We start from the raw sequence: 49,602 nt of genomic DNA on the forward strand, positions 1-49,602 counted from the left end.
ATTGGGCATTGGGCATTGGGCATTGGGCATTGGGCATTGGGCATTGGGCATTGGTCAATAATCAATAGTTCATCTCCCCCTGCTTCCCCTGCTTCCCCTGCTTCCCCTGCTCCCCCCACTCCCTACTCCCTACTCCCCACTCCCCACTCCCCCACATCTCAAAAAACAGTCAGTACACACAGAAACAAGGCTTCAGTCCACTCAACGACTGCGCCGTAGGTGTCTCCTGTGTGTCCGCCTAGTTTGTGGTTGAACCATGCAGCAGTTAAAGTGGCGATCGCACTTCCAGCAATTATCATTGCCAGTGCGAGAAATAGTTGCTGTTTATCTATGAGCCAAAGTAAAGCACTCAAACCAAACAGCAACAATACTCCTGGTAACAAATCTTTGGAAGTACGAATGGCTTGTTTGTGAAGCGCACCTTTGCCAGTTGGTTTTAGATAAGGATATCGCGCGATCGCCACCTGTTGCCCCCAACGTCCCCACCCACAAGCAGCCATCAGCAGCAACCAACGGTTTTCTGGCATATCTGTCAAAGCAGTTATTTTTAGTAGTACCAAGGCGATCGCAGCCATTGCCCCAAAAGCACCTGTGGCACTATCTGCCATCACCTCCAGCCGCCGGTCTGGGTCGCCCACTGCCAAACCATCAGCAGTATCCATTGCCCCATCTAAGTGCAATCCTCCAGTTATGGCAATCCAAACGCTGACTACTAAAGCACTACGAGTTAACACTGGCATACCCAGATAATCCATCCCCGTATCCAGTAATCCTAAAATTCCCCCAATTATTAACCCTACAAGCGAAGCAAGACGTGCTACTCCCCGAAAGTCTAAGCCGTGCAAATACGGTAGTGGAATACTTGTGTAAAATATAATACTAGCTGCCAGCTTTAACAGCAGCTTTTTCCACCACTGTTGCTGTTTTGTCATCTGAGGTACATTAAGATTTGGTTAATTGCTGGATAATAGGCTTAATTTCGGTAGAACCGACATGAGCAGACTTTAAAACTTTAGATAAGATTTACTTCTATAAGAGATTCTCCTTAAAAATTTTGTTATGCTAGTCTAAGTGCTAGATAAATAATTAGAGTACTTTTTATACAAAAAACGAATGATTCAGGAAATTAAAATTCCATCAGGGATCAAAATTGGTGTTTTGTATTCGTTAACCAAAAACTTACTCCAAATTATTAGACGATTGCCGCATAAAATTGATATTTTTTAAATGTAGGAAGTAAACAAGCTATTCAATTATGACTGTTTAGCTATGTTGTCGCTCTCCTTAGCTCAATCGCTATTTTCCTATGAGTCACCATCTACCCGACACCAGGATACCAGCTCCGTGCATTATTAACACGGGCATCATTGTGAATAAGCTCGACATCCGGCGATTGCTGACAGATTTAGGTCGAGTCCACTACATCTACACCCAAGAAGATAAGGTACTGAGCGAGGGTGAAGGGGATGTGATGGAAGTTTATGCCAATCCACAAAGGTCTACCTTAGTGGCTAACCACGCCCTATATCTGAATGTTTGTAGTTTTGATTACTTAGAACTAAAACAGTCGTCGCAACAGGAAACCTATTTTGATTTGATGCAAGAAGGAGTGTGTCTGCGGTTGATTCCCCGCTCAACCCCTATACAAGAGCGACGAGAGCGAAACTTCAATGTCAGCGCCATAGAAGCGATGATGGAGCAAGTCCTCTCAGCTAGGTGGGATGCAGAAATTGACGATGACTGTTCTGATTCTTTCTAAAATAGCGAGTATTATACCAAATTTATCTGAGGCTGCGCTTTATTGATGTAGGGGCAATTCATACATAAATTGCCCCTACATCGTATAGTTTTGCGTAAGTCTTAACCAACTTTGGGGGTTTAAGTCCCCTGCAACTAATAAGCACCGTGTTTTGTGTCGGGGTTTAAATCTCCGTCACAAAACGTAATTGCGAATTGCGAATTGCGAATTGTTTTAATAGGCGCATCTTCAAAAATCTAAAATGGCATGAGTGCGAATTTTTCCTTTGAATGTCTTGCTTGCTGTAGTCAGACAAAAGCTAGAGCAGGAGTGTTTTTTACTCCTCACGGTGTTGTAGAAACCCCCAGATTTATGCCAGTGGGAACGCTGGCGAATGTCAAAACTATCACCCCATCTCAGCTAAAAGATACTGGGGCGCAAATGGTCTTATCCAATACTTATCATCTTCACCTACAACCAGGAGAAGCGATCGTGGCTGGAGGTGGTGGGTTACACAAATTTATGGGTTGGAACGGGCCAATGCTCACAGATTCAGGTGGGTTTCAAGTCTTCAGCTTAAGCGAGATGCGAAAAATTACTGAAGAAGGTGTCACTTTCCGTTCACCCCATGATGGACGAATTATTAACTTGACCCCAGAGCGTTCCATTGAGATTCAAAATACTTTGGGGGCGGATGTGATTATGGCCTTTGATGAGTGTCCGCCCTACCCAGCTACTCGCCAAGAGGTTGAAACTGCAACTGAGCGCACTTATCGCTGGTTAGAACGCTGTATAACGGCTCATCAACGCAGTGAGCAGGCTTTGTTTGGGATTGTGCAAGGGGGCGTATATTTGGATTTGCGTTGCCGTGCGGCTGAAGCTTTGGCAAAGTTGGATTTGCCCGGATATGCCATTGGTGGTGTGAGTGTAGGAGAACCGCCAGAATTGATGGCTGAGATTGTAAAAGTCACAGCACCGCTTCTACCGCCTGAAAAACCGCGTTATTTGATGGGTGTCGGTACTTATCGGGAAATGGCGATCGCGATCGCATCTGGTATAGATTTATTTGATTGCGTCATTCCCACTCGTTGGGCGAGACATGGGACGGCAATAGTCCAAGGCGGACGCTGGAATTTAAAAAATGCTAAGTTTCGTGAAGATTTTACGCCATTAGATGAAACTTGTCCTTGCTACACCTGCCAAAATTTTAGCCGGGCTTACGTATCTCATTTAGTGCGATCGCAGGAAATTTTAGCTTATACTTTGTTGAGCATTCACAACATTACCGAACTAATTCGCTTTACACAAAAGATCAGAGAAGCAATATTGAGCGATCGCTTTGCCATAGAATTTGGTCACTGGCTCAACTCATCTGAATCAGCACCAGATGAAGGGGAAATTACAAATGACTATTGACAAATGATCAAGACTCAAACCATGTTAAGATATTTCTCAATTATGAAAGCTGTGTTGGATAGGTGGATTTAAACAAACATGGAAGCAGCACTTTTATTAGCGAAACTGCCTGAAGCTTACCAAATCTTCGATCCTTTGGTGGACGTTCTCCCAGTCATCCCCGTATTCTTCTTATTGCTTGCTTTCGTTTGGCAAGCAGCCGTGGGATTTAGGTAAGTTAATCTATTTTTCAATTTATAGAACAGGTGTTATGCCTGTTCTATTTTTTTGTGGCGCTATATTTGATTAAGTTAATATTTATTAATATTTTGTAATGATTTAATATAATAAATAAGATGTGAATCAAGCCATGTCAATATGAAGCCTTGAAAGCCAAGCTTAGAGTCAAGGAGGAATTAATTATGGGTAATATCAAGTTCGTTAAAGAAGATAAAGAAGTAGTAGCGGCAGATGGTGCAAATCTCCGGCTCAAAGCGATGCAAAATGGCATTGATATATATAAATTTATTGGTAAGATGACCAATTGCGGTGGTAATGGTCAGTGTGGTACTTGCGTTGTCGAGATAGTCGAAGGACTAGAAAATCTTTCCCCCCGCACAGACGTAGAAAACCGTAAATTCAAAAAAAAGCCGGAAAATTATCGCCTTGCTTGTCAAACTTTAGTGAATGGCTCAGTCAGTGTGGTTACGAAGCCTTAAGTTTTGTGGAATCAACCGTGGTTAACATGTGACAAAGTAAAAAATTTGGGCTAACTCTGTCATTGATAATGCTATCCTAATGTTGTTGACTGGAAATTTAAGAGAGGCTTTCTTGCCATGCAAGTTAATGACCTGGGGTTCGTAGCGAGCATTTTGTTCGTACTAGTCCCCACTGTGTTTTTACTAATTCTGTACATCCAAACTGCTAGCCGCGAAGGTGGAAAAGATAGTTAAGAGTTTGTGTATCAAATAAATAACCCCTGCACCAGTAGTGTGGGGGTTTTTATATATCAACCACTAACTCTATTTTGACTTTAAGCGATCGTCCGCGCCAACAGTACCGGACAAGTGGCATTAACTCGAACATAGTCAGACAAAGAAGAACCGATGAGTCTGTCTATATCGACAAAACTCTTAGCGATCGATGGACGACGATCGGGAGAACCGAGCAATAATAAGTCTACATTCAACTCTTCTGCCAACCGACAAATTTCTTCACCGGGTTTGCCACTGCTGATATAAGAACGAGATTGGATACCCTGTTTTTCAGCTTCTGCAACTGCGGCTGCTAAAACTGGATTTTTGTCTGAACTAACTTCAGTTATTTCCGATTTTTTACCACCTAAATCTGTCGCAACATTTGTCAAAATTAACTGCCCACCCTGAATATCTCGCAGTAAAAACAGTGCCAATTTCAAGCAGTTTTTTGCGGAATCAGAGTTGTCTATTGCCACCATAATGCGCTTAATTCTTTTGACATAAATATCATCTTTTACCAGCAACATGGGGCGAGAAGATAGCTGGAAAACATACTGGCTGACTGAGTTCGATAAAATTGATTGCAGCCGCTTAAGTCCGCGTGAACCCATAATAATCAAGTCAGCGTCAATCTCATCAGCTACTTGGCAAACTACATCTTTGGGATCGCCTTCACGTAAAATTGAAGAAACTTCGCTAGGATCTAAGTTCAAAGTTTGAATAGCATTCGCTAGAATTTTACCACCATTTTCCCATTTAGTTGTCATGGTAGCAGAAGTACTCTGTGCAGGAACAACATGCAAAATTGTAACTTTTGCAGATTCAATTGAAGGGATTTCTCTCAGGGCTTTGAGCATTTCTTCTGCGTGTCCCAATCCCGATACAGCCAGCAAAATTCTTCTTATCATATTATGTGATTTTTGTTAAGTTTACTTTTGTTTTCGCTGTTCGTACTTGGCTCTGGTAATATTTTTACCGCCTTGCTTGACAACCTAGTTAGTTAAGTTGGCACAAATAAACTTTGTTTTTTAGTATTTAACACTCAAAAAAATTGCAAAGTACAAAAAAGTCAACAAATGTTTAAGTTTATTTGCACCTATTTACTTAAATTCTCAACTAGACTCCAATTATTAAGCATACTCTCAACTTAGACTGAAGAACTTAATAAATTATGATGTTAGTTATTATTTTTAATCTATGTTCACTTTTTTTAATTAGAACTTAGTTAAGTATTGCAAAGAAATGTCAAAAAGGCTTTTCTGTGTAATCTTTAGGAGGCGATCGCTCTGAAAAACTACTATTTCCGACTTGTGTGTACACCGTAGCCTAGTTAAAATCTGCCATTTCCCTGAACAATGTGCTTAACGGTGGTCAAGGTTTCTAGGCTGATAAATCCCCGACGATGGCCTTTTTGGTTAGACATGCCGAGAAACACTGAATCTCCCCGCGAGGGGTTACGGGAAAAACGCGGGGAAGTGTTTATGTAGGTAGAGGCACTGTTAACTCCTAAGGCAAACTGCCGACTTTCCTGATAGGATTCAGTAACGATGGAGTCGGCATGACCACTGCTGTGTTCATTAATCCAGGCGATCGCACCCTCTAAGCTATCCACCAGTTTAAAAGCTACTGTCCTAGTTAAATAAGGGTTTCTCCATTCGCCTTCCTTCGCCAACTGCAACTGGGGAAAGGCTTCTACTAGTTCTGCATCCCCTTTAATTTCAAAGCCTTTTTCCATCAAGCTGTTCCACAGAACTGCCAAGGAGGATGGCAAGGCTTGGCGATGAATTAGCACCTTTTCAATGGCATTAACTTGGTCTGGTTCGCTCTGATGGCTATCAAGAATCATCCAGCGCACCATTTCTAAGCTGCTATTGAGCGACCAATAGAGATAACAGTTACCCATTGCTGACTTTAAGACTGGGCAAGTTGAATGTCGTACTACCTGCTGCATTAAGGTAGAACGTCCGTAGGGAATCACTAAATTTACGTACTGGTCTTGGGTAACTAAATCCCGAATCGAAGCACCATGTTCTGCTGTGATCAGTTCTAGACAGCCCGGAGCTAGACCAACTTCTGCGATCGCACTTTGCATTATCTCAGCGATGACCGCGTTAGAATGGCTAGCTTCAGTACTGCCTTTGAGAATAATACTATTGCCAGTTTTGATACAAAAACCCGCTGCGATCGCCCCTAAATCTGGGAACGCTTCATAAATAAATCCAATCACTCCCAAGGGCATTAACTGGGTGTAACTCTGGGAATCTTCGAGTTGATAATCAGCGGTTCTGACGCGCCGCAGCGGATCTGATAATTCCCCCAACCGTTGTAAAATGTCCACGGTCATTTCTAGCCTTGTGGGAGTCAGCTTCAGCCAGTCCAATATCAACTCTGGCACTGCCATTTCTCGACTGGCTTCTAAATCCAAGGTATTGGCTTCTAGAATGTCGTCAAATGAGCGCTCAAGAGCTTGTGCCATTGCCAGTACTGCACGACTCCGGTCTGCTCCCTTTGTGATCCCCAATTTTAGGGAAGCATGATAGGCTCGTTGGGCACTAGTAATCGGTTCGGGGTGGTCATCCAAAACTTCAACAGTCATTGAGTTAACGTCTGTAGGTAAGCCAGACCATTAGTGCTGGCAGAATAGCCAATAGCACCGCCACCATTGCCCAAGCAATAATGCTGGAACCATTTGCCAATCGCAGTGCTAATGGCAGCCATATAATCACTAGCACGAAAATAATGCCAAGTGCTATAGGCAGATAGCTTTCTCCCAAGCGGGGATGGACAACATGCCAACTATTTCCCATCCAACGCCAAGCCCTTTTGTAGGGATAGGTGGTAGAAAGCTGTTCTAGGACATGACCATTATCTTCTACTACAAAGATTTGCTGACAGCGATCGCAACCAAATGCTTCTGTCAGCGTAATCGGAATTAACTGACCCCGGCGACGACAGGGACAGGGGTATTCGGTATTGAAATCTATTTTTTCAGGTTTTTGAGATTGCACAAGCGTTCTAATAACTTGGGCGTGTTTTACACGAATTACGAGAATATAAGTCTTGGTAAATGCCTGATAAGGCTTCTCTATTATTTATATAGATGGACAGGCTCTCCAAACATCGCCATGATTGCAGACAGTAGATGCAGCCAACTTTAAGTATCGTAATTGCCATACCAGTATAGGGTCGTCTGTTTGAAGTCTTTCCCAGTAGTTGGCAATCTTGTTTAAAAATTTCCTTCTCTTCATCTGTTGCTTTCAAGGTAAGTGGTTGCGTTTTTGGGCATTTATTATGCTGACACATCTGGTACAATTTTAAGTCTACGTGGCGATCGCTCTAAAACAAATCGTTTGGGAAGGCTACGCTCATAAACAACAAACACCAATAAACCCGCTAATTTTCCTTTGGGTAACTGTATATTACTATCCAGTTATCAAGTTTATATCGGGATTCCGTCCAATCTCTATTCCTTGGATTCCACAAGCGTTTCAAGAGCGAGAATTGCCAAAACATCCAGAGCGTGTGTGTGACTCTTTCTCCAAATAGATTGTGGCTAACTTCACTGCTAAAAAACGCTTTGCACCTGACTGCACTACTATTTAACTAGCCACCTTTAGTTCAGTGTAATACACCCTACATAAAACGAATTGATTACACTTATTAAAGATTGTAGCCAAGCTAATGTATATCTACACCAGCCTAAAGTTGGGTTTTATATTTCTTAGCAAGTGGGCAATATTCAAATTGATTGAGTAGACGATTTGTTTGCTCGATCTGTCCACATTGGCAGAGGTTCACAAAAGTGGAGCGCAAATCGACGAACACTTCATTGCACCCTAAAAATACTAAACCCCTTGGATTTGAAAATTCCAAGAGGTTTTAGTCGGAAGCGGGTGACGCGATTCGAACGCGCGACATTCACCTTGGCAAGGTGACGCTCTACCACTGAGCTACACCCGCAATCAATTGCCATATATCAATATCTCAAATTTATCCCTAATTGTCAACCCCTTTATTTATTTTGGTCATTGGTCATTGGTCATTAGTCATTAGTGAATGACAAAAGACAAATGACTAATGACTCATTTAGCCGAGTTCTTCTGACTCCGCAGTTAAATTACCTATGCTCGCACTTTGAAAAGAGGCTGGCAAAGACTGGCTATTACGAGAATATGGCTCTGCCAGGTTAGAACGCAGTTGCCGCATCAGGCTTGCCATTTCTAGGGCATTCAGGGCATAATCCCAGCCATGATTACCTTTTATGCCTGCCCGTTCTAAGGCTTGCTGCATAGTGTCTACTGTCAAAATACCAAAAATTACTGGTACTCCTGTTTGAAAGCTAGCGGCAGCGATGCCTTTAGAAACTTCGGCGGATACATAATCAAAATGGGGTGTTTGTCCTCGAATGACTGCACCTAGACAAATTACAGCATCATAACGATGGGAAAGTGCTAGTTGGCGAGCTACTAAAGGTACTTCAAAACTTCCCGGAACCCAAACATAGTCCACCTGATCGCCTTGGGGGTTAGGATCTACACCGTGGCGTTTCAAGCAATCTTGACATCCCTCTAGCAGCTTTCCGGTAACTAGGTCATTGAATCGACCAATTACTACTGCAAACCGTAAAGGCTCCGTTTGGGTAAAAGTTCCCTCGAAAACTGCCATGACTGCCTCTTAATCAACTATACTTCTGGCCAATATACATTTCTTATTAAAATGTAGAGGAGCAGGAAAGCACGGTCAGAAAAAAGAAAATCGGAAAAAATTTCTCCTTTTTTCCTTTGGTTTTTGACCTTGGCTTTTCTGCCCCTCTAGTTCTTATATTATGTGCCTGCGCCAGAGCGAAGCCGTCACTTACACGACAAAAAAGTTTAACAAACCAACTAAAAACACCAAACCAATCCAAGCGGCGGAACCAACCCAGAGCAGTTTTTTAGATTCAACCCAATTTTGGGGAGTGGCGTAAGCAACTGGAACGCCAACAACCAGGACAAAAGACAATAGGACTAGACCTATCAAGGCAAATTGGAATATTATGGTCATTTTTGCTTCTCCCAATACAGCGAAATACTAAGGATAGAATATCCTAAAGGGCGACACTGACACTTTCTTATTATTTTTAAGCTAGCAGAAATTGCAACATTTTAGTCATTTGTCCTTTGTCTAAGTACCAATGGCTAATGACTCGTAACTATGGATTTAATTCTTTGCCACACAACAGCAGATTTTGACGCACTAGGAGCTGCGGTAGGGTTAACGCGCCTACTACCGGGAAGTAAGATTGTGCTGACTGGCGGTTCTCACCCTCCTGTACGGGATTTTTTAGCATTGCATCGGGATGAATATCCGCTGATTGAACGCCGTTCGGTGAATCCAGAAAAAATTCGTTCTCTGACTGTGGTGGATACGCAACACCGCGATCGCTTGGGTAAAGCTGCTGAGTGGTTAGATTTACCCAATCTCAAAGAAATTATAGTTTATGACCATCACTTAGGACAAGAATCAGATATTCCTGCCACGGAATCATATATTTCCTCAGTAGGAGCCACGACAACTTTAATCGTTGAAAAATTGCAACAACAGGAAATTTCCTTAAATCCTGTCGAAGCAACTGTGATGGCTTTGGGTATCCACGTTGACACTGGCTCTTTGACTTACGACCAGTCCACACCACGGGATGCCCTAGCTTTGGCTTGGTTGATGCAAGAAGGGGCAAGTTTATCAGTAATTTCTACCTACCGTGACCCCGGATTATCTCCGCAATTGCAGCAGCTATTAACTGAATCGCTGGAAAACTTAGAATATCTTTGTCTACGCGGATATACGGTTGCTTGGGTAACTCTAAGAACTAAAAATTTTGTGCCTGGGTTATCGAGTTTGGCATCGGAACTCGTAGAATTAACCGAAATTGATGCCCTACTGTTGGCTAATGAATATGCTTTGGATGAAAGTGATTCACGCTTAACTGTAATTGGGCGATCGCAAATTCCCAAAACAAATCTTAATCTATTATTCCAACTCTTGGGCGGCGGCGGTCATTCACAAGCCGCATCGCTAAATCTAAGAGGAGTGGATTCACAAGCAATATTAAAACAACTCCTTGACGGGGTAAAAGCACAAATTCCCCACCCCCTCACCGCTAGGGATTTGATGTCTTCTCCTGTTCGCACGATTCTACCTGAAACCACAATTGCTGAGGCACAGCGAATTTTGTTGCGCTATGGACACTCTGGTTTATCTGTAGTCGATACTCAAGGGCAACTAGTAGGTATTATTTCGCGCCGGGATCTTGATATCGCCCTGCACCACGGATTTAGTCATGCGCCAGTCAAGGGCTACATGACAAGAAATCTGAAAACAATTACACCAGATACAACACTGCCACAAATTGAAGCGCTGATGGTAACTTATGATATCGGACGCTTGCCAGTATTGGAGAATGAGCAGTTAGTTGGTCTTGTCACTCGTACTGATGTTTTACGCGAATTACATCAAGAAAGGGATGAAGATGGAGAAGGGGGAGAGGAAAAATTCAAAATTCAAAATTCAAAATTCAAAATTCCTCTTAGCACTGAGTTGCAAAATCGCCTTGCTCCTCAGTTATGGCAACTACTCACCACAGCATCGCAAGAAGCCGAAAAACGGGGTTGGCATCTTTATCTTGTCGGGGGTGCGGTGCGGGATTTGCTGTTAGCGGAAGCAACATCGGACACTTTGATGATTAAAGATATTGACCTAGTAGTTGATGGCTTTCACAAATCAGCAGATGTTGGCGCTGGTGTGGAACTAGCAAAAGCACTCCAGCAACTTTACCCTGCGGCTCGTTTAGAAATCCACGGGGCTTTTCAAACTGCGGCTTTGTTGTGGCACAAAGACCCAGAATTAGATTCTCTTTGGGTAGATATTGCCACAGCTAGAACAGAGTTTTATCCTTACCCGGCGGCGAATCCAGAGGTTGAGGCGAGTTCCATTCGTCAAGACTTGTATCGTCGAGATTTTACCATTAATGCGATCGCTTTGCGCCTCACCTCTCCCCGTTCCGGTGAATTACTCGATTTCTTTGGCGGTTTACTCGATTTACAAGCTAAACAAATTCGGGTTTTACACCCCAACAGCTTTATCGAAGATCCCACCCGCATTTATCGCGGCGTGCGCTTTGCCGTGCGCTTCGGATTTCAAATTGAACCGCAAACTGAAGAGTTTATCCGCTATGCAATCAACAGTGGTGTTTACGATCGCACTTCCCAAGAGAATACCAAAACTCCAGCCCTGCAAACTCGCCTGAAAACAGAATTAAAACACATCCTAGAAGCGCCCTACTGGAAATCAGCTTTGCAGTTACTCGATAACTTAGGGGCGTTGCAATGTATCCATCCTACCCTCAAACTAAATGCAGAACTCCTGCGACAATTACGCTTACTAGAACGATGCTTGCAGCGATTTGATGCTGAACAAACCCTCATCCATTGGGAAATGCGCTTAGAAGCGTTAATCGCCCATCTAGCACCACAATATCGAGCGAAAGTGGCAAAGAATCTGCAACTGCAAGAGGATAGCATTAAATGCTTGCAAAACTTGGCTTCTGCCCAAACTGAGGTGATGGAATCTTTGCCTAAGTCTCAAAGTCCCAGTCAAGTAATGCAGTTGTTGCGACAGTACGACTTACCAATGCTGATTTTAATTGCTTTGCAAAATCCGCGATCGCTTAGACATCAGATTTGGGAATATTTAACTGTTTTGGCGAATGTGCAGCCACTACTGAATGGCAATGATTTAAAGAAACTGGGTTACAAACCAGGGCCGCAGTATCGGCAAATATTAGATGATATGCTTGCTGCTACCTTAGATGGAGTAATTAAAGATAAGGCTGAAGCTGAGGAGTTTTTAGCCAAGCATTATCCTCATTAATTTATATTTCACACATCTGGTTTTTATGCAAACACAAACACCGAAAAAATCCTACAGTCCAGAGGAATATTTACAACTAGAGGAGACATCAGAATCCAAAAATGAATATAGAGATGGAGAAATAATTCCTATGGCTGGGGGTACGACTAATCATAATGAAATCGCAGGTAATTTTTATGCCAATTTTAAATTTACGATGCGGGGTAAAAATTACAAAATCTACATGGGTGATGTGAAATTGTGGATACAGCGTTATCGGATCTATACTTATCCTGATGTCATGGTTATTCAGGGAGAACCAATATATGAGGGAACTGGCACTACTACAGTCACCAATCCCATAATGATTGTGGAAGTATTATCTAAATCGACAGAGAATCACGATCGAACTAATAAATTTAGATTTTATCGTTCTATTGCGACACTCAAAGAATATATTATGATTAATCAATATGAATATCTTGTTGAGCAGTTTAATAAAAATGCTGAAGGGCAATGGGTATTAACTGAATACGAATCAGTAGATGCTGTATTATCACTAAAATCAATAGGGTTTCAAATTTCCTTCAGCGATATTTATCAAGAAGTTAGTTTTGAAATAGAATAGTCATAATGCGATCGCAGTAGTCTAAATTGTCTCTGGATCAATATTTAACTCCCGCAGTTTTGCTGCTAAACGTTCTGCCTGTTGTTGGGCTTGTTCAGCTTTTCGTTCGGCTTGTTCTGCCTTTTGTTCAGCTTGTTCTGCCGTTTCTTCCGGTGTTGGTACTAGTTGCCCATCTCGTGTAAAAAACCGCAATAAGCCTTCATAAACTCCCAAGTATAACCCTAGCTGATGACTCCACAAATATCCTTGTTTACTTGCTTGTAAAGGTTGATATTCTCCATCTACTAAATGAAATCCAGCAAATTCTAGTGTGTAGGGGTCAAACCAAAAATAATCGGGTGTGCGGAAGGTATCTTGATAAATTTTTTTCTTTAAATTTTTGTCAGTATTCGCTGTTGAGTCAGACAAAATTTCCAGAATTACATTTGGATATTTGCCATCTTCTTCCCAGACTACCCAACTTTTACGGGTTTTACGTTCAGTTCCCAGTACTACAAAAAAGTCTGGCCCTCGGAAGTATTCTGATTTGCGTTGGCGCGGACTGTAGTAGATAGTCAGATTTCCCGCCGCATAGAAATCATTTTTATCTCGCCACAACCATTCCAGACATGTTAAAAGTAGGATTATTTGCCGTAAATGCAGTTCGCTTTCCAAGGGAGGCTCATCACTGTATAAATCACCAGGGGGAAATATAACATCTTGGCAGATGCCTTTTTGATCATCTAATTCTTGAGCTATGGTCATAGAATGGATACGGCATCAAGTAGTTATGGATTTATTTTAGCAGTTTTGTAGTTAGCGATCGCCTATTTTTAAGGTAAGGGTAAATAAACTATTCGGTTTTGATATTCATCTTCTTCTGATGCCAAAGTAGGTATTATTAATTCTTCTATATTTTCCAGGGCTATTTCATTCTTATATAGTTCGCCTCCAAATGAATTCACCTCTCTGATAGCGAAAATCTTCTTAAGACGACTGAGAAAAGTTTATAGTCCGTTTTAACGGACTTTAGCTATTAGCCCGGAACTTCAGTTCTGGGCGGTTTCTGTCTGCAACGAAATAGCCCTGCTATATTTTCACGTTGACTTGTCTTTCAATTCGGAGTTGGCGTTTAACAATAGTTATTTCTTCTTGTGGGATGGGCGTCTCGCCTGTCCTGGGGCAGGCAAGATGCCCACCCTACAAGAGTATTTAAGACAGAATCAAACTGCTGTAAGTCTTTCTAGTAGGGCTGGGGAGTGTGGAAATAGAAATAGCGATCGCTAGCCTTCCGAAATACCTTCATGCTACACTGTAGTCAATATCAAACCTCATCACAACTCCAACGAGATAGCACAAATGAAGTAGTACCAAACACCTCTTGCGCCAAAGCAACAAATGTCAACGAAGAATAAACGCAACTAGTTTGACAGGGTTACTTCACATAGTCATGCACTAAAAATATTTTCATCACTCGTATTTACATTAAACCGCTTGATAAGTGTCTGCGGCTAAGTTTGTTTTGTGTCTAATCTACCCGTAATTGTTGTGAACACGCGGGTGGAAGCTTGCGAATTGAGGTTTGAGAATAATGCCGAAAAAATCAATATTATTAGCTGATAATTTAGCCTACGAACTCAGCTTGGATAGAACTTTGTTTCAAAAAATCCAGGTGAGTATTGAAGCAGACGATCGCATCGCTTTAGTAGGTTGCAATGGTGTAGGAAAATCAACCCTACTCAAGATGCTTGCAGGTCAAATTAGCCCCAGCGCTGGTTCAGTTTTACGTAATGGTGTTGTCTACTATTTGCCACAAATCAGCACTATTAGGCAAGAAATTACAGTAGATACAGCACTGAATTTTTTGATTTCCACCTCTGATGAATGGTGGAAGATTGAGGATATTTTGCAAACACAATTTGATACAAATATTGATTTGTCTCTACCAATTACTAACTTGAGTGGAGGAGAACTCACAAAACTATTTCTAGCAATTGGTTTAGCTCAAGAGCCAAATTTGCTGTTGCTGGATGAGCCAACTAACCACATGGATTTGCAAGCTTTAGAAAGCTTGAAGCAGTTTCTTCAAGATTTTACAGGTGCTTTTGTAATTGTCTCGCATAAGCCTTTTTTCTTAGACCAAGTGACAGATATTACTTGGGAACTTACACCTGTTGGCTTGAAAATATATGGTGGTAATTTCTCGTACTATCGAGAACAGAAAGAAATCGAGTTAGAAGCAGCATTGCGATCGCACGAAGCCGCTAGAAAGGAACTCAAACGTACCCAAGCCACAGCTATGCAAGAACAGCAACGCGCCGCCCAATCTAGCCGCAACGGTCGCGCCAAGTTTCTTAATGGCAGTATTGATAAAATGGCAGCAGGGCTGATTAAAACTAAAGCTGAAGTGTCTAGCGGAACTGCGAAAAAGAAACATGAAGCAGCAGTAGCAAAGGCTAATCAAAAGGTTGCAGAGACGAAAGTCAAAACTACCAAAGTAACGAGTATTCAGCTAGAAGAAAAAAATCAAAAGCGCCGAAATCTCATTAATATCCAGGGTGCAAATCTTAGGATATCAGAACGTCTATTGATTCAAAATATTCAACTGCATGTATCATCTGGCGATCGCATAGCTATTATCGGCGCAAACGGCTCTGGTAAATCGAGTCTGGTAAAAGCAATTTTGGGGATGGAAAACCAAACAGCAGTTTTGGAATCAGGTGAGGTTTTGCTTGCACCAACCATGAAAGCTGTATATCTCGATCAAACCTATGAATTGGTAAATCGCCAATACACACTTTTGGAAAATATGCAAGCTGCCAATCCTAATCTCAGCTATCAGCTTTTGCGTCAACAACTGGGACACTTTCTCTTTAAATATGATGACGTTCACAAAAGCGCCTCTGTGCTGAGTGGGGGTGAATTAGCAAGGTTAGCGATCGCTATGATCAGTATCTCAGAAATCGATCTACTGATTCTCGATGAGCCAACCAATAACCTGGACATTGAAACTGTTGAACAAATGGTAGTAAGTATCAATGAATATCAAGGAGGGCTTTGGGTAATTTCTCACGATCTAGATTTCCTTAGCCGGATTAATATTACCCAAAGTTTCCAATTGAAAGAGCAAGCCTTGCAAATGACAACCTATTTACCCAGTACACCAGAGCAATATTATCGAGAATTGCTGGAATATCACCAGATATATTATTCCAGACCAATGTAGCTCTCGTTTGTGTCCCCGCATCTTCTATTTTTATTTGCCAGGGCTGAAGTCGCACACCGCGTTATATAAATAGACTTGTCGCTTTATAAAAAATTAGTGTCTGAAACCCTTGCTTTGCCTGGCTCGAAAAATTCAAAACCTTTATTAGGCGACAAGTCTAATCTCTAACTCCCGAATACGGTTCGGATCAGCACGGGAGGCAAGAGGGTGATTGTTCAGTAATTCTTCTCTCAAGAACAGCTTCTTTTTTCCCCCTGGCTACCTCAACCCAGAAATTCCTTAACCGAACGCGAACGTTATTGACTTCCCAGCAGAAGCCGTAAAGCATACAGGCAAGTTATAATTCTCTTGCGGATCAAAGTAACAAAAATTTATGAGTAACCCCCTTGTGCAAGCCTTTTTCGTAGGCAGAGCAGTAGCTGAAGTAGTTAATGAGCGTTTAGAAGTCGCCTTGACCGATGCATTAAGTGATCTGGGCAAGTTCGATGCGGAAGCTAGAGAGCAGTTGCGCCAGTTTACAGAAGAAGTTCTAGAGCGGGCAAATCGGTCAGCAGAAGCTGCTAATAGCGGTCAAGCTACTACAGGTAGTGGGCAAGCTACTTCTGATTCAGGTGACTTGCAAGCAGATATTGATGAATTACGAGCAGAAATTGCCTTGTTACGAACAGAATTGCAACATCATCGCAGAACTTCTGCATAAATTTAGTCATTAGTCATTGGTCATTAGTCATTGGTCAAAAATTATGCACAAATGACAAATGACAAAGGACACTTAACAAAAAAGGGTTTAGGAATCAGAGTGTCTTTTCTTCCAAGTGATTCGGTTGCAAACCAACGGTACACAAAGTATATGGAACAAGGTTATTCAGAGAAGGCATACCGTTGGAATCGGGAAAAATACTCTAGCAGACGGCGTTTTGTGGACATTTGGTCTTTTGTCTTAACCTTAATGTTCCAACTTTGGCTATACAACAAATCTTGGAGTTATCCGGGTGGTGTGACTGAGGCAAAGCAAGCTGCAAGACGTAAAACCCAAGCGGTTTGGATTCGCACTACCCTGCTGGATTTAGGGCCAACCTTCATTAAAGTAGGGCAATTGTTTTCTACCCGTGCTGATATATTCCCCGGTGAATATGTAGAAGAACTAGCCAAATTACAAGACAAAGTACCGGCATTTAGCTATGAACAAGTAGAAGCAACCATTGAGAAAGAATTAGGCAAGAAAATTCCTGAACTCTTCCATAATTTTGAACCTATTCCCTTAGCTGCCGCTAGCTTGGGTCAAGTACACAAAGCTGTGCTGCATACAGGGGAATTGGTTGTTGTCAAAGTGCAACGTCCTGGACTAAAGAAGTTATTTGAAATAGATTTACAGATTCTCAAAGGAATTACCCGCTACTTTCAAAACCATCCCAAATGGGGACGGGGGCGAGATTGGTTAGGTATTTATGAAGAGTGTTGTCGCATTCTTTGGGAAGAAATTGATTATCTTAATGAAGGTCGTAACGCCGATACTTTTCGCCGAAATTTTCGCGGCTACGATTGGGTGAATGTCCCAAGAGTATATTGGCGTTATGCCAGTTCCAGAGTGCTGACTTTAGAATATCTCCCTGGAATTAAAATTAGCCAATACGAAGCTTTAGAAGCAGCAGGTTTGGATCGAAAGGCGATCGCTCGTCAAGGCGCTCAAGCCTACTTACTACAGTTGCTCAATAGTGGCTTTTTCCACGCCGATCCTCACCCAGGCAATATTGCCATTAGTGCAAATGGTGCTCTGATATTCTACGATTTCGGCATGATGGGGCGGATTAAGTCCAACGTCCGCGAAGGATTGATGCAAACACTGTTTGGGATTGCCCAAAAAGATGGCGATCGCGTTGTTCAGTCTCTGATCGATTTAGGCGCGATCGCACCAACTGATGATATGGGGCCAGTCCGACGTTCCGTCCAGTACATGCTGGATCATTTCATGGATAAGCCATTTGAAAACCAATCGGTGGCAGCAATTAGTGACGACCTTTACGAAATAGCTTATAATCAGCCATTTAGATTTCCAGCAACCTTCACTTTTGTGATGCGAGCCTTTTCTACTCTAGAAGGGGTAGGCAAAGGTTTAGATCCAGAGTTTAACTTTATGGAAGTTGCCAAACCATATGCAATGCAGCTTATGACCGATATGAATGGTTCTGAGGGGAATAGCTTTCTTAACGAATTAAGCCGTCAAGCAGCTCAGGTAGGTAGTACAGCGTTTGGTCTACCACGTCGGTTAGAGGATACGCTAGAGAAGTTAGAACGGGGAGATATGCGCCTGCGCGTTCGGTCTATAGAAACTGAACGGCTGTTGCGGCGCCAAAGCAGTATTCAGCTTTCAATAAGTTATGCTCTGTTAATCAGTGGTTTTACACTTTCAGCTACGATCTTAGTGGCTACCACCAAATATGTATGGTGGGCACTAGTGCCTGGTTTAATTGCAGCAGGGCTTTCAGTGATTCTGATCCGACTACTTTTACGCCTTGACCGTTACGATCGTATGTATTAATTGTTGCAAAAAAATTTATGAAACTTAATTTCACGGGTTTTAGCGATCCGGGACTTATTCGTTCTAATAATCAGGATGCTTACTATATCGACCCAGAGGGGCGGTTTTTCATTGTTGCAGATGGCATGGGTGGTCATGCCGGAGGTGAAGAAGCAAGTCGCATTGCCACTGGAGAAATTCAGGCGTATTTGCTGGCAAATTGGGAATCCTCTAAATCTTCTCAAGAACTGTTAGAGCAAGCTTTGTGGGGTGCTAATGAAGCTATTTTGCAGGATCAGCAAAATCATCCCGAACGCGCCGACATGGGTACTACGGTTGTAGCAGTAATTTTTCGCTCCCCAGAGTCGCCCTGGTGCGCTCATGTTGGTGATTCGCGGCTGTATCGCTTCCGAGAATCGCAATTAGAACAAGTAACTGAAGACCACACTTGGGTAGCACGGGCAATCAAAATCGGTGACATCACTTTAGATGAAGCACGATTACATCCTTTTCGTCATGTATTATCGCGCTGTTTGGGGCGTGAAGACTTGCATCAGGTTGATGTGCAACCACTAGATGTAAAAGCTGGCGATCGCTTGCTGTTATGTAGTGATGGTCTCACAGAAGAACTTGTCGAACAGAAGATTGCTAGCTGCCTCCAAGAAACTCCTTGGCTTGATAAAGCCGCCATCTCTCTAGTTGAGGCTGCCAAAGACCACGGAGGGCACGATAACATCACAGTTGTCATCGTCTCACTTGACTAAATAGTTATGAGTTATTCAACTTTAAATTTTGGATTTTGGATTTTTCATTCAATCCAAAATCCAAAATGGTTATGAGTTTTTGCTTCTAATCCAGATTTGGTAGATATACTCAGCAATTTGTTCAGTGTGAGCATTTTTCGTTTTTACAATTTGATACAAATACTTTTAGCCTCAAAAGTAACCTAATGAGGCTAAATTTGCATAAATTGATAAATTGACATCTTGCATGTAATAGGGTAGAGCGATTATAATTCACGCTTATTACCATTTATTCCCCAAAATCCTTAAAATCCCTGCCCTTCAAAGCTCCTTTCATAACTGGGGGAGGCAGCATATTAGTTTTTCCGAAACAGAAAAACTCTCAAGGGTTAAGGATTACATCTGAGCTTCTCCTCAAAGGAGAATTGTTCAAAGCAGTAAGGAGTCACGAGGTATTTATACTTATTTTAGGCAAAACAAAGCCTATTTTCCGGAATATGCCTCAACTGACTTGGGTGGTATATCAGTAGGATTATGTGCAAGATATCAGAACAGAAAAAATCCACATTTAGGATGTGGTTAATGTGTCAAACAGTTGTTATCTTTCTTAATACGGAGGAACAAATGTTGGACAGTTAATAGTCCAAATATTATCCAATTTGGGCTTCTGTGAGCGATATCACCTTTACGCGTTCTTTTTCGGAGTTAACTATGAACCAACCAATGAAACTATCCTTGGAACAGCAATTCAGCATCTGCTCATTCGCTACTCAGGTGCAAAATATGAGCCACGATCAAGCTAAAGACTTTTTAGTAAAGCTCTATGAGCAAATGGTCGTGCGCGAGGCAACTTATCAAGAGCTTCTTAAGCACCAGTGGGGCTTAGATTCCGGTTCCACTATGGCATAGAGTCGTTCTACTGTCGCAGTGGGCGACCTCCTTCTCTTGCTTGGTTCCAAGGAGGAAAAGAGCTGGGGATGTCGGGGCGTCAACTTCGATAAATAATACTACAAACCTTGGACAAAAATTCAATTCAAAAAACTAAAAATGAGCAAACTTATCTACGACACATTTGCTATAGCCTAGATTTATCTTTTGCAGGACAAATCTTGGATGCTTTAGCTAGACTTCCTTTCATCTCGTCTAGTGTGCGGATTAACCTGTGTAAATCTACAATCTCCCGGAACTATGTACAAAGGAAGATTGAGAGAGAATTTAAATAGCCGTGATTTGGCAGCTAGTTTTTTCACTCTTTATACATATAACTAGAACTTACAACTTTATACATATTTTGTTTATAAAAGTTTACATATTTTGAGTGGCCACACCTTGGCTACATCGAAAACATGTAACATTAAGAAATTATTCCTAGTTGGAAAGATCGTATGGTGAGTCTGTATCAATACTTTCCAGTTTCGCGAGAGTTTGAGGCTTAATCTTTTCGTACTCTCTTTTAAGTAAATTTTTACTAATTTGGGGATCGGCAGAGGATATCAATGTGTTGCTCATTGCGACCCACTCTTGCAGTCGTTGGCGCTGGGCAGAAGCAACGCCAGAAAGCAAGATATGGCTACAGCGATTTGGTGTTTCTCGTGCAAAGAACAACAGGCGGTAGTAACCTGTGTGCTGTAGTAACCGAACAATTTCTTGACCAAGATTGGTTTTGAGATCAAGGTAGTAAGGCAACCATTTAGCGCCATGTTTGCGGTTGTAGATGACAGTAATCCATAGCAGCATGGGATGGGGAATAGAGATGAAAAGAAATTGGTTATAGCGGGTACAGACTAAGCGCTTTTGAATTTCCTCTTGCGGTAGCATCACCCACAGAGCTGGTAAAAGCTCTCCATTAGTATGAATGGGCTGGGGAAACACAATATCGGCAATTGGTTTATTTTGAGGCCAAGAAATGGTGTTAGTGATGTCATCGTTTGACCAAGATACCCGCAAATCGGCTTTTGTCTTTTGTTCAAGCTCATTGCTCACTGGAATAGTAGGAACTAGCGCATGGCTATCTTGCCTGATTTTCCCTGTATGCTCAGGCTTTTCTAGAGATGCTAAAACTCTGAGGATTTCAGCGATATTTTGGGGGCGATCGCGTGCTACTTTAGCTAGACAACTCATCACCAAATTTTCGATTTCTTTTGGTAGCTCTAATCCAGGCACAACCTCAGCAAAAGAACGTGGTTTTTGATAGTGATGTGTTTTATACCATGCTCCAAAAGAGTGAGTTGGTGCCACTAATGGCATTTTGCCTGTGAGCATCTCAAACATCATGACGCCCAAACTATAAATATCAGCACGGTTGTCTAACTCCTTACCCTCCATCTGCTCGGGAGAAGAATAAGCCAATGTCCCCAAGTAGAATTTTGTATGGTCGCCGTCTGACTGTAATAACTTAGCAATACCAAAATCTAGAACCTTGACCAATTCTCCAAAACTGGGATCTTGAATCACCAGCATATTGCTTGGCTTGATATCGCGATGGATAATTGGGCAAATAGTGCCCTCAACTGGGATGCCATCATGGGCGCACTGTAATCCCAAGCTGAGTTGACGCGCCATACTCAGGAATCTTGGTAAAGGCAGCCGTTGCTTGCGAATAATATTGTTCAGGCTTTGTCCTTGTAGATATTCCATGACGTAGAACGGGGTGTTATTGTCATCTACGCCATAGTCCATGACTCGGACAATGTGGATACTTTTTTGCCCTAGTAAAGCACAGGTTTTTGCTTCTCGCTCAAAGCGGTCTTGCAATCGCATCTTTTCATTTTGGATTGATAGCGCCAGAAACTTAACCGCAACAGGTACACCTCCCAACAAAGTATCTTTAGCACGATAAACCCGACCCATTGCTCCAGTACCGATTAACTCCTGGAGTTGGTAGCGTTTGCTTAGTAAGCGACCAATATTGGGGTCTGACATAGAGAATTTGAATCCAAAAGCAGGTTGTAAGTATTTGCGAGGAAAAGTGCATTCAAACTGATATTTGAGTTATTGCGCCCAGAATGACTTTCTAGGCTCATACCGTCTCATTGTGATGTAATTTTAGTTTGCCCAATTTTCACTAAATAGATAACTCTAGGATCTGGTAAAACCTTAATTAGGGAGCACCACACTCACAACAGAGTTCTCAGAACTAAGTAATGAGTGCGGAGTTTTGAATATTAATAAAGCCTAAGGAGACGAAATGAAGCCGTGCTGGGCAGGTTTTTTAAGCTCCAACCCCTTATGCCTCGTAAATAATGCTCTAGCTTATTAGGATTTATGACTGTTATTTTAACGTGATTTTAGACGGCTTATATAGTGTCCGCATAATTAGCCCAATCAAAAGGCCTTTAAGAAGTTTTACTATTTAAAACCGTCTTTCTGCAAGTGGGAGAGAAACTTGAACTTGAGTTTAAAGCAGCGAAGGGTTCGTCAAACTTAGGTTATTTTAGTGGGCAATTACCGAGAACTAAAGTTTGGCTTAATTAGTACTTTTCCCCTATCTATAGCAAGGTTGTTCTCTACATTTATTTTGTAAGTAGGGATCATTCCAGTGATTACGTAAGGATGGATTATTTATTGAAAAAAATTGAATAGTACTAATTGGTAGTTTTTCGTTGTCTCTGTATGTTATAAGAAATGTCAAAAACTGATTTGTTACCCATCACATAATATTGGATTCGACGACCGATAATATTATTCAATCGTGAAATAAAATCATAAAAAAAGTATGGGTTTTTAAACATTTCTGTCAATGCTGTTAACCATTTTCCTTCTTTTAAAGGCTCTACAACTTGAAAGTAAGCTAGATGTTTTTTATAGACCGCAACATTATAAGATAAAGCACGCATTAAAGCTGGATTATTTTTCACAACCTCTTGTTGCATAAAAGAATTACTAGCATTCAAATATTGATTTAGACGGGACAATTGGCTTTTATATACAAGAGAGCCGGGGCGTGAGCGGTAGAAATAATAAGGTTTTGGCTCAAGAAAAAAGCGAGCACCTTTTATTAAGCATTTCATATCAATCCAAAAATCTTGGCCCATCCTGATAGCATCATCATATTCAATGCCGTGCTTAACCAAAAATTCTCGTTTGAATAGAGGCTTACTTAGACCAAGATGCAACCCTGGTTCTCCATAGACATCAGTTTCTACAAAATAAACGATATCAATTTGGAAAATTTTATCTATACGTTTTTCACTTTCTTGAATCAATGTGCTCCAAGGAGATGTTTCGCCATCCTTGATTAAATAAAGATCGTCAGCAATCATGTCTGCATTTCTCTCATGTGCCAGTGACACAAGCTTTTCCAATCTTTCAGGAGCATACCAATCATCTGAATCAAGCACAGCAATCCATTCTCCTTGGGCTGCTCTCAGAGCAAAATTACGCGCAGCAGCAGCCCCAAGGTTTTGTTGATTAACTATTACTTTAATACGTGGGTCAGTAAAACTTTTAGCGACTTCTACAGTTTTATCACTTGAAGCATCATCGACTATGATAAGTTCAATATCTGTGAGCGTTTGCTCTAAGACTGACTCTATTGCCTTTGCAATATAAGCTTCAGTATTGTAAGCAGGGATAATGACAGAGACTTTAGGATTCATGAAACTGGACTCCAGACTACACGATTCGGTAAAAATACTAAAAGTCTAACAATAATTTGATAATTTCTTATTTAGTATACAACTCAGTAGGTTCGTGAGAATAAACGATGACTCTTTGAGGTCAAATATGAGACATCAGGCGTTGAGGCAGCAGTGCATTGGCAGAAATGTTTGAGCGGCAGGCTCCTTGCCTAAACGCACAGCAGTGAGGCAGCGCTACCCTTAAGTTGACTGACGCTCTAGGCTAGCTTCCATTGTGTTAGTTAAAAAATGACCAGCCAAGATGCCACTACTAAGGTAGTATGTATCTTCCGAAATTCGGTGCAGGGTTTCAAAACCACTACGACGCTGGCGATCGCCTATTACCCAGTAACGCTGCACAATAGTATCTAAACCAATCCAGCCTTCACCTTCAACCTGCCCTAAAATATTATGTTGAAGTAAAAAAGTATACTGACGCTCTCCCTCATGCAGCCGCCCCTTGTATTGCAGAGAGATTTCTGAGCGATCACTACCTGGAAATACCAACTTTGTAGCCATAGTGAACCAATTATCTCGGTTCCAAGCGACCAAGGTCATACCCTTGACGCTGATTGGCATACCATTACGTTCCAGCCAATTTCCTTGCATTGCCCAGCGTCCTGGTTCCAATAAAAAAGTATGAGCCACCTTCTATATTCCCTGCCTTGATCGAGTGCCGCCAAGACTACAGTTATAGCAGTGCTAAGTTACCAGTGCTGAATGAAGAAATGTTTGATCTTATTGTTCCTGTTTCAAGATTCAGGAGTAACTTTGGTGAATTTCTCCCAAAAGCACTTCTTGAGGTGCCCCAGTCGCAGTAGGTAGGTTGCCAGGAATACCCAAATGTCGCCAGTAGGCTAAAACTGCAAAGGCGATCGCTTCTTTAAAATCTGCACTTAAACCGACTTCATCTGTAGTCAATACTGGTATTGATGCTAACAACAACTCTAATCGACTTTTCAAATAGAGATTGCGGCTACCACCACCACATAATAATACCCGCTGTGGCATTTCCGGCAAAAAAGTGCGGTAACTATGAACAATTGAAGCAGCTGTAAGTTCTGTCAGAGTTGCCAGTATGTCGGCAGTGTTAAGTTGGTACGCTTGGGCATCTTTTAAACACTGATGCAGGTAAGCCACACCAAATAACTCTCGACCAGTAGATTTGGGCGGCGGCAGATGAAAATAGTCTTGGTTGAGCCATTGTTCTACCAAGGGATGGCAAGGAGTACCACTCGCTGCCCAATTGCCATCTTGATCGTAAGTTTTAGCACCAGCGCTTAAATGCTCCACCGCTAGATCCAACAGACTATTTCCTGGACCAGTATCCCAAGCGCGAATTTTTGAGAGCCAGTCGCCATGCCGAGGCGGAATATAAGCAACATTACCAATACCACCAATGTTTTGTATACAACGCCCCTCTTGAGGATGGCTGAGTAAATAGGCATCGACTCTGGGCACGAGAGGCGCACCATGACCACCAATATCGATATCAGCAACGCGGAAGTTGCTCACAGTTGTAATGCCCGTAAGATGGGCAATTAATCCACCGCGCCCTAGTTGCAGACTGTAACCTAGTAGGGAGTGGGGAGTGGGGAGTGGGGAGTGGGGAGTGGTTCCTATTCCCCTATCCGCAGGTGGTCGATGATAAACTGTTTGACCGTGGGAGCCAATGAGAGTGGTTGGCTGATGACCAGTTTGAATATTTTGGGCCGCTTGGGCAAAGACTTGAGCGATCGCATCATCTATTTCTGCCAATTCTGCCATTGAGATGGCAACGCCTGCACCAACTGCCAATATTTTTTCTCTGAGTTCGGCTGGATAAGGATATGTTACCCCAGCTAGCAACTCAACTTTGAGATCCAATTCTGTACCAGATATCTCTACCAACGCAGCGTCTATGCCATCTACGGATGTGCCACTAATTAAACCGATAACGCGAGTAGAGACAGCAGCTTCTTCAGTTGGATGCATTGATCAAGACTCTTTTGTTGCAAGATGTAGTTTAATTCATGTTACTACCCATGTCAAAAAAACTCAGGTGGCATAGTTGACTGAAGACAGACAAATTGTCAGAGAAGTGGTGAGAGGCAGCCGACAGCTACCCGTCAAAGAAAGTGGTATTTCTTTGAAGCAGAAAGAAGAATTCAGTTTGAAATTACAGCAATTCCAGAGTTATGAAAGGTATTAGAACTGCCCTAGATGTATTAGACATCTCCACAAATTAATTATGCGTTACCTGAAACCCTTGTAGAGACGTTGCAATGCAACGTCTCTACATTCATTCTCACCAGATGTCTATTGTGATTGATGCAATCGTTTGTCAGAAAGAGATTGTGCAGTTAATCACTCTAGAATTATGCAGATTATGTAATTACTTTAAATAAAAACCAATATAATCTTGGTCGTGAGGTTGAAAAACTATTCAGCCAAGGGATAAGCACAGGTTTTTCAGAAATTTGCATAGCATAATACCTCATGCCTTCTTGACCTAGAACCCTAAAAATATGAACTGCCTGCGAATCACAAAATGGCACTGTTTATAAATAAATCTTGTTTACAATTTAGCACTGAGAACTTCGCATTTTCTACATAAAGCTATAGATATCACAGAACATAATATCAGTGATTATCCTCTAAATAAAGCCCAATAACCTGCATTTCTATCTGGATATAGTCAAATCAAAAAAGTAGTAATCCTTCTGATGTTGGAATCTAGAAGCACATAGCACAATGAGGCTATGAACACGAGAGATTAAAAAACAAAAAGGGATTGTCAAATGAAAAGTCTTTTAATTAAGTCCGCGATCGCTTCTAGTGTCGTTTTGTCTTTAGCTACTGTTACCAGCCCTGTAATGGCTGCATCTTTTTCGATATCAATAGAAGAGGCAGGCAAACAAACTGCAAATTACTCAAATCTTCTTAATTATAATGTACAAAATTTTGATGCTTCAACACTAACAACAGGTTACAGTGCAACAGGCTTTCAATGGACTGATGTTGGTAGCTATACGAATACTCTGATCGTCGATAAAGACCAATATGGTGGTGCTGATGGAACAGGCAAATATTTTGACGTAGATACGAGCAGATCGGGTGGTAAGCAAACGGTCTCTACCTTAAATTTGACAACAGCACAAAGTTATTTTGGACTTTGGTGGTCTGCGGGAGACGCTAATAACGTACTTGAATTTTATTCAAAAGGTAATCTTGTAGAAAGAATTACTACTGCTGATGTGGTTAGTTATATCGCAAAGCTACCAAATAAAACTAGCTACTACGGTAATCCTAATTCGGCATTCAAAAATCAAAATTCTGGAGAACCCTATGCATTCATCAACTTCTATGATGTTGCCGGAACTTTTGATCAGGTTAAATTCACCAATATTGGCGGAACTGGTTTTGAATCAGATAATCACACAGTCGCCACTGGCTACAGTGGTATCACTGGTAATGTTATTAGAGCAGTTCCTGAGTCTTCCTCTGTATTAGGAGTTTTTATGATTGGTTTTGTGGGTGCTACTTCAGTTCTGACTCGTCGAGTCAAGAAAAAGTCAGCTTTGCAATTGTCATAAGTAGATGCCTAAGCCAGGAAGTCTCCTTTCTGACTCGTATACAAAACCAGGCTTCACCTTCGCGTAGCGCTGTAGGCAGGATTTCAAAACTTCCGATAACAATTCAGTTAAATACAAGTTAGGGCGAGCTTACTTCCGGTAGGTTCGCCCTAATCCTTTGATTTAGGATTGCTATACAAATATGTTGGTAGGGGTAGAGCTAATACGGTTCGGATAAGATCCCCCCGCCTGTGGCGACCCCCTTAAAAAGGGGGTAAGTGAGGAAATTAGCCCTTTTTTAAGGGGGGTTGGGGGGATCTCCGCAGGGTAAACAAGCTAACCGAACCGTATTGGGGGGAGCAGGGGAGGCAAGAAGTATATGTTCAGCCATTCTTCTCTCAAGAACAGCTTCTCTTCTCCCCCTGCAACGCTAGCCTGCCTCAACCAAGAAATTCTTTAACCGAACGGTATGTCAACTTGAGCAATGACGAATGAAATTTGCGGAGTTTACGGGCATACAAACAAAGCCCACTTCTGAAGAATCGATATGATAGAAAAGTAGATAAAACTTAAAAAATATTTATCGAATGGTGCTTCAATCATCTGGCTTGTCCAAGGTCAAAGACTCCATAACACAGAAAATCTTCTTGGGTAATGAACCTAATGCAGAGTTAATTGCAATTCTCACCGTTTATTTTGTCCAAGGAATTTTAGGATTATCGCGTCTAGCCGTGAGCTTTTTCCTTAAAGATGAACTGCTGCTGAGTCCCGTCGAGGTGTCGGCGCTGTTGGGAATTGTCTTCCTACCTTGGATGATCAAGCCGGTGTTTGGTTTTATCTCTGATGGCTTGCCTATATTTGGCTATCGTCGGCGTCCTTACTTGATTTTATCTGGGATATTGGGAACTGCTTCCTGGGTAAGTCTGGCCACAATAGTTCATACTAGCTGGGCAGCTACGTTAGCGATCGCTCTTGGTTCTCTCTCCGTTGCCATGAGTGACGTGATAGTTGACTCGCTGGTTGTAGAACGAGCTAGAGGCGAATCGCAAGCAAAAGCAGGTTCATTACAATCTCTGTGTTGGGGTGTTTCTGCGATCGGAGGTTTAATCACAGCATACTTTAGCGGTCTGCTACTCCAATACTTTACTACCCGTACTGTCTTTGGAATCACCGCCTTATTCCCTCTCATCGTCTCAGGAGTAGCTTGGTTAATTGCTGAGTCCCCCGTTAGCAAAGATACTCAAGATACTAGCCACACCAACCCTTTATCAATCAAACATCAACTGGGGCAGCTACGCCAAGCCATTACCCAAAAAAGAATTTGGCTACCAACGGCGTTTATCTTCATTTGGCAAGCTACCCCAAATGCTGAATCAGCCTTTTTCTACTTCTCTACCAACGAACTTCACTTTGAACCAGAATTTTTGGGGCGGGTAAACTTGGTTACAAGTTTCGCTTCTTTAGCAGGTGTTTGGATTTTTCAACGTTTCCTCAAAAACATCCCTTTTCGGGTGATTTTTGCTTGGAGTATTGTCCTTTCCTCAATTTTGGGGATGACGATGCTGTTATTAGTGACTCATACAAACAGGCTATTGGCTATAGATGACCACTGGTTTAGTTTAGGTGATAGCCTGATTCTCACTGTGATGGGGAAAATTGCCTTTATGCCAGTGATGGTCTTAGCAGCCAGGCTTTGTCCCTCTGGTGTGGAAGCGACATTATTTGCCTTGTTGATGTCGGTGTTTAATTCAGCAGGAACGGTTTCCCATGCATTCGGGGCATTAATCACCTATTGGCTGGGGATCACCGCAACAAACTTTGAGTCACTTTGGCTGTTGGTGGTAATTACTAACCTCAGCACGCTATTACCCCTACCATTTATCAACTGGCTACCTGCTGCTGAAGAACAAACTGAGACATCAAAGGATGAGGAACAACCGTTTTTACCGGATTTGATGTCTGAGTTGGTACTGAGAGAATCAGAGTCGAAAATAGTGGAATAAATTTCACCCTAATTCAAATGAGTGCGCTGCCTTACCGTTGTAGTAAGTAGCGTAGTAAAGCTGCAAATAAATTATTTTGAGCAGCTAAATATTTTCGTGAAAAATAACAAGAAAAAACAAAGTATATGCATTTTAAAATTCAAGAAAGTCCAGCTACAGAAAAATCCTACACCCGTGGAGACTGGCAAGGAGGATATCAATCTCTCACCCAAGAGTTTGATTATTGGATTGATGATATAGAAGGACAAATTCCCACAGAGTTACAAGGTACGCTCTTTAGAAATGGCCCCGGTTTGCTGGATGTAAATGGGCAACCTCTTCATCACCCGTTTGATGGGGATGGGATGATTAGCAGAATTACCTTTACCAATGGTCGTGCCCATTTTCGCAACCGATTTGTCCACACAACTGGCTATTTGGCAGAGCAAAAGGCGGGAAAAATTCTCTATCGCGGCACTTTTGGTACTCAAAAGCCCGGCGGTTGGCTAGCTAATATCTTTGATTTCAAACTCAAAAATATCGCCAATACAAATGTTATCTATTGGGGCGGTAAACTGTTAGCAATGTGGGAAGCGGCTGAACCATATCGCCTCGATCCTTATACTCTTGAAACCTTGGGCAATGAATATTTTAATGGTGCCTTGTCAACAGGTGAAGCTTTCGCTGCACATCCCCGCATTGAAAATAGTTTCGATGAAGATGGGGGCGCACCTTGCTTGGTAAACTTCTCAATTAAGCCGGGATTATCTACTACAATTACTATTTTCGAGCTAAACCCAGCGGGTGAAATTGTCAAACAGCACGCTCATAAGGTTCCTGGTTTCTGTTTCATTCACGATTTTGTCATTACTCCCAATTACTGCATCTTCTTTCAAAATCCTGTCACCTTCAATCCCATACCTTTTGCCTTGGGAATACGTGCGGCGGGAGAATGTATCAAATTTCAGCCAAATCAGCCAACTCAAATTTTAATTATTCCCCGTTTCCCCAAAGAAGGGCAAGAAGAGATAAAAATTCTGGAAACTCAGTCTGGTTTCGTCTTCCATCACGTCAATGCCTTTGAGGTAGGAGGCGAAGTTTTGATTGACTCCATTTGCTATCAATCTTTACCAGAAGTAGAACCCAAAAGCGATTTTCGACAAGTTGATTTTGAGGCGAATTCACCTGGACAACTCTGGCGATTTTGTCTGAATCTAAAGGATGGGACAATCGGGCGGGAATTAATTGATAGCCGCTGTTGTGAATTTCCCAGCATACATCCGGCGAATGTGGGACACTCTTATCGATATCTATATATAGGTGCGGCTCATGCAGAAACTGGTAATGCTCCCTTACAAGCATTGCTGAAAATTGATTTAGAGTCTGGAGAAAGACAATTTTGGAGTGCTGCAACCCGTGGTTTTATTGGTGAACCGATTTTTGTCCCGCGTCCAGGTTCGGAAAAGGAAGATGATGGTTGGGTATTAGCTTTGGTTTTTGATGCTGCCCATCATCGGTCAGATTTGATAATTTTGGATGCTAGTGATTTCTCTAAAGGAGCGATCGCACGGCTACATCTGAAGCATCATATCCCCTATGGTCTGCATGGAAGTTTTACTTCTGAGGTTTTTGTGGAAATTTGATTCCCTATTTGGTTGAAACCATTTTTTCGCTGGCAATAATATGCAAATCTATTGAAAATAGGGAGTGGGGAGTCGGGAGTCGGGAGTGGGGGAGATGAAGGGACAAAGAGAATAATCCATGCCCAATGACAAATGACTAATGACTAATTTACTGATTTTGCTGACGATTAATATCCTGCAAGTCAAGAGCATAATTCAATCGCAGAACATTGACTCCTGGTTCGCCAAAAATCCATAAAAATCTGTCATCAGTATATTTATTAATTAAACGTAGGATCTCATCTTCATTTGCTCCCCGCGCACCAGCAACGCGCGTCAATTGCTGTCGTGCTGCTCTGAAGGAAATATGCGGATCTAAACCAGAAGCAGAGGTATAAATTATATCAGCAATCGGTTGAAGATTTTCGTCTCGTAATTGATCGGCTTCTTCTAGAATCCGCTTTAGTAGCTCTGGATTAGTAGCAGCGAGATTGCTAGCTCCAGATATGCCAGTTGGCTTGGCTCTTTTGCCTTGACTATATCTAACTGGACTGGGACGAGGATGGAAATATCGCTCAGATGTGAACACTTGACCAATCAAAGCTGAACCAATTGGTTCATTATTTAGATTCAGCACAATGCTGCCATTAGCTTGATAGGGCAAAAAAACTTGACCAACTACAAGGATTATTAGAGGATAGATGATTGCAGTCAACAACCAAAGCATTAGAGTTATAAAAATTGCTCTGATAGTTTCTCGAATAATAGCCATAAAAAGTTTTCCAATTACTACTAAAATTTAATTTTTAGTTTTTAATTTTAATTATTTTACCCAATCAGAACGATCTTCAAAGATGCTGTTGCTAACAGCATAAATAACTGGGGCAATTACCACATTCAAGCACAGCAGGATAAAAATAGCGAGTGTTGATAAGACATGCAGATAAACAGACGCGATGAACCGGCGATGTTTGCTGGTTTAACGCGTCCCCCACCGCATCTTCTTTGGTAGGTGTTGTTTATGGCATTGGGAGCAAACAAAGGACATTACCTGTATTACATTCATTGGTAGAAACTTTTCCCAAACATCGACCTGTTTATTCATTTGCTTCTTTTTGCCTCTTTCAACAGGTAAAAGTAAAAATGTTTGCCAGCATCTTTACTTTTGCTCTCCTTAAGCCAAACCCACCATTGTAATCAGTATATCTATCAACTTAATGGCGATAAACGGCGCAACTAACCCACCTAAGCCATAAATTAAGATATTTCGTTGGAGTAGCTGATTAGCTGTCAACGCTCTAAACCGCACACCCTTCATTGCCAAGGGAATCAAAGTTGGAATAATCAAAGCATTATAAATCAACGCTGATAGGACAGCAGAATTAGGGCTAGTTAAATTCATAATATTCAAGCTTTGCAAATTAGCAGCGACAAATATCACTGGGATAATTGCAAAGTATTTAGCAATATCATTAGCAATGGAAAATATAGTCAATGCTCCACGAGTAATCAATAATTGTTTGCCAATGCTAATGATATCGATCAGTTTTGTGGGATCGGAGTCCAAATCGACCATGTTGGCGGCTTCTTTTGCAGCTTGCGTCCCTGTATTCATCGCAACGCCAACGTTAGCTTGGGCCAATGCTGGAGCATCGTTAGTTCCATCTCCTGTCATGGCAACTAATTTGCCTGCTGCTTGTTCCTTTTTAATGACACTGATCTTGTCTTCTGGTGTGGCTTCGGCAATGAAGTCATCTACCCCAGCTTCTTTAGCAATGACAGAAGCTGTAATTCGGTTATCTCCAGTGAGCATGATGCTACGTACTCCTATCCGTCGCAGTTGCTCAAAGCGATCGCGGATACCAGGTTTAACTATATCTTTGAGATAAACAATCCCATAAATTTCGTTATCGAGGCTGACTGCTAGGGGTGTACCTCCCAGGCGAGAAACTCGTTCGTAGGCAGCATCCAATTCTGGTGTATTGCGTCCGTTGCGGGAACGGACAAATCCTTTAATGGCTTCTACTGCTCCCTTCCTGGCCTCATACCCACCAGGCAAGTTCGTGCCACTCATGCATGTTTTTGTAGAAAAGTCAACGCCTTCTGCCTGACTGGAGTCAAAATCAAACCGTGCGCCTAAATTTTCTGCCAGTCTGACAATGGATTTACCTTCTGGTGTATTGTCAAAGACACTAGCCGCCCACGCAACATTAGCAATTTCTGACATTGAATGACCGTTGATGGGAATAAACTCTTCCGCCAAACGGTTACCGAGGGTAATTGTACCTGTCTTGTCGAGAACTAAAGTGTTGACATCACCACAGGCTTCGACTGCTCGCCCGGAAGCGGTAATGACGTTAAATTGGGTAACTCTATCCATACCAGCAATGCCGATGGTACTTAGTAAGCCGCCAATGGTGGTAGGAATTAATGCTACTAATAGGGCAATTAAAATTGGCACGCTGACTGGACTGTTGACATAGTAGGCAAGTGCGGGCAAGGTTACTACAACTAACAAAAACACTAGGCTTAGAACTGCCAGCAATACTGTCAGAGCAATTTCACTGGGTGTTTTGCTACGTTCTGCCCCTTCCAGCAAGGCAATCATCCGGTCAATAAAACCTTTACCTGGGTCAGCAGTGATGCGAATAATTAATTCATCTGAGATAATCCGCGTCCCACCAGTCACAGAACTAGAAACGTCGGAGCCTGATTCTTTTAATAGTGGTGCCGATTCTCCAGTAATTACCGATTCATCTACTGAGGCGATACCCATGATTACTTCGCCATCGGCGGGAATAATATCGCCAGCAAGGACATAGATAGTGTCACCCTGTTTAAGAGTGGTGGATGAAACTTCATCAATTGTGCCGTCGGCAGCAAGTTTTTTAACGATCGCCTCTGATTTCGTCAATCGCAAGGCATTGGCTTGGGCTTTACCTCGCCCTTCTGCCACCGCTTCGGCAAAATTGGCAAACCAAACTGTCAAGAATAAAATCCCCGACAACAAGCCGTTGAAAAGTTGCGGGTTCTTTTGGAGAGGTGGCCCAAATAGGTTGGGATCAATTGTTAGCAATAGGGTGATGATTGTCCCCACCCAAACTACAAACATCACTGGGTTTTTGATTGCATACTTAGGGTTGAGCTTGACGAAAGCATCTCTAATTGCCCGTAAGTACAGCCACTTATTACTTGTCCTGGCTTTTTTGCGTGCTTGGCGGCGCTCACCAGAACGAGAATTTGGGCGTCTAGCTTTGAAGTTAGTTGCCACTTGATTCATAAATAAAGTTAGGAGCAGAGCCGGAGACTCCGAAAGCTCCGGTTAGGAGTTAAAAGTTAGAAGTTAGGAGTTAGGAGTTTCCAATAAAAAACAGATCCAACCTGTAGAGTGCGTTACGCGATCGCTAACACACCTTACGAAACCAGATAATTTATTTATTTTTTGGTATTCTCTTAATTCCAGACTTATAACTCATAAATTTTCTAACTGCCAGATGCTAGTTTCAAACCCTCAGCTATGGGGCCTAAAGCTAGAACGGGAAAGAAAGTCAATAGGCCCAGAACCAGTGTCACTCCAGCAGTGATCCCAATAAATACTAGAGAATCAGTTCTCAGGGTAGCAGGGGTTTCTTGTACTTGTTGCTTGCGAGACATGCCGTCAGCTAAGAGGAGGATGGCAATTATCGGAATGTAGCGTCCTCCTATTAAGCTAACTATTGTACTCAAGTTCCACCACAGGGTGTTATCCCTCAAGCCTTCTAAACCGGAGCCATTATTTGCTGCTGCTGAGGCGTATTCATAAACTACTTGAGAAATACCGTGATAGCCAGCGTTGCTAATTCCAGATAGGGAGATGGGGTAAGCTAAGGCGATCGCACTGGGGATCAAAACTAGAATTGGGTGAATCAACAGCACCACACTGGCGAGGACGATTTCCCGCTTTTCAATTTTGCGTCCTAAAAACTCTGGGGTGCGTCCTGCCATTAGCCCGGTTAGGAACACTGTGAGAATCAAGTAAATGAATAGGTAAGCGGCTCCAGTCCCCTGCCCACCCCAGATAACCTGAATAAATAAGTTGAAGAGAGTCGAAAATATTCCTTGCGGCATCAAAGAATCGTGCATCCCATTCACTGCACCAGTCATAGTAGCGGTAGTCATAACTGCCCAAAATGCCGTTTGTGCCCAGCCAAATCGAACTTCTTTCCCCTCTAAATTGGGCTGTTCTAATCCAAAGGCGTTATTCACAAGGGGATTACCTTGCAGTTCTCCCACGGCTGTCACTCCCACTAGAACGACAAAAATCACAAACACCATCCAAAAAAGTAGCCAAGCTTGTTTGATGTTGTTAGCAAATATACCGTAAGTGTAAATTAAGGCTGCTGGTATAGAAATCATGGCGATCATTTCAATTAAGTTAGAAGCGCCATTGGGATTTTCAAAAGGATGGGCTGAATTTACGCCAAAATAGCCACCGCCGTTGTCGCCCAAAAGTTTGATCATCTCAAATGATGCCACCGGTCCTCTAGCAAGATATTGCGTCCCACCTTCTAAGGTTCTCAGAACTAAAGTATCTTTTAATGTTTGTGGTACACCTGCTACAAGCAAAGCGATCGCTCCAATAATCGAAATCGGCAGCAATATTCGCGTAATTCCCCGGACGAGATCGACGTAAAAGTTCCCCAATGTTCTACCAGTCAATCCGCGAATAAAGGCAATTCCCACGGCTAACCCAGTGGCTGCGGAGGTGAACATCAAAAAGCCTAAAGCCGCTACCTGGCTAAAATAGCTTAAAGTTGTCTCACCAGCATAGTGTTGCTGGTCGGTATTCGTTACGAATGAAATGGTTGTGTGCAGCAATACATCCCAGGTTGGCGCACCGAAGCCGTTGGGATTCCAGGGCAACAGTCTCTGGAAATATATTAGTAAATACACTGAAATAGCCATGAGCAGGTTGCTGTACAATACAGCCCGGATATATTGCGAACCCGTCATATCATCTTTTCTGCGGACACCCGCTAGTACGAACATACTTCGCTCTATCGGGTTCATTAAGAAATCAAGCAGTGTTCTTTCTCCCAAGAAGACACGCGCTATATATTTACCCAATAACGGAGTGATTGCTATGACAATGCACAGCGTTAAGCCAATTTGCAAAAAACCTTGTCCCATAATTTTGCGCTCAATTAAATTTAAATGTTAGCAAGCTAATTCTTAGAGATAACAGATTAGCTGTTGGGGTATCTGATTTCGAGGAATTTGGTGATTTCTCGGATCACCGCTATTTTTTAATCTGGATTTACTAGTTTCAGTTATTACTATCCAGATATTATTAATATATTGTTAAGAATATTTAAATTTTACTTTTAGTTCATCTATCTCGCTAGTTAGTATTATTTGTTTATACAATACATTCTGGAAGTTTGCTACTTTCAAAAAATATAAATATTTAAGAGGATTTTATCGAACAGAATACATGCGTCAATTGTCAGAATTCAGTTTGCTCAAATTAATATTTGCAGATATAGATTGCAGATAAATCATAATCGCTGAATTAAATAGTTGTAAAGATTGCCGGACAACAATTTTTTAGTAAATCAGAAATGAGGATATATAAGTCGATTAGTGGATATGAGAGAAGCTATAAATGAGCGTAGATAGATATATGGGCTAATAGCGATCAGCTTGAAATATTTGACACCAACTGAGTACGTAATTGGCTACAAAAATTAAGGATTTTACATTACTCTAGGCAGAGGAAAAACTGATAAGCTATTACGCCTTTAGATTACACAATAACTCATGAAGTTTGTTGACTGCTGACAGCTAACACTCAACAGTCAACAGTCAACACAAAACAATGTGCAGATTATATGGGCGACAGCTTATTAATTGCGTGGACGCAGAAGTGTAATTTTGCCCATACCAGTCACATCATTGAGCTGCGCCACGTAGAGATATCCATTCGTCGGGTTCTCAACCAAATCCAATGGACTTGGGTTAAAACCAGTAAAGCCAGCAATACCGGTTTGGGAATTTATAATATCCAAGTTTGGGCCACCTGGTTTTAGCACAATGATGTCTTTACCAGAACTGTAACGTATCACCAGGAGTTTGCCTCGTAACTTGCCACCTAAAACATTGCTACGGTATTCGATGATACCATTTGGTGAATAATGATCTCCGAAATCGAAGGCAATACCCTTCCAATTCCGGTCAGGTAAAGTCCCAATGGGATATTCATTTACCTGACCTGGGTCTTTAGCATCTGTGGGATTTCCTCCATTCAACACCCACTCACAACGCTTAGGATTAGGATGACCATAATAACCATTTTTAACAACGCGAAACAGATAATCTCGCTGCGTACCTGTATTGCTGAGACTAAGTACGGATGGACTGGTATAAGCCCCATTAGTAGCTTTATCGATACGGTTTTTGCAAGCAACAGGCAGCGGGATAGGTGTATGTGGCGTATTGCCACCAGCCGCTGAACCATTCGTTGGCACATACAACTGACCATTAGTGTGCCAAACCAGATCGTAGGCATTACGTACACCACTAGCAAAGATAGTTACAGGTGCTCCTGCTTTAAAAGGGTTATAAGTACCTCCATCCTCCGTCTTAACGCTTAAAGGAGGTGAGGTGATCTTAGACAGGTCAACTCGTAATACAGCAGCACTTAACAACCGCTCAGGACGATTACTCCAGACATCGTTTGGTGCGCCTGTACTACTATTACTACCCTGCAACACATACAGCACTTTTGGCTCATTGGGCTTAAACTCAATGCTATTGGTTAAATGCTGACGGCTTGATCGTGGTAAATCAACCACATAGTCTTTTACTATTTCTAGATTGGAACCACTCAACCGAGTAATTTTACCAGTCCACTCCGGCGCATCAACAGTTCCATTCCAGTAGTAGTTATTTGTTACCCATAAAATTAGGTTGCTAGCATTTGTTGATGAGGGATCAAAGTGCATACCAATAATAGTTCGGTTACCACCATTCGCAGTCCGCAAAGAGGAAATCGTTTGTGGCGTACCGAGAGTGCCATTAGCATTGATCAAGAAGCGCAAAATCTCACCTTGTAAGGTGGAAGCATAGAGTTTATTGTCAGGCCCAATCAATATTGTGGTGTAAGATTTGGCAGGTACATTCGGTAGTGAGATTTGCTCAAAAGTAATATCGCTTGTTTCGTTCTCAAGGGTACCTGTTGTGAAACTGATGCTATAGGGTAAGAATGCAGCACCATTGGTATCTTTTAGCCGATCAGTGATTTGTAATAGATATTTGGTATTATTCTTAAGATGATTTATCGGGGTTACTACAATTACATCTCCACCACCCGAAGTATTGTAGTTGGCAGCAACTTGTGTATTAGTACCGCTATCGATCAGCTTGATGGTTGAGGCTGAAAGGGTATTAAGGGCAATCCCACCGTTGGGGAGATTTACGTCTGCTGTAATCGAGATATCCGGTGACACATTTATCTGATTATCAGTAGGATGGCTCGCTCTGACCGAGGGACGTTTACTTACTGCGATATAGTTGAGCTTGGTATTTTTACTACCTTTAGCATCAATTGTGAGCTTGCCGTCGGTAATATTTTGTATATGAATGGATGTATTAAGTTGCTGTTTAATGCCACTTCGCTTGCGATCGCGTCTATTGAGTTGGATATCAAGGGGAGTGGGTGTAGTATTATCTAAGCTATCTTCACGCACCCAACCAAAGCTCCGACTATTATTGTAAGTTTGACCAATGTCTTTTATATACCCAGATCCTACAGGAGCATTCTTTGGTTGAAAATCAATCATCGCTGGAACAATTGCTAATACCAGTATTTTGGGTTTAATCTTGTAAATCATATATACCTTGCCTTTGTAGTCGTAATTGATACGTGAGTAGTCCATTGATATTGGTCAAGTATCTGCAATGATTATTCTTGGCGATCCTTTACTGGCCAGAAACGAACATGATGACCGTAAGGATCAGGGAAACCATTAGACTTCTTGCAAAAGTGGGGAAAAGGTTAAACCAATTCGCAATTCGCAATGGGCTAACGCCCCGCTTCGCTAACGCAATTCGCAATTACGTTTTGTAACGGGGATTTTACCCCGACACAAAACGTGCTGCCTATAGAGGCAGGGGACTTAAACCCCCAAACTTTGTTAAGGGAGAATGGGGAAAGGGATGGAAAATTCCCTTTGCCCTTTTACCCTTTCCCTACAAAAGTGCAAAAGTTACTTTTGCAAGTGGTCTATTATTTTGCTAGGTTGTCCGCTCACCCTACTCACCAACATTAAGAGCGCACAGCATTCTGTTCTTAAAGAAGGCAGTCCCAATGAAAAAACTTCACCACCAAGCATAAACAAGGGGCTGGAAATTAATATTTTTACTCAGCACTGGCTCAAAGCCCCGCTACCGCTAACAGAACTCAGCACCTCCAAGTCCGAGTCTAGAAGGGATGCAATACTGTGTATAAATTATTTAGCAAATACTTGAAGTTAAGTAACCCCTGAACTTCTTTTTTAAGGGAACTTTCTAAATTATTAACTGGGCAAACTATGATGAACTAAAAAGTAATAAATCTTCAAAAGCATCACTGTAAACCGTTAACTGTTGCTGGCAAAGTTTATTTTTTTGTGCTTTCAATATGCAAGAAACCTTGACAGCAAATCATAAAAGTTTCTTTTAAAATGTATGCTTTAAGTTTATGACTAGATGAGAGTGAGATTCAGTTCATCTATCTGAGGGATTATTATGCAAAGCTCTACTCAATTACTACGCTTGAGACAAATATCAAAATTAGCTAATCGTGGAGAATAGAAAAAAGATTTTTATGCGTAATTATTTACGTAGTTCACGATCACATAATATTTAATGGGTCTACATCAATGGTCAAACTAACAGAAGTAGGACAAAGCGATCGCACTTCTTCCCAATCTGGTAATTGTGGCAATGCATCAGGGGCAAATTTAATCAATATCTGCCAGCGATAACGATTAGCTACTCGTAAAATACTCGCTGGTGCTGGGCCTAATATCTCAAATTCTTCTTCTGTACTCAAGGCTGTGGCGATGATTTGTGCTGTATTTTGTACTTGAATGGGATCGAGACTACTTAAGCGCAACAAAATTAACCGCCCATAAGGGGGATAATTAAGCGCTTGGCGTTGTTCTAATTCAGCTTGGGAGAAAGAGTGATAATCGTGCGATCGCACCGCTGCAATTACCTGATGCTCTGTAGTATAAGTTTGTACAATCACCCTCCCCGGATCATCACCTCTACCAGCGCGTCCAGCTACTTGAGTCAAGGTTTGAAATGCCCGTTCACTGGCGCGATAATCTGATAAATTTAGCAATCCATCGGCAGCGACAACGCCCACAAGTGTCACTTGGGGTAAATCCAATCCTTTGGTGAGCATTTGCGTACCCACTAATAAATGCGCTTCGCCGTTGGCAAATTGGGTGAGTAGGGTACGGTGTGAGCCTTTGTTACGAGTGGTATCGCTATCAAAACGAATATATTTTAAGTCTCGGAATTGTCGCGCTAGTTCCTGCGTTACTCGCTGAGTACCGCTACCGAAAAATTTGAGGTAAGGGGAACTACAATCAGGGCAGAATTTGGGATGCGATCGCGCATAGTTACAATAATGGCAACGCAATAATTCCGGCGCTTTTTCTTCGGTGTGGTGATACGCCAGCGACACGTCACAGTGCGGACATTCCAACACATATCCACAACTGCGGCAAGATACAAAGGTACTGTGTCCCCGCCTATGAATAAATAAAATTCCCTGTTGTTTTCTCTCTTGCAACTCTTGCAAAGCTTCTTGCAGCGATCTACTAAATATAGAACGATTTCCCTGCTGCAACTCTTGCCGCATATCCACTATTTCCACCGGCGGTAGAGGCCGAGAGTTGATCCGTTCGGGAAGTGAGAGGTAAAAAGTGCTAGGTAAGGAATTAGAAGTTAAAAATTCTTCCCCTGCCTCCCCTGCTCCCCCTGCTCCCCCTGCCCCCTGCCCCCTGCCTCCTGCCTCCTGCCCCCTCACACTTACCCAACTCTCCAACGAAGGCGTAGCGGAACCCAACAGCAAGGGACAACTTTCTAACTCTGCTCGCCATTGGGCAACAGTACGGGCGTGGTAGGTAGGTATGGGGGAGTCTTGCTTAAAGCTGCTGTCGTGTTCTTCATCTAAAATAATTAAACCCAAGTTGGGCAAAGGGGCGAAAACGGCGCTACGCGTACCAATGACAACTTGGGGTTCTCCTGTGAGCATTTGTCGCCAAGTGTCGTAACGTTCACCATCGGAGAGAGCGCTGTGATAAACGCTGACTTTATTACCAAAACGGGCGCGGAAACGATCAGTTAACTGGGGTGTGAGTCCAATTTCTGGGACTAAAACAAGGGCAGATTTACCTTGGCTGAGGAGAGGTGCGATCGCTTGCAAATATACTTCAGTTTTTCCTGAACCTGTCACCCCATGCAATAAAACTTCAGCAAACCCATCTAGTGTTTGGATTGTTTTTAAAGCACCAGCTTGAGCAACAGTTAAAGATTTAGCCCCATCGCCTGCTAATGCTGGCCCCTGTTCGGTTCGCAATATTTCCCGTTCTTCAACAACGATGTAACCCTTTTGTGCCAGCGTTTTGAGGATAGAAGAACTAGCATTGCAAATTTGCAACAATTCATTTTGCCACAACTCCCCATTATGCCGCCGCAGCACTTCCAAAATCTCTCGTTGGCGAGTAGTTAAGTCGTGATCGATTGTACCTGTGAGCGTTACTGCTTTTTGCAATTTTGGTCGAGTTAGCCGCGGCGGTTCTAAGTAGCTTTCTACTAAACCAAATCGCAGCAGTTCCCGAATTCCCCGATAGGCAGATTTGACTTTTTGTTGGAGATAAACAAAACTGTAGTCTCCCGCCGACTGCGCTTGCAAAAGTTCCCAAACTTGCCGCGCAGTTGGAGTCAAAAAAGCTAAAGGATCAGCAGATCGTAGTAAATAACGACTCCCCTCCGCTCCTCTGCCCCCCTGCCCCCTTGCCCCCCCTCTTCCAACAAGGCGGATACGACGCTGCGATCGCCCCAACAACCCTGGTGGCAGAGCAACCCGGATTACTTGAATTAAGGGCGTATAGTAATATGCAGCGACTCGATTGAGTAATTCCCAATAAGCACTTGGGAAAAATCCAACGCTGACTATATCTTCTACTTCCCGGATTTTTTCTGGCGGTAAATCGACATTTGGTTGTGCCAGTAACCGAATTGCGATCGCTCCTAATTGTTGTGCCCCAAATGGCACGCTCAAAATATCCCCTGGTTTGATTTCTAACTGGGCTGGCAATCGATAAGTAAATAGTCCTGTGCTTCCTGGACAGTCTACCAACACTTCAACCCACCTGTGAACAGTTGTATTTAACTGATACGATTCCCCCGGTTCAGCGACCATCATAGAAGATAAATTTACGTCATTAATATACATAGTTTCTGAATTTATTGTTAAACATTTTACTCACATAGATGATCACAATTAACCTGGCTCAATTAACTCTATTTTTTTGCTTTATTTAGACGTAAATTGTATTTCTCAATACTGTTATACTTCATAATACTTGATAAGTTTCCTCTTATGTGATCTACTAGACAATTTTGGCTCTTCTATACGTGCAATAAATAATTGGTGCCTACTCTACAAATAAAAGCATCTCGGCTAAATCTACAAAAGTTACTCCAACTACTAAATAAGGAGTAGCCTTTTTCCGCCTATCGGTAGATATTCAACCCTTTCCGTATATGAGATGCTTTTATACAAATAAGAATATCTCAAAATTAAATTGCCATTATTGTAATTTGTCTCATGTGTGTAACTTGAAATCGGGAATGCATAACCACAGCCCCAGGTTTTGAATTTAACCACTGACTTGCAAGGTCTAAACATTGAAAATATTTATAAAAGTATATGAAAGTTTAAGAAATTTGGATGATTAGCTGAGATTTATATATTTGTTAAGGTTGAGAAAGTTTGAGGGAGTTTGACATATTTGGTAATTCCGAAAAAAATGAAGAATATAATCTATTAGAAACCTAATAAGAAATTCTTGTTGGGTGTGAAGGACAGTTACATTATAGGTTGTATCTAACTGTAACCTATATGTACTAAGTAAATGCCGATTTATATTCCTGAAGTTAAATTAGCATAAGCCTGTATTTCGCTATATATATAAACGGGTGCATTCGTCTCTTAGGGAAAACTACCAAGCCTCAAACGAGTAGCTGTAACTAAATTATGTACCAAACAAAGTAACAATCCCTAAAGGAAATTATGAATATTGTTGAGTTGGGAAAAATGGAAATACTGGAGAATACTGCTGATATTGAAGAACCATCACTCGATATTTTAGAAGCAGTAGCAGATGAAGAGACTCCAATTGTAATAGAAAATCTGGAATCAGATGAACGCGACGGGGATGATATGGCTGCGGCCCGTCCTTCGGGATACAATAAAACCGAGCATGATGATGCCGTCGGCGCGTTTTTTAAAGAGATGGCGCGTTATCCGCTTCTAAAAGCTGATGAAGAGGTAGAGTTAGCGCGGCGGGTTAGGTTCCTAGAAGAAGTTAGGGAATTACAAGTAGCCTTAGAATTAAAATTGGGGCAGGAACCTAGCAAGGTAGAGGTGGCTTCCGAGCTAGAAATGACGGAAAAGCAATTAGAAAGTCGTTTGTATCAAGGTAGAGTAGCGAAACGCAAAATGATTCGCTCGAACTTGAGATTGGTAGTTTCTATTGCTAAACGATACTTAAATCGGGGAGTGCCTTTCTTGGATTTAATTCAAGAAGGAGCGATGGGTTTAAATCGCGCTACAGAAAAGTTTGATCCCGATAAAGGATATAAGTTTTCTACTTACGCCTATTGGTGGATTAGACAGGCGATTACCAGGGCTATAGCTAACGATGCGCGGACAATCCGACTACCTATTCATATTGTTGAAAAGCTTAACAAGCTGAAAAAAGCCCAACGGGAACTCAAACAAAAACTCTGCCGCAATCCTACCGAAGGTGAAATGGCAGAAACTTTGGAAATTAGTGTGCAACAACTACGTCAGCTACAACAACTACGGCGTCAAGCACTTTCTCTCAATCACCGCGTTGGTAAAGAAGAAGACACGGAATTGATGGATTTGCTAGAAGATGAAGATAACCTGTCTCCAGAAGCAAAAATGAATGAAAACATGATGCGTCAGGAGATTTGGGAAGTTTTGGGTGACGTGTTAACTCCACGGGAGAAAGATGTGATTTCTCTGCGCTATGGTTTGACAACCAGCGAACCCTGTACCTTAGAAGAAGTTGGCAACATGTTCAATCTTTCTCGTGAGCGAGTGCGACAAATTCAAAGCAAAGCCATGCGGAAATTGCGCCGTCCCCACATAGCCAAACGTTTAAAAGGTTGGTTGATTTAATTAAATTAACGAACATGAATCAAATAAAGTGCAAAATGTTAAATTTTGTAGAGGAGCCAGTACGTTGCGGAGGTTCTCGACGCTTTAAGCGTACTCCTACGTCGAAGCAAGCTACGCGCAGCATCTTGTAGAGAAACTATGATGTTGGCGGAGCCTCTCGAACGCGAGTGCGTCTCCCCTTCTTCCAAAGCTATCCATTACCCACATCTTTCTTAACATTGCTTAAAAGCATTCACGTTAAGTTGACACCAATGCACAGCTATGCGCCCATACTATTATGTTCCAGATGATGATTCAGCTTTTTCCCCTACCGTCACAGCTTCATTCTGCTGAAATTTCGGGAAAAGTGCTTTAGAAATCCAGTAAGTCAAGATGTGAGAAAGTAATCCCATAGGGCCTGCAAATAAACATAGTGCAAGAGAGTGAATTGTCCAAATACCTGTTTTTTGCCCTTCCCAATAAATCCAACGGCCAACAAATAAATCCATCACTAAAAAATGAATCCAACCCGTTGCAGCAGCTGTTTCATCTGTAAAAAACCGCGCAATATCAGCTAATTGGGGATTCGATAAAGCTTGGGCATTTTCTGGAGTAATGCTATTGATAAACAAATACAAATACGCCCCCGCTAACAGCACAAAGGGCAAATATGATGACATAATCTGCCGTGTAACTTTCCAATTTGGCAATAAAATCATCAATGCCCAAAAGGGCAGCACAAAAAGATTAGCGACGTTAAATAGTTGGGAGATAGCCATATTTTTGTAAGGTGAAGAATTTTCAGTTATTATTTGTTTTGAATTAACTAGTTATTCATAACTCGTAACTATCAGGGTATAGATCCCCGACTTCTCAAAGAAGCCGGGTATCTGAGTATATTTATAAAGCTACAAGTTGTGATTCGATTTCTGAAGACTTCAAATCACGACCGATAAAAACTAAACGGGTTTGCCTGGACTCTTCAGGTTTCCAGGGGCGATCGTAAAATTTATCAAATCGAGTTCCTACACCTTGCATCACCAAACGCATAGATTTATTTGGTACTGCTACAAAGCCTTTAATCCGGTAAATTTCTTGTTCTTGTGCTAATTTTTCCAACTGCTGTTGCAGTTTTTCTGGATCAAATGTACGATCCAAAATTAAATTAGTTGAGATAATTTCTTCGTCGTGATTGTGGTCTTCTTCGGTATCGTGATGACTAGGACGAGAATCTAAATTGTCTTCCACTGCGGCTTGGAATCCTAATAATATAGATGCATCTAGTTGAGAACGATCGCTCTCGACAATTTTCACCACTCTGGGCAACTCTTGCTTAATCAATTCCTCAACTCTGGCTTTTGTCTCGGCATCTACCAAGTCAATTTTATTCAACACCACCAAGTCTGCACAAGCAAGTTGGTCTTCAAACAATTCTTGCAAAGGTGTTTCGTGTTCTAGATTATCATCTGCTTGGCGTTGGGCTGCGATCGCCTCTGGATCGCTAGCAAATGTCCCTGCTGCTACTGCCGCACAATCTACCACGGTTATCACCGCATCCACAGTGGCAGCGTTGCGAATTTCTTGCCAGCGAAAAGCCTTCACCAGCGGTTTTGGCAAGGCTAAACCAGAGGTTTCAATCAAAATGCAGTCGATGCTATCCCGCCGCTTGATTAACTCTTGCATCGTCGGGTAAAACTCTTCCTGCACGGTGCAACATAAGCAGCCGTTGGTTAATTCAAAGATATTAGTGTCGCCCTCACCATCTTCTGGGCAAATTTGACAGGATTTTAACAATTCGCCGTCAATGCCGAGTTCGCCAAATTCATTGACTAAAACGGCAATGCGGCGTCCTTGGTTGTTTTGTAGCAGGTGGCGAATTAGGCTGGTTTTTCCACTACCTAAGAAGCCTGTGATCACTGTGACAGGAATTTTCGTAGCCATATTTTTGCCTGATTTACTCAGTATGGTAAGTTTTACAGATTACAAACTTAAATACTGACATTAAGCTTGGTGTGAAGATTGACTTAGTTATTTTAAGCTGAAAAATACTGATAAATCCTAACTATTAAACATAATTGAGGGGCAATCTCCCCATGCTTGCTTTCATGAATCAAAAGCAGTCACAAGGCTATTGCCCCTAAATATTTTGAGCGTTGATCGCTCTTTCTCCAGAAACACCTATGAATTATCCTTCATCAGGCTATCTGAACTTATAACTCCACACACCATACTCCGCAATCTCAACAGAGTTACTCAGCTGTGACGAGTTCAGTACTGCCGCGTGTACGACGCCGTGTGAGGCTATTGTAAAGCATTACACCGATCGCCTTGATCAAATTGCCTTCTAATTCTTGGAACATCTTCATGTTCGTGCCAAAGGCGGCGTTAGCTTCATCAACGATGCGATCAGTTGTCGCCTCGTCAAGGGGCAATTCATCCAAATTTTGCCGATATTTCGCTTTGAATGCCTTCTCATCAGGAATTTCTGGAAACTCATAAAAGGCTGTTCCTTGGCCATCAGACAAATTCATCGCCGTTACAGCAATGTTTTTGAGAATTTGTCCCCCAGATAAGTCTCCCAAGTAACGAGTATATGAATGAGCGATTAACAGTTCCGGTTCTGTGGCAGATATTTCTCGGATACGCTTTACATAAGCTTCACCTGCGGGAGATAGCTTGATTTGCTCTCTCCAGTTAGCACCAAAGTAATAACTCAGGTCTTCCTCTAAGGTATACTTGCGATTTAGCTGAGGAAAGTTAATTTTAGAAAGAATTGGGTGCTGGCGATGCTTTTCCATTTCCTCTTCCATCGCTGAGTAGACGAAGTAGAAGTTAGCAACTAGTTTCCGGTAAGAGTTTTTCTCGACTACTCCTCTTAAAAAGCACTTGACAAAACCTACATTTTCTGCCATCGTGTGGGCTTTCTTAGTGCCTACACGTAATTTGGTTGCTAAATTGCTGCTCATGCTAAATTTCCCAACTTTAAAAAGTTAACTGCCGGAGTTTTAAATTCAGTAACGGCTAAAAAAGCCATTAAAACGTTACCTTAAAACTATTTGATGAGAATTTATATTAAAATTTTTTAAGTTGCTATGTTTTTGTAGCTTTTTACACAATCTTGAATTTGGGGGATATAACTTTACATTTTGGTGTTTTGATTTTTTGTGGTTATTTGGCGGAATTTTGCTTTTATTTTCAGTTTTGCTGAAAAACACGCCTACAAAAGGAAAGTAATAATTATTACCAACGAATAGAGTTAGTAGCATTGCAAAGTGTGAACTAATACAGATAAAAATCAAGAGTAAGATAGAGGGCATAAAAGGAATAATTAGCTAAGATGTGAACACTTTACTGATAACGCAAAAACCAATACTAACTTCATGAAAAATTTACAATTCAAGAAGCAAAGTATAAGTATTATTACGTAGGAAAAGCTGTTCTAGAATGAATTTGTAAAAAATTGCTGAAATAAAGTTTTAAGTGCTATTTTGCAGTGTGATTGTGTGGAGTGTTTAAACATATGGTTTCATCTATAACTAGGACACCGGGCATGTCTGGGGGTTCTGCTTCCGAAGTTGATGCATTGGGCAAAGGGATTGAGAGCAGTTTTGCACTAAATTTAATCCCATTACCAGCAAATGCCTTGTTTGGTACAGATGGTATTCGCGGACGAGTCGGAGAATTATTAAATGCGCCCCTAGCATTGCAAGTTGGTTTTTGGACGGGTATTGTTTTACGTAACCATGCTACTCAAATAGGGCCAGTCATTCTCGGACAGGATTCTAGAAACTCCAGTGATATGCTGGCGATGGCTTTGAGTGCAGGTTTAACAGCAGCAGGATTAGAGGTCTGGCATTTGGGATTATGTCCCACTCCTTGCATTGCTTATCTCACCAGCATCAGTGATGCCATCGGCGGAGTGATGATTTCTGCCAGCCACAATCCCCCAGAAGACAATGGGATTAAGATTTTCGGTGGGAATGGTGGGAAGTTACCGCAAATATTGCAGGCAGAAATTGAAGCGGGACTGCGTGGCAAAATATCACCTATTGCGAAAGTTAGTAATTACGGACGGCATTACTCACGTTTTGAGTTAGTGGGGCATTATAGCTCGGCGTTGAAAAAACCTTTGAACGGTGCTCTAAATCTTCAGGGAATGAAGATTGTTTTAGATTTGGCATGGGGAGCAGCAGTCGGATTAGCACCATCAGTATTTACAGAAATGGGGGCAGAGGTAATCTGCTTGCATAACGAAGCAGATGGCGATCGCATTAATGTTAACTGCGGTTCTACTCATCTAGATATTCTTGCAGCCACAGTACAAGAACATAACGCCGACATCGGCTTTGCCTTTGATGGGGATGCCGATCGCGTCTTAGCAGTAGACAATACAGGCAGGCAAGTTAACGGCGATTACATTCTCTACTTGTGGGGACGCCACCTACAACAAAACCAACAATTGCCAGACAACCTGATTGTATCTACAGTTATGGCTAACTTAGGCTTTGAGAAAGCTTGGCAACAAATTGGGGGTAAATTGATTCGCACCGCAGTCGGCGATCAATATGTGCAAGCCGAAATGTTGCGGACTGGGGGAATGTTAGGTGGCGAACAATCAGGTCATATTCTTTGCCGTCATTATGCTGTGACTGGAGATGGCTTATTAACAGCATTACATATAGCAGCTTTGGTGAAAGAGGCGGGTGTTTCCCTGGGTGAATTAGTAGATCAAAGCTTCCAAACGTACCCGCAACTGTTGCGGAACGTGCGAGTTGTAGATCGCGATCGCCGTTTGGGATGGCAAGATTGCCAACCTGTACAAGAAGCGATCGCTCTTGCTGAAGCTGCAATGGGTGATTCCGGCAGAATTTTGGTTCGTGCCTCTGGTACAGAACCAGTGATCAGGGTTATGGTGGAAGCTGCCAATGCTGAACTTACCAACTACTGGGCAAATGAATTAGTTTCAAAAGTCCAGAAACACATAGCAGTCTAAGTTACTCCCTTCACTGTGTAAGATTACTTATCTACTTTTCCTTTGTGTCCTTCACATCTTCATATTTCGTTAAATTAAGTAGTCTTTGCGGCGAAGGGAATAGCTACTATCTCACCTTTCAAAAACAGCTTCTGTAAATTAACCAGCTTTGGTGATTTGCGGAAGATGTAGTATTTTAATTTGCACTTTTAAGTTTTAAGTATGTTGTAAACCTCTTTTCTAACAAGAAAAGAGGTCTGTCAATACTTGTCGGTTAAGGGGAAAAGGGGAAGGTGGGGCCCCCTCTGGGGATAA

39 protein-coding genes and 1 tRNA gene are annotated in these 49,602 nt (G+C 42.0%); 20 read left to right on the forward strand and 20 right to left on the reverse strand.

Going from position 1 to position 49,602, the window contains the following annotated elements:
* Positions 1 to 158 precede the first annotated feature (158 nt).
* Positions 159 to 932: an adenosylcobinamide-GDP ribazoletransferase gene (cobS, locus tag VB740_RS02695; RefSeq protein WP_323198545.1), complete on the reverse strand. Its 774-nt coding sequence runs from the start codon at positions 930 to 932 to the stop codon at positions 159 to 161.
* A 374-nt stretch (positions 933 to 1,306) separates the two neighbouring features.
* Here cobS and VB740_RS02700 point away from each other — a divergent pair, with 374 nt between their 5' ends.
* The 5 genes from VB740_RS02700 (at position 1,307) to psbM (ending at position 4,086) form a co-directional block, all read left to right on the forward strand.
* Complete coding sequence (locus VB740_RS02700) at positions 1,307 to 1,759, forward strand: hypothetical protein (protein ID WP_323198546.1); 453 nt, start codon at positions 1,307 to 1,309, stop codon at positions 1,757 to 1,759.
* A gap of 246 nt (positions 1,760 to 2,005) precedes the next feature.
* Entirely contained in the window at positions 2,006 to 3,154 is a 1,149-nt protein-coding gene (tgt, locus tag VB740_RS02705) for a tRNA guanosine(34) transglycosylase Tgt (RefSeq protein WP_323198547.1), read from the forward strand.
* A gap of 78 nt (positions 3,155 to 3,232) precedes the next feature.
* Positions 3,233 to 3,370 (forward strand): photosystem II reaction center protein K, encoded by a 138-nt coding sequence (locus tag VB740_RS02710; protein ID WP_006195022.1) that lies wholly within the window; start codon positions 3,233 to 3,235, stop codon positions 3,368 to 3,370.
* Positions 3,371 to 3,555: 185 nt separating this feature from the next.
* Positions 3,556 to 3,852 carry a 2Fe-2S iron-sulfur cluster-binding protein gene (locus VB740_RS02715; RefSeq protein ID WP_323198548.1) on the forward strand — a complete coding sequence of 99 codons (297 nt, stop codon included), beginning with the start codon at positions 3,556 to 3,558 and terminating at the stop codon, positions 3,850 to 3,852.
* A 117-nt stretch (positions 3,853 to 3,969) separates the two neighbouring features.
* A complete protein-coding gene (psbM, locus tag VB740_RS02720; RefSeq protein WP_138497365.1) occupies positions 3,970 to 4,086 on the forward strand; it encodes a photosystem II reaction center protein PsbM in 117 nt (38 codons plus the stop codon).
* An 80-nt stretch (positions 4,087 to 4,166) separates the two neighbouring features.
* Here the strand turns inward: psbM and VB740_RS02725 are convergent, their stop codons facing one another.
* From VB740_RS02725 to VB740_RS02735, 3 genes are all read right to left on the reverse strand, one after another.
* On the reverse strand, positions 4,167 to 5,018 hold the full coding sequence (locus VB740_RS02725) for a universal stress protein (protein WP_323198549.1): 852 nt from the start codon (positions 5,016 to 5,018) through the stop codon (positions 4,167 to 4,169).
* A gap of 422 nt (positions 5,019 to 5,440) precedes the next feature.
* Positions 5,441 to 6,706 carry a glutamate-5-semialdehyde dehydrogenase gene (locus VB740_RS02730; RefSeq protein ID WP_323198550.1) on the reverse strand — a complete coding sequence of 422 codons (1,266 nt, stop codon included), beginning with the start codon at positions 6,704 to 6,706 and terminating at the stop codon, positions 5,441 to 5,443.
* A 4-nt stretch (positions 6,707 to 6,710) separates the two neighbouring features.
* Positions 6,711 to 7,118: a hypothetical protein gene (locus tag VB740_RS02735; protein WP_094348002.1), complete on the reverse strand. Its 408-nt coding sequence runs from the start codon at positions 7,116 to 7,118 to the stop codon at positions 6,711 to 6,713.
* 316 nt (positions 7,119 to 7,434) lie between these two features.
* Here VB740_RS02735 and VB740_RS02740 point away from each other — a divergent pair, with 316 nt between their 5' ends.
* On the forward strand, positions 7,435 to 7,656 hold the full coding sequence (locus VB740_RS02740) for a hypothetical protein (RefSeq protein WP_323198551.1): 222 nt from the start codon (positions 7,435 to 7,437) through the stop codon (positions 7,654 to 7,656).
* Between the two features lie 342 nt (positions 7,657 to 7,998).
* Here VB740_RS02740 and VB740_RS02745 read toward each other — a convergent pair.
* The 3 genes from VB740_RS02745 to psbZ all read right to left on the reverse strand — a co-directional run bounded on the left by VB740_RS02745 (position 7,999) and on the right by psbZ (position 9,153).
* A tRNA-Gly gene (locus tag VB740_RS02745) sits at positions 7,999 to 8,070 on the reverse strand.
* Between the two features lie 126 nt (positions 8,071 to 8,196).
* The gene (ribH, locus tag VB740_RS02750; protein WP_190893873.1) at positions 8,197 to 8,775 is read right to left on the reverse strand and encodes a 6,7-dimethyl-8-ribityllumazine synthase; all 579 of its coding nucleotides are present in this window, start codon (positions 8,773 to 8,775) and stop codon (positions 8,197 to 8,199) included.
* 189 nt (positions 8,776 to 8,964) lie between these two features.
* A complete protein-coding gene (gene psbZ / locus VB740_RS02755; protein WP_323198552.1) occupies positions 8,965 to 9,153 on the reverse strand; it encodes a photosystem II reaction center protein PsbZ in 189 nt (62 codons plus the stop codon).
* A gap of 150 nt (positions 9,154 to 9,303) precedes the next feature.
* On the opposite strand from psbZ, the gene VB740_RS02760 reads away from it, so the two are divergent.
* Both VB740_RS02760 and VB740_RS02765 read left to right on the forward strand, forming a co-directional pair.
* Positions 9,304 to 12,018 (forward strand): CBS domain-containing protein, encoded by a 2,715-nt coding sequence (locus VB740_RS02760; RefSeq protein ID WP_323198553.1) that lies wholly within the window; start codon positions 9,304 to 9,306, stop codon positions 12,016 to 12,018.
* A gap of 25 nt (positions 12,019 to 12,043) precedes the next feature.
* Positions 12,044 to 12,625, forward strand: coding sequence for a Uma2 family endonuclease (locus VB740_RS02765; RefSeq protein WP_323198554.1), 582 nt, complete (start codon positions 12,044 to 12,046; stop codon positions 12,623 to 12,625).
* A gap of 21 nt (positions 12,626 to 12,646) precedes the next feature.
* On the opposite strand, the gene VB740_RS02770 is transcribed toward VB740_RS02765, so the two are convergent.
* Entirely contained in the window at positions 12,647 to 13,369 is a 723-nt protein-coding gene (locus VB740_RS02770) for a Uma2 family endonuclease (RefSeq protein ID WP_323198555.1), read from the reverse strand.
* 342 nt (positions 13,370 to 13,711) lie between these two features.
* On the opposite strand from VB740_RS02770, the gene VB740_RS02775 reads away from it, so the two are divergent.
* The 6 genes from VB740_RS02775 to VB740_RS02800 all read left to right on the forward strand — a co-directional run bounded on the left by VB740_RS02775 (position 13,712) and on the right by VB740_RS02800 (position 20,000).
* Positions 13,712 to 13,891, forward strand: coding sequence for a hypothetical protein (locus tag VB740_RS02775; RefSeq protein ID WP_323198556.1), 180 nt, complete (start codon positions 13,712 to 13,714; stop codon positions 13,889 to 13,891).
* Between the two features lie 304 nt (positions 13,892 to 14,195).
* Entirely contained in the window at positions 14,196 to 15,830 is a 1,635-nt protein-coding gene (abc-f, locus tag VB740_RS02780; RefSeq protein ID WP_323198557.1) for a ribosomal protection-like ABC-F family protein, read from the forward strand.
* Positions 15,831 to 16,203: 373 nt separating this feature from the next.
* A complete protein-coding gene (locus VB740_RS02785; RefSeq protein WP_323198558.1) occupies positions 16,204 to 16,530 on the forward strand; it encodes a DUF6825 family protein in 327 nt (108 codons plus the stop codon).
* Positions 16,531 to 16,680: 150 nt separating this feature from the next.
* Positions 16,681 to 18,369 (forward strand): AarF/ABC1/UbiB kinase family protein, encoded by a 1,689-nt coding sequence (locus VB740_RS02790; protein ID WP_323198578.1) that lies wholly within the window; start codon positions 16,681 to 16,683, stop codon positions 18,367 to 18,369.
* Positions 18,370 to 18,386: 17 nt separating this feature from the next.
* Entirely contained in the window at positions 18,387 to 19,112 is a 726-nt protein-coding gene (locus tag VB740_RS02795) for a Stp1/IreP family PP2C-type Ser/Thr phosphatase (RefSeq protein ID WP_323198559.1), read from the forward strand.
* Positions 19,113 to 19,802: 690 nt separating this feature from the next.
* On the forward strand, positions 19,803 to 20,000 hold the full coding sequence (locus VB740_RS02800; protein ID WP_041565841.1) for an NblA/ycf18 family protein: 198 nt from the start codon (positions 19,803 to 19,805) through the stop codon (positions 19,998 to 20,000).
* A gap of 459 nt (positions 20,001 to 20,459) precedes the next feature.
* Here VB740_RS02800 and VB740_RS02805 read toward each other — a convergent pair whose 3' ends face one another.
* The 4 genes from VB740_RS02805 to VB740_RS02820 all read right to left on the reverse strand — a co-directional run bounded on the left by VB740_RS02805 (position 20,460) and on the right by VB740_RS02820 (position 25,684).
* On the reverse strand, positions 20,460 to 22,013 hold the full coding sequence (locus VB740_RS02805; RefSeq protein WP_323198560.1) for a serine/threonine-protein kinase: 1,554 nt from the start codon (positions 22,011 to 22,013) through the stop codon (positions 20,460 to 20,462).
* Between the two features lie 662 nt (positions 22,014 to 22,675).
* On the reverse strand, positions 22,676 to 23,689 hold the full coding sequence (locus VB740_RS02810) for a glycosyltransferase family 2 protein (RefSeq protein ID WP_323198561.1): 1,014 nt from the start codon (positions 23,687 to 23,689) through the stop codon (positions 22,676 to 22,678).
* Between the two features lie 222 nt (positions 23,690 to 23,911).
* The gene (locus VB740_RS02815) at positions 23,912 to 24,358 is read right to left on the reverse strand and encodes a hypothetical protein (RefSeq protein ID WP_323198562.1); all 447 of its coding nucleotides are present in this window, start codon (positions 24,356 to 24,358) and stop codon (positions 23,912 to 23,914) included.
* Positions 24,359 to 24,469: 111 nt separating this feature from the next.
* Positions 24,470 to 25,684 carry an anhydro-N-acetylmuramic acid kinase gene (locus VB740_RS02820; RefSeq protein ID WP_323198563.1) on the reverse strand — a complete coding sequence of 405 codons (1,215 nt, stop codon included), beginning with the start codon at positions 25,682 to 25,684 and terminating at the stop codon, positions 24,470 to 24,472.
* Between the two features lie 76 nt (positions 25,685 to 25,760).
* Between VB740_RS02820 and VB740_RS02825 the strand changes: the two genes are divergently transcribed.
* From VB740_RS02825 to VB740_RS02840, 4 genes are all read left to right on the forward strand, one after another.
* The gene (locus tag VB740_RS02825; protein WP_323198564.1) at positions 25,761 to 25,901 is read left to right on the forward strand and encodes a hypothetical protein; all 141 of its coding nucleotides are present in this window, start codon (positions 25,761 to 25,763) and stop codon (positions 25,899 to 25,901) included.
* Between the two features lie 589 nt (positions 25,902 to 26,490).
* Positions 26,491 to 27,285, forward strand: coding sequence for a hypothetical protein (locus tag VB740_RS02830; protein WP_323198565.1), 795 nt, complete (start codon positions 26,491 to 26,493; stop codon positions 27,283 to 27,285).
* A gap of 566 nt (positions 27,286 to 27,851) precedes the next feature.
* Positions 27,852 to 29,267, forward strand: a complete 1,416-nt coding sequence (locus VB740_RS02835) for a folate/biopterin family MFS transporter (protein ID WP_323198566.1) — start codon at positions 27,852 to 27,854, stop codon at positions 29,265 to 29,267.
* Between the two features lie 125 nt (positions 29,268 to 29,392).
* The gene (locus VB740_RS02840) at positions 29,393 to 30,889 is read left to right on the forward strand and encodes a carotenoid oxygenase family protein (protein WP_323198567.1); all 1,497 of its coding nucleotides are present in this window, start codon (positions 29,393 to 29,395) and stop codon (positions 30,887 to 30,889) included.
* A 148-nt stretch (positions 30,890 to 31,037) separates the two neighbouring features.
* Here VB740_RS02840 and kdpC read toward each other — a convergent pair whose 3' ends face one another.
* From kdpC to priA, 5 genes are all read right to left on the reverse strand, one after another.
* Entirely contained in the window at positions 31,038 to 31,640 is a 603-nt protein-coding gene (kdpC, locus tag VB740_RS02845) for a K(+)-transporting ATPase subunit C (protein WP_323198568.1), read from the reverse strand.
* A 402-nt stretch (positions 31,641 to 32,042) separates the two neighbouring features.
* A complete protein-coding gene (gene kdpB / locus VB740_RS02850) occupies positions 32,043 to 34,148 on the reverse strand; it encodes a potassium-transporting ATPase subunit KdpB (RefSeq protein ID WP_323198569.1) in 2,106 nt (701 codons plus the stop codon).
* Between the two features lie 203 nt (positions 34,149 to 34,351).
* Positions 34,352 to 36,037 carry a potassium-transporting ATPase subunit KdpA gene (kdpA, locus tag VB740_RS02855; protein ID WP_323198570.1) on the reverse strand — a complete coding sequence of 562 codons (1,686 nt, stop codon included), beginning with the start codon at positions 36,035 to 36,037 and terminating at the stop codon, positions 34,352 to 34,354.
* Between the two features lie 716 nt (positions 36,038 to 36,753).
* Positions 36,754 to 38,739 carry an Ig-like domain-containing protein gene (locus tag VB740_RS02860; RefSeq protein ID WP_323198571.1) on the reverse strand — a complete coding sequence of 662 codons (1,986 nt, stop codon included), beginning with the start codon at positions 38,737 to 38,739 and terminating at the stop codon, positions 36,754 to 36,756.
* A 1,001-nt stretch (positions 38,740 to 39,740) separates the two neighbouring features.
* On the reverse strand, positions 39,741 to 42,359 hold the full coding sequence (gene priA, locus VB740_RS02865; RefSeq protein ID WP_323198572.1) for a primosomal protein N': 2,619 nt from the start codon (positions 42,357 to 42,359) through the stop codon (positions 39,741 to 39,743).
* A gap of 840 nt (positions 42,360 to 43,199) precedes the next feature.
* Here priA and VB740_RS02870 point away from each other — a divergent pair.
* Positions 43,200 to 44,336 carry an RpoD/SigA family RNA polymerase sigma factor gene (locus tag VB740_RS02870; RefSeq protein WP_323198573.1) on the forward strand — a complete coding sequence of 379 codons (1,137 nt, stop codon included), beginning with the start codon at positions 43,200 to 43,202 and terminating at the stop codon, positions 44,334 to 44,336.
* Between the two features lie 275 nt (positions 44,337 to 44,611).
* On the opposite strand, the gene VB740_RS02875 is transcribed toward VB740_RS02870, so the two are convergent.
* From VB740_RS02875 to VB740_RS02885, 3 genes are all read right to left on the reverse strand, one after another.
* On the reverse strand, positions 44,612 to 45,094 hold the full coding sequence (locus VB740_RS02875) for an ABA4-like family protein (protein WP_323198574.1): 483 nt from the start codon (positions 45,092 to 45,094) through the stop codon (positions 44,612 to 44,614).
* 121 nt (positions 45,095 to 45,215) lie between these two features.
* The gene (gene cobW / locus VB740_RS02880) at positions 45,216 to 46,256 is read right to left on the reverse strand and encodes a cobalamin biosynthesis protein CobW (protein WP_323198575.1); all 1,041 of its coding nucleotides are present in this window, start codon (positions 46,254 to 46,256) and stop codon (positions 45,216 to 45,218) included.
* Between the two features lie 308 nt (positions 46,257 to 46,564).
* On the reverse strand, positions 46,565 to 47,281 hold the full coding sequence (locus VB740_RS02885; RefSeq protein ID WP_323198576.1) for a heme oxygenase (biliverdin-producing): 717 nt from the start codon (positions 47,279 to 47,281) through the stop codon (positions 46,565 to 46,567).
* A gap of 554 nt (positions 47,282 to 47,835) precedes the next feature.
* Here VB740_RS02885 and glmM point away from each other — a divergent pair.
* Positions 47,836 to 49,308, forward strand: coding sequence for a phosphoglucosamine mutase (gene glmM / locus VB740_RS02890; protein ID WP_323198577.1), 1,473 nt, complete (start codon positions 47,836 to 47,838; stop codon positions 49,306 to 49,308).
* Positions 49,309 to 49,602 lie beyond the last annotated feature (294 nt).

This window comes from Nostoc sp. UHCC 0251, from assembly GCF_034932245.1.
GTDB lineage: Bacteria > Cyanobacteriota > Cyanobacteriia > Cyanobacteriales > Nostocaceae > Nostoc.

What these genes read in the sequence shown, in the direction of transcription:
- cobS (WP_323198545.1), bottom strand. Translation starts at nt 932, where the DNA reads ATGACAAAACAGCAACAGTGGTGGAAAAAGCTGCTGTTAAAGCTGGCA.
- VB740_RS02700 (WP_323198546.1), top strand. Translation starts at nt 1,307, where the DNA reads ATGAGTCACCATCTACCCGACACCAGGATACCAGCTCCGTGCATTATT.
- tgt (WP_323198547.1), top strand. Translation starts at nt 2,006, where the DNA reads ATGAGTGCGAATTTTTCCTTTGAATGTCTTGCTTGCTGTAGTCAGACA.
- VB740_RS02710 (WP_006195022.1), top strand. Translation starts at nt 3,233, where the DNA reads ATGGAAGCAGCACTTTTATTAGCGAAACTGCCTGAAGCTTACCAAATC.
- VB740_RS02715 (WP_323198548.1), top strand. Translation starts at nt 3,556, where the DNA reads ATGGGTAATATCAAGTTCGTTAAAGAAGATAAAGAAGTAGTAGCGGCA.
- psbM (WP_138497365.1), top strand. Translation starts at nt 3,970, where the DNA reads ATGCAAGTTAATGACCTGGGGTTCGTAGCGAGCATTTTGTTCGTACTA.
- VB740_RS02725 (WP_323198549.1), bottom strand. Translation starts at nt 5,018, where the DNA reads ATGATAAGAAGAATTTTGCTGGCTGTATCGGGATTGGGACACGCAGAA.
- VB740_RS02730 (WP_323198550.1), bottom strand. Translation starts at nt 6,706, where the DNA reads ATGACTGTTGAAGTTTTGGATGACCACCCCGAACCGATTACTAGTGCC.
- ribH (WP_190893873.1), bottom strand. Translation starts at nt 8,775, where the DNA reads ATGGCAGTTTTCGAGGGAACTTTTACCCAAACGGAGCCTTTACGGTTT.
- psbZ (WP_323198552.1), bottom strand. Translation starts at nt 9,153, where the DNA reads ATGACCATAATATTCCAATTTGCCTTGATAGGTCTAGTCCTATTGTCT.
- VB740_RS02760 (WP_323198553.1), top strand. Translation starts at nt 9,304, where the DNA reads ATGGATTTAATTCTTTGCCACACAACAGCAGATTTTGACGCACTAGGA.
- VB740_RS02765 (WP_323198554.1), top strand. Translation starts at nt 12,044, where the DNA reads ATGCAAACACAAACACCGAAAAAATCCTACAGTCCAGAGGAATATTTA.
- VB740_RS02770 (WP_323198555.1), bottom strand. Translation starts at nt 13,369, where the DNA reads ATGACCATAGCTCAAGAATTAGATGATCAAAAAGGCATCTGCCAAGAT.
- abc-f (WP_323198557.1), top strand. Translation starts at nt 14,196, where the DNA reads ATGCCGAAAAAATCAATATTATTAGCTGATAATTTAGCCTACGAACTC.
- VB740_RS02785 (WP_323198558.1), top strand. Translation starts at nt 16,204, where the DNA reads ATGAGTAACCCCCTTGTGCAAGCCTTTTTCGTAGGCAGAGCAGTAGCT.
- VB740_RS02790 (WP_323198578.1), top strand. Translation starts at nt 16,681, where the DNA reads ATGGAACAAGGTTATTCAGAGAAGGCATACCGTTGGAATCGGGAAAAA.
- VB740_RS02795 (WP_323198559.1), top strand. Translation starts at nt 18,387, where the DNA reads ATGAAACTTAATTTCACGGGTTTTAGCGATCCGGGACTTATTCGTTCT.
- VB740_RS02800 (WP_041565841.1), top strand. Translation starts at nt 19,803, where the DNA reads ATGAACCAACCAATGAAACTATCCTTGGAACAGCAATTCAGCATCTGC.
- VB740_RS02805 (WP_323198560.1), bottom strand. Translation starts at nt 22,013, where the DNA reads ATGTCAGACCCCAATATTGGTCGCTTACTAAGCAAACGCTACCAACTC.
- VB740_RS02810 (WP_323198561.1), bottom strand. Translation starts at nt 23,689, where the DNA reads ATGAATCCTAAAGTCTCTGTCATTATCCCTGCTTACAATACTGAAGCT.
- VB740_RS02820 (WP_323198563.1), bottom strand. Translation starts at nt 25,684, where the DNA reads ATGCATCCAACTGAAGAAGCTGCTGTCTCTACTCGCGTTATCGGTTTA.
- VB740_RS02830 (WP_323198565.1), top strand. Translation starts at nt 26,491, where the DNA reads ATGAAAAGTCTTTTAATTAAGTCCGCGATCGCTTCTAGTGTCGTTTTG.
- VB740_RS02835 (WP_323198566.1), top strand. Translation starts at nt 27,852, where the DNA reads ATGGTGCTTCAATCATCTGGCTTGTCCAAGGTCAAAGACTCCATAACA.
- VB740_RS02840 (WP_323198567.1), top strand. Translation starts at nt 29,393, where the DNA reads ATGCATTTTAAAATTCAAGAAAGTCCAGCTACAGAAAAATCCTACACC.
- kdpC (WP_323198568.1), bottom strand. Translation starts at nt 31,640, where the DNA reads ATGGCTATTATTCGAGAAACTATCAGAGCAATTTTTATAACTCTAATG.
- kdpB (WP_323198569.1), bottom strand. Translation starts at nt 34,148, where the DNA reads ATGAATCAAGTGGCAACTAACTTCAAAGCTAGACGCCCAAATTCTCGT.
- kdpA (WP_323198570.1), bottom strand. Translation starts at nt 36,037, where the DNA reads ATGGGACAAGGTTTTTTGCAAATTGGCTTAACGCTGTGCATTGTCATA.
- VB740_RS02860 (WP_323198571.1), bottom strand. Translation starts at nt 38,739, where the DNA reads ATGATTTACAAGATTAAACCCAAAATACTGGTATTAGCAATTGTTCCA.
- priA (WP_323198572.1), bottom strand. Translation starts at nt 42,359, where the DNA reads ATGTATATTAATGACGTAAATTTATCTTCTATGATGGTCGCTGAACCG.
- VB740_RS02870 (WP_323198573.1), top strand. Translation starts at nt 43,200, where the DNA reads ATGAATATTGTTGAGTTGGGAAAAATGGAAATACTGGAGAATACTGCT.
- VB740_RS02875 (WP_323198574.1), bottom strand. Translation starts at nt 45,094, where the DNA reads ATGGCTATCTCCCAACTATTTAACGTCGCTAATCTTTTTGTGCTGCCC.
- cobW (WP_323198575.1), bottom strand. Translation starts at nt 46,256, where the DNA reads ATGGCTACGAAAATTCCTGTCACAGTGATCACAGGCTTCTTAGGTAGT.
- VB740_RS02885 (WP_323198576.1), bottom strand. Translation starts at nt 47,281, where the DNA reads ATGAGCAGCAATTTAGCAACCAAATTACGTGTAGGCACTAAGAAAGCC.
- glmM (WP_323198577.1), top strand. Translation starts at nt 47,836, where the DNA reads ATGGTTTCATCTATAACTAGGACACCGGGCATGTCTGGGGGTTCTGCT.